At 34.8% G+C, this 57,671-nt stretch carries 50 protein-coding genes and 2 tRNA genes (1 of these 52 running past the window's edge); 20 read left to right on the forward strand and 32 right to left on the reverse strand.

The features are described from left to right. Positions 1 to 204 (reverse strand): hypothetical protein (locus ABFR62_00720; protein MEN8136940.1); only part of this gene is annotated, 204 nt, incomplete at its 3' end. A 284-nt stretch (positions 205 to 488) separates the two neighbouring features. Between ABFR62_00720 and clpB the strand changes: the two genes are divergently transcribed. Both clpB and ABFR62_00730 read left to right on the forward strand, forming a co-directional pair. Continuing rightward, a complete protein-coding gene (gene clpB / locus ABFR62_00725; GenBank protein ID MEN8136941.1) occupies positions 489 to 3,080 on the forward strand; it encodes an ATP-dependent chaperone ClpB in 2,592 nt (863 codons plus the stop codon). 148 nt (positions 3,081 to 3,228) lie between these two features. Further along, positions 3,229 to 4,200 (forward strand): endonuclease/exonuclease/phosphatase family protein, encoded by a 972-nt coding sequence (locus ABFR62_00730; protein MEN8136942.1) that lies wholly within the window; start codon positions 3,229 to 3,231, stop codon positions 4,198 to 4,200. A gap of 109 nt (positions 4,201 to 4,309) precedes the next feature. Here ABFR62_00730 and ABFR62_00735 read toward each other — a convergent pair whose 3' ends face one another. Together ABFR62_00735 and ABFR62_00740 are read right to left on the reverse strand one after the other, a co-directional pair. Then, positions 4,310 to 4,714, reverse strand: coding sequence for a hypothetical protein (locus ABFR62_00735; protein ID MEN8136943.1), 405 nt, complete (start codon positions 4,712 to 4,714; stop codon positions 4,310 to 4,312). 159 nt (positions 4,715 to 4,873) lie between these two features. Next, entirely contained in the window at positions 4,874 to 7,591 is a 2,718-nt protein-coding gene (locus ABFR62_00740) for a 4-alpha-glucanotransferase (GenBank protein MEN8136944.1), read from the reverse strand. A gap of 261 nt (positions 7,592 to 7,852) precedes the next feature. Between ABFR62_00740 and ABFR62_00745 the strand changes: the two genes are divergently transcribed. From ABFR62_00745 to ABFR62_00760, 4 genes are all read left to right on the forward strand, one after another. After that, complete coding sequence (locus tag ABFR62_00745; GenBank protein ID MEN8136945.1) at positions 7,853 to 8,290, forward strand: transcriptional repressor; 438 nt, start codon at positions 7,853 to 7,855, stop codon at positions 8,288 to 8,290. 25 nt (positions 8,291 to 8,315) lie between these two features. Beyond that, complete coding sequence (locus tag ABFR62_00750) at positions 8,316 to 9,587, forward strand: adenylosuccinate synthase (protein ID MEN8136946.1); 1,272 nt, start codon at positions 8,316 to 8,318, stop codon at positions 9,585 to 9,587. 199 nt (positions 9,588 to 9,786) lie between these two features. Beyond that, positions 9,787 to 11,376 (forward strand): OstA-like protein, encoded by a 1,590-nt coding sequence (locus ABFR62_00755; protein ID MEN8136947.1) that lies wholly within the window; start codon positions 9,787 to 9,789, stop codon positions 11,374 to 11,376. Between the two features lie 91 nt (positions 11,377 to 11,467). After that, positions 11,468 to 12,106 (forward strand): CAP domain-containing protein, encoded by a 639-nt coding sequence (locus tag ABFR62_00760; GenBank protein MEN8136948.1) that lies wholly within the window; start codon positions 11,468 to 11,470, stop codon positions 12,104 to 12,106. 22 nt (positions 12,107 to 12,128) lie between these two features. On the opposite strand, the gene ABFR62_00765 is transcribed toward ABFR62_00760, so the two are convergent. The 4 genes from ABFR62_00765 to lpdA all read right to left on the reverse strand — a co-directional run bounded on the left by ABFR62_00765 (position 12,129) and on the right by lpdA (position 16,746). Beyond that, positions 12,129 to 12,326: a hypothetical protein gene (locus ABFR62_00765; GenBank protein ID MEN8136949.1), complete on the reverse strand. Its 198-nt coding sequence runs from the start codon at positions 12,324 to 12,326 to the stop codon at positions 12,129 to 12,131. 179 nt (positions 12,327 to 12,505) lie between these two features. Continuing rightward, on the reverse strand, positions 12,506 to 13,828 hold the full coding sequence (locus tag ABFR62_00770; GenBank protein MEN8136950.1) for a 1-acyl-sn-glycerol-3-phosphate acyltransferase: 1,323 nt from the start codon (positions 13,826 to 13,828) through the stop codon (positions 12,506 to 12,508). Between the two features lie 9 nt (positions 13,829 to 13,837). After that, positions 13,838 to 15,202 (reverse strand): bile acid:sodium symporter family protein, encoded by a 1,365-nt coding sequence (locus tag ABFR62_00775; protein MEN8136951.1) that lies wholly within the window; start codon positions 15,200 to 15,202, stop codon positions 13,838 to 13,840. A 155-nt stretch (positions 15,203 to 15,357) separates the two neighbouring features. Next, a complete protein-coding gene (lpdA, locus tag ABFR62_00780) occupies positions 15,358 to 16,746 on the reverse strand; it encodes a dihydrolipoyl dehydrogenase (protein MEN8136952.1) in 1,389 nt (462 codons plus the stop codon). 242 nt (positions 16,747 to 16,988) lie between these two features. On the opposite strand from lpdA, the gene ABFR62_00785 reads away from it, so the two are divergent. The 3 genes from ABFR62_00785 to ABFR62_00795 all read left to right on the forward strand — a co-directional run bounded on the left by ABFR62_00785 (position 16,989) and on the right by ABFR62_00795 (position 19,345). Beyond that, positions 16,989 to 17,948: a Gfo/Idh/MocA family oxidoreductase gene (locus tag ABFR62_00785; protein ID MEN8136953.1), complete on the forward strand. Its 960-nt coding sequence runs from the start codon at positions 16,989 to 16,991 to the stop codon at positions 17,946 to 17,948. A 393-nt stretch (positions 17,949 to 18,341) separates the two neighbouring features. Continuing rightward, positions 18,342 to 18,656: a hypothetical protein gene (locus ABFR62_00790; protein MEN8136954.1), complete on the forward strand. Its 315-nt coding sequence runs from the start codon at positions 18,342 to 18,344 to the stop codon at positions 18,654 to 18,656. A gap of 272 nt (positions 18,657 to 18,928) precedes the next feature. Then, a complete protein-coding gene (locus ABFR62_00795; GenBank protein ID MEN8136955.1) occupies positions 18,929 to 19,345 on the forward strand; it encodes a hypothetical protein in 417 nt (138 codons plus the stop codon). Between the two features lie 20 nt (positions 19,346 to 19,365). Here the strand turns inward: ABFR62_00795 and ABFR62_00800 are convergent, their stop codons facing one another. The 5 genes from ABFR62_00800 to prfB form a co-directional block, all read right to left on the reverse strand. After that, positions 19,366 to 20,214, reverse strand: coding sequence for a glucosaminidase domain-containing protein (locus ABFR62_00800; protein ID MEN8136956.1), 849 nt, complete (start codon positions 20,212 to 20,214; stop codon positions 19,366 to 19,368). A gap of 1 nt (position 20,215) precedes the next feature. Next, complete coding sequence (arsC, locus tag ABFR62_00805; protein MEN8136957.1) at positions 20,216 to 20,560, reverse strand: arsenate reductase (glutaredoxin); 345 nt, start codon at positions 20,558 to 20,560, stop codon at positions 20,216 to 20,218. A 235-nt stretch (positions 20,561 to 20,795) separates the two neighbouring features. After that, positions 20,796 to 20,993, reverse strand: coding sequence for a hypothetical protein (locus ABFR62_00810; GenBank protein MEN8136958.1), 198 nt, complete (start codon positions 20,991 to 20,993; stop codon positions 20,796 to 20,798). 31 nt (positions 20,994 to 21,024) lie between these two features. Continuing rightward, positions 21,025 to 21,231, reverse strand: coding sequence for a hypothetical protein (locus tag ABFR62_00815; GenBank protein MEN8136959.1), 207 nt, complete (start codon positions 21,229 to 21,231; stop codon positions 21,025 to 21,027). Then, positions 21,215 to 22,327 carry a peptide chain release factor 2 gene (gene prfB, locus ABFR62_00820; protein MEN8136960.1) on the reverse strand — a complete coding sequence of 371 codons (1,113 nt, stop codon included), beginning with the start codon at positions 22,325 to 22,327 and terminating at the stop codon, positions 21,215 to 21,217. The genes ABFR62_00815 and prfB overlap by 17 nt, the downstream gene beginning before the upstream one ends. Positions 22,328 to 22,537: 210 nt before the next feature. On the opposite strand from prfB, the gene ABFR62_00825 reads away from it, so the two are divergent. Beyond that, positions 22,538 to 24,748 (forward strand): RelA/SpoT family protein, encoded by a 2,211-nt coding sequence (locus tag ABFR62_00825; GenBank protein MEN8136961.1) that lies wholly within the window; start codon positions 22,538 to 22,540, stop codon positions 24,746 to 24,748. 118 nt (positions 24,749 to 24,866) lie between these two features. Here ABFR62_00825 and holA read toward each other — a convergent pair whose 3' ends face one another. Then, on the reverse strand, positions 24,867 to 25,907 hold the full coding sequence (holA, locus tag ABFR62_00830; GenBank protein ID MEN8136962.1) for a DNA polymerase III subunit delta: 1,041 nt from the start codon (positions 25,905 to 25,907) through the stop codon (positions 24,867 to 24,869). Between the two features lie 150 nt (positions 25,908 to 26,057). After that, the gene (locus ABFR62_00835) at positions 26,058 to 28,247 is read right to left on the reverse strand and encodes a cation:dicarboxylase symporter family transporter (protein ID MEN8136963.1); all 2,190 of its coding nucleotides are present in this window, start codon (positions 28,245 to 28,247) and stop codon (positions 26,058 to 26,060) included. A gap of 353 nt (positions 28,248 to 28,600) precedes the next feature. Between ABFR62_00835 and ABFR62_00840 the strand changes: the two genes are divergently transcribed. The 4 genes from ABFR62_00840 (at position 28,601) to ABFR62_00855 (ending at position 30,446) form a co-directional block, all read left to right on the forward strand. Continuing rightward, complete coding sequence (locus tag ABFR62_00840; GenBank protein MEN8136964.1) at positions 28,601 to 28,966, forward strand: translation initiation factor; 366 nt, start codon at positions 28,601 to 28,603, stop codon at positions 28,964 to 28,966. A gap of 74 nt (positions 28,967 to 29,040) precedes the next feature. Further along, complete coding sequence (locus ABFR62_00845) at positions 29,041 to 29,922, forward strand: nucleoside phosphorylase (GenBank protein MEN8136965.1); 882 nt, start codon at positions 29,041 to 29,043, stop codon at positions 29,920 to 29,922. Between the two features lie 337 nt (positions 29,923 to 30,259). Next, positions 30,260 to 30,341: transfer RNA gene (locus ABFR62_00850), tRNA-Leu, on the forward strand. 23 nt (positions 30,342 to 30,364) lie between these two features. Further along, a tRNA-Leu gene (locus tag ABFR62_00855) sits at positions 30,365 to 30,446 on the forward strand. A 60-nt stretch (positions 30,447 to 30,506) separates the two neighbouring features. Here ABFR62_00855 and pcaF read toward each other — a convergent pair. The 8 genes from pcaF to ABFR62_00895 form a co-directional block, all read right to left on the reverse strand. Next, positions 30,507 to 31,724: a 3-oxoadipyl-CoA thiolase gene (gene pcaF / locus ABFR62_00860; GenBank protein MEN8136966.1), complete on the reverse strand. Its 1,218-nt coding sequence runs from the start codon at positions 31,722 to 31,724 to the stop codon at positions 30,507 to 30,509. Between the two features lie 5 nt (positions 31,725 to 31,729). Continuing rightward, entirely contained in the window at positions 31,730 to 33,085 is a 1,356-nt protein-coding gene (locus ABFR62_00865; protein MEN8136967.1) for an aspartate aminotransferase family protein, read from the reverse strand. Positions 33,086 to 33,106: 21 nt separating this feature from the next. After that, on the reverse strand, positions 33,107 to 33,769 hold the full coding sequence (locus ABFR62_00870; GenBank protein ID MEN8136968.1) for a 3-oxoacid CoA-transferase subunit B: 663 nt from the start codon (positions 33,767 to 33,769) through the stop codon (positions 33,107 to 33,109). After that, a complete protein-coding gene (locus ABFR62_00875) occupies positions 33,763 to 34,476 on the reverse strand; it encodes a 3-oxoacid CoA-transferase subunit A (protein MEN8136969.1) in 714 nt (237 codons plus the stop codon). Before ABFR62_00875 ends, ABFR62_00870 begins: the two co-directional genes overlap by 7 nt. Before the next feature lie 38 nt (positions 34,477 to 34,514). Next, a complete protein-coding gene (locus ABFR62_00880; protein ID MEN8136970.1) occupies positions 34,515 to 36,068 on the reverse strand; it encodes a hypothetical protein in 1,554 nt (517 codons plus the stop codon). A 71-nt stretch (positions 36,069 to 36,139) separates the two neighbouring features. Beyond that, the gene (locus ABFR62_00885; GenBank protein MEN8136971.1) at positions 36,140 to 36,691 is read right to left on the reverse strand and encodes a cupin domain-containing protein; all 552 of its coding nucleotides are present in this window, start codon (positions 36,689 to 36,691) and stop codon (positions 36,140 to 36,142) included. Between the two features lie 466 nt (positions 36,692 to 37,157). Next, positions 37,158 to 38,693 (reverse strand): serine hydrolase, encoded by a 1,536-nt coding sequence (locus ABFR62_00890; GenBank protein ID MEN8136972.1) that lies wholly within the window; start codon positions 38,691 to 38,693, stop codon positions 37,158 to 37,160. A 41-nt stretch (positions 38,694 to 38,734) separates the two neighbouring features. Further along, positions 38,735 to 39,874 (reverse strand): FIST N-terminal domain-containing protein, encoded by a 1,140-nt coding sequence (locus ABFR62_00895; protein ID MEN8136973.1) that lies wholly within the window; start codon positions 39,872 to 39,874, stop codon positions 38,735 to 38,737. A 262-nt stretch (positions 39,875 to 40,136) separates the two neighbouring features. Here ABFR62_00895 and ABFR62_00900 point away from each other — a divergent pair, with 262 nt between their 5' ends. Further along, complete coding sequence (locus ABFR62_00900; GenBank protein MEN8136974.1) at positions 40,137 to 42,416, forward strand: transglycosylase domain-containing protein; 2,280 nt, start codon at positions 40,137 to 40,139, stop codon at positions 42,414 to 42,416. Positions 42,417 to 42,583: 167 nt separating this feature from the next. On the opposite strand, the gene ABFR62_00905 is transcribed toward ABFR62_00900, so the two are convergent. The 4 genes from ABFR62_00905 to ABFR62_00920 are packed head-to-tail and all read right to left on the reverse strand — an operon-like array spanning position 42,584 to position 46,914. Continuing rightward, positions 42,584 to 43,675: an efflux RND transporter periplasmic adaptor subunit gene (locus ABFR62_00905; GenBank protein MEN8136975.1), complete on the reverse strand. Its 1,092-nt coding sequence runs from the start codon at positions 43,673 to 43,675 to the stop codon at positions 42,584 to 42,586. 25 nt (positions 43,676 to 43,700) lie between these two features. Beyond that, positions 43,701 to 44,969, reverse strand: a complete 1,269-nt coding sequence (locus ABFR62_00910; GenBank protein ID MEN8136976.1) for an ABC transporter permease — start codon at positions 44,967 to 44,969, stop codon at positions 43,701 to 43,703. Position 44,970: 1 nt separating this feature from the next. Continuing rightward, a complete protein-coding gene (locus tag ABFR62_00915) occupies positions 44,971 to 46,203 on the reverse strand; it encodes an ABC transporter permease (protein ID MEN8136977.1) in 1,233 nt (410 codons plus the stop codon). After that, entirely contained in the window at positions 46,204 to 46,914 is a 711-nt protein-coding gene (locus ABFR62_00920) for an ABC transporter ATP-binding protein (protein ID MEN8136978.1), read from the reverse strand. 180 nt (positions 46,915 to 47,094) lie between these two features. Here ABFR62_00920 and ABFR62_00925 point away from each other — a divergent pair, with 180 nt between their 5' ends. Together ABFR62_00925 and ABFR62_00930 are read left to right on the forward strand one after the other, a co-directional pair. Beyond that, positions 47,095 to 47,364: an acylphosphatase gene (locus ABFR62_00925; GenBank protein ID MEN8136979.1), complete on the forward strand. Its 270-nt coding sequence runs from the start codon at positions 47,095 to 47,097 to the stop codon at positions 47,362 to 47,364. A 76-nt stretch (positions 47,365 to 47,440) separates the two neighbouring features. Next, positions 47,441 to 47,926, forward strand: a complete 486-nt coding sequence (locus ABFR62_00930; GenBank protein MEN8136980.1) for a hypothetical protein — start codon at positions 47,441 to 47,443, stop codon at positions 47,924 to 47,926. A 47-nt stretch (positions 47,927 to 47,973) separates the two neighbouring features. Here ABFR62_00930 and ABFR62_00935 read toward each other — a convergent pair whose 3' ends face one another. The 5 genes from ABFR62_00935 to ABFR62_00955 all read right to left on the reverse strand — a co-directional run bounded on the left by ABFR62_00935 (position 47,974) and on the right by ABFR62_00955 (position 53,737). Beyond that, positions 47,974 to 48,495 (reverse strand): 1-acyl-sn-glycerol-3-phosphate acyltransferase, encoded by a 522-nt coding sequence (locus ABFR62_00935; protein ID MEN8136981.1) that lies wholly within the window; start codon positions 48,493 to 48,495, stop codon positions 47,974 to 47,976. A 45-nt stretch (positions 48,496 to 48,540) separates the two neighbouring features. Next, a complete protein-coding gene (locus ABFR62_00940; GenBank protein MEN8136982.1) occupies positions 48,541 to 49,308 on the reverse strand; it encodes an exodeoxyribonuclease III in 768 nt (255 codons plus the stop codon). A 13-nt stretch (positions 49,309 to 49,321) separates the two neighbouring features. Continuing rightward, positions 49,322 to 51,490: a 7TM diverse intracellular signaling domain-containing protein gene (locus tag ABFR62_00945; GenBank protein ID MEN8136983.1), complete on the reverse strand. Its 2,169-nt coding sequence runs from the start codon at positions 51,488 to 51,490 to the stop codon at positions 49,322 to 49,324. A gap of 132 nt (positions 51,491 to 51,622) precedes the next feature. Further along, a complete protein-coding gene (locus tag ABFR62_00950; GenBank protein MEN8136984.1) occupies positions 51,623 to 52,345 on the reverse strand; it encodes a hypothetical protein in 723 nt (240 codons plus the stop codon). 306 nt (positions 52,346 to 52,651) lie between these two features. Next, entirely contained in the window at positions 52,652 to 53,737 is a 1,086-nt protein-coding gene (locus ABFR62_00955; protein ID MEN8136985.1) for a ThiF family adenylyltransferase, read from the reverse strand. 88 nt (positions 53,738 to 53,825) lie between these two features. On the opposite strand from ABFR62_00955, the gene ABFR62_00960 reads away from it, so the two are divergent. Further along, on the forward strand, positions 53,826 to 54,284 hold the full coding sequence (locus ABFR62_00960) for a response regulator (protein ID MEN8136986.1): 459 nt from the start codon (positions 53,826 to 53,828) through the stop codon (positions 54,282 to 54,284). A 111-nt stretch (positions 54,285 to 54,395) separates the two neighbouring features. Here ABFR62_00960 and ABFR62_00965 read toward each other — a convergent pair whose 3' ends face one another. Then, complete coding sequence (locus ABFR62_00965) at positions 54,396 to 56,234, reverse strand: YgiQ family radical SAM protein (GenBank protein MEN8136987.1); 1,839 nt, start codon at positions 56,232 to 56,234, stop codon at positions 54,396 to 54,398. A gap of 92 nt (positions 56,235 to 56,326) precedes the next feature. Here ABFR62_00965 and ribD point away from each other — a divergent pair, with 92 nt between their 5' ends. Then, positions 56,327 to 57,370, forward strand: a complete 1,044-nt coding sequence (ribD, locus tag ABFR62_00970) for a bifunctional diaminohydroxyphosphoribosylaminopyrimidine deaminase/5-amino-6-(5-phosphoribosylamino)uracil reductase RibD (GenBank protein ID MEN8136988.1) — start codon at positions 56,327 to 56,329, stop codon at positions 57,368 to 57,370. A gap of 82 nt (positions 57,371 to 57,452) precedes the next feature. Then, positions 57,453 to 57,671, forward strand: partial view of a DUF4494 domain-containing protein gene (locus tag ABFR62_00975; protein MEN8136989.1) — the 5' end (the start) only. It continues 312 nt past the right edge of the window; 219 of the gene's 531 nt are visible here — the first part of the coding sequence; the start codon lies at positions 57,453 to 57,455; its stop codon lies beyond the right edge, outside the window.

A 57,671-nucleotide genomic window follows, 5' to 3' on the forward strand; every position in this document is an offset into this window, starting at 1 on the left:
AACTACAATTGCAACTCCTCCAAGAATCATTATTCCTATGTACAAGTAATTATCAATTGGTGCAGCATCCCCACACTGCGGTGGTGGATTGGGTGTATCACAAGGTCGTAGACTTCCGCCACCATTACCATTTGTAACCACCTCTTTTGGTTGAGCCGTCAAAAACAACGGTAATATCAACATTATAAATATTACTTTCTTCATATTACAATTTCCAATTTCAACACATCATTCACTGTCAAACAGTCAGTAAACATTTCCAAATAAATGCCTTTTTGTCTCTTTCTCTAAGAAAAACTGATAAACTGTCACTATTATTCTATCAATTTTGTTTATGGTAAAGTAATTGTAATAGTGTAAGAAGATTATTGGCACAAACAACTCTTAAGATGAGTGTTTTAGATTTTTGAACGCCTTGAATAAGAATCAATAAACTATCTGTATGTATACATCATAGACAGAGGTTTACAAACAAAACAAATACAAAAATGAACTTTAACGAATATACAGTAAAATCGCAGGAGGCAGTACAGAAAGCACAGCAGATTGCACAGGGATACCAACATCCTCAAATAGAAATTGCGCATATTTTAAAAGGAATTTTAGAAGTAGATGAAAACGTGCTTCCGTTTCTATTGAAAAAATTAGATGTAAATACCGATATTTTCAAACAGACGGTTAACAGCGTATTAAACTCTTTTCCCAAAGTTTCGGGAGCAGAAATTAGATTATCGAACGAAGCCGGCAAAATGCTGACTGAGGCGATGAATATTGCTAAAAAAATGAAAGATGAATACGTTTCACTTGAGCATTTAATTCTGGCAATTTTCGATTCTAAAGATCAGGCAGGTCAGCTGTTAAAAGACAGTGGAATTACAAAAAAGGAGTTAAAAACCGCTATAGAGAACCTTCGTCAGGGAAATAGGGTTACTTCTCAATCGGCTGAAGAAACTTATCAGTCTCTCGACAAATTCGCTGTAAACTTAAACTCCCTTGCCCTCGAAGGCAAATTAGATCCTGTAATTGGACGTGATGATGAGATCAGAAGGGTTCTGCAGATATTATCGCGAAGAACAAAAAACAACCCGATCCTGATAGGTGAACCCGGTGTTGGTAAAACAGCAATTGCCGAAGGTATGGCTCACAGAATAATTAACGGTGATGTTCCTGACAACCTCAGAGATAAAATTTTATACTCATTAGATATGGGTGCGCTTCTGGCAGGAGCAAAATACAAAGGTGAGTTCGAAGAAAGACTAAAATCAGTTGTAAAAGAGGTTGTGTCATCAAACGGAAACATTGTTCTCTTTATCGACGAAATCCACACCTTAGTTGGTGCCGGTGGCGGACAGGGAGCAATGGATGCTGCAAATATACTGAAACCCGCATTGGCTCGTGGAGAGCTGAGAGCGGTTGGAGCTACAACTTTGGCAGAATACCAAAAACACTTCGAAAAAGACAAAGCTCTTGAACGAAGATTTCAAAAGGTTCTCATCGATGAGCCGGATACAGAATCTGCAATATCTATATTAAGGGGTATTAAAGAAAAGTACGAAACTCATCATAAGGTCAACATAAAAGATGAAGCCATAATTGCTTCTGTTGAGTTGTCGCAGCGTTATATTTCCGACAGATTTCTTCCGGACAAAGCTATTGATCTTATCGATGAGGCTTCTGCAAAATTAAGAATTGAAATAAATTCCAAGCCTGAAGAACTGGATATCCTTGACAGAAAAATAATGCAGCTTGAGATTGAAATTGAAGCTATAAAACGTGAAAAAGATGAGGTAAAACTTAAATACCTAAAAGAAGAACTTGCAAATCTCAACGAAAAAAGAAATGAGATTCAGGCTAAATGGCAAGGTGAAAAAGATATAGTTGAAGGAATTCAGGATGCAAAAGAAAATATAGAAAATTATAAGATTGAGGCTGACAAAGCAGAACGTACCGGAGATTTTGGACTTGTAGCTGAAATTAGATATGGAAAAATTAAGGACGAAGAAGAACGTTTAACTAAACTAAAAGGTGAATTAAGCGAAAAACAGTCAACGGAAACTTTGATTAAAGAAGAAGTTACATCTGAGGATATTGCTGAAGTTATTTCGAAGTGGACCGGAATTCCGGTAAAGAGAATGCTACAGGCCGAAAGAGAAAAACTGTTGAATCTGGAAAATGAGCTCCATAAAAGAGTAATTGGGCAGGAAGAAGCCATTGAAGCAGTATCGGATGCAGTACGCAGATCACGAGCAGGTTTGCAGGACGAGAACAGACCTATAGGTTCTTTCCTGTTCCTTGGAACAACCGGTGTGGGTAAAACAGAACTGGCGAAAGCTTTGGCTGAGTTTTTATTTGATGATGAATCGGCTATGACCCGAATCGACATGAGTGAATATCAGGAACGTCACGCAGTTAGCAGGCTGATAGGTGCTCCTCCGGGATATGTTGGCTATGATGAAGGCGGACAGCTTACCGAAGCCGTACGAAGAAAGCCTTATTCGGTGATTCTTCTTGATGAAATTGAAAAGGCTCACCCCGACACTTTCAATATTTTATTACAGGTGTTAGACGACGGACACCTTACCGATAACAAAGGAAGGGTTGCAAACTTTAAAAACACAATTATAATAATGACTTCGAACACTGGTTCACATATTATTCAGGATAAGTTCGAAAATCTAAATGAAAACAATAGAGATGAACTGATAGAAGAAGCTAAAAATGATGTTTTTGCACTGTTGAAAAAAACCATCAGACCGGAGTTTCTAAACAGGATTGACGAAACTATAATGTTCACTCCCCTAAACAGAGATGAGGTGAACAATATTGTTAAACTTCAGCTAAATATCCTGAAAAAGATGCTGGCTAAAAAGAATATCAATATTTCCTTTAGTAATGAAGCTGTTGACTTTTTGTCTGAAAAAGGTTTTGACCCTCAATTCGGAGCAAGACCAATAAAGAGAGTTATACAACGTGACCTTCTCAACATCTTGTCAAAAGAGATATTGAAGGGAAGCATAATACCCGAAAGTGATATTCTAATTGACTTTGAGAAAGACAAACTGATTTTTATTAATAAGTAATCATTATTTAATTCTAATATAGTTAGCGTTGAGCAATTAAATGTTCAACGCTTTTTTTATATTCTTAATAAAGTTAAACTCATAGTCACTATAATAGTTTTTCAACTAAATTTTATAACTTGTAGTAAATATACCCATATTTACTAAGATGAAATTAATTTACACTTTATTGCTATTAATAATAGCGGGAAAATCTACATGTCAAAGCAATTTCAGAATTGTTTTCTATAATGTAGAAAACCTTTTCGACACTTATGATAATCCAAAAACCAACGATGGTGAATTTACTGCGACCGGCAGCCGTCACTGGACAAACTATCGTTACTGGCAAAAAATAAAAAAAACATCTAAAACTCTAAAAATAATTGGAGAGTGGGAAGCACCCGCAATCATTGGATTAGCCGAAATAGAAAATGATACAGTACTCAAAAATTTGATATACTCCGATGCCCTAAGAAAATACAACTACAAGTATATCCACAGAGATTCTCCCGATCACAGAGGTATTGATGTTGCCTTTCTATACAGAAAGGATAAATTCTTTCCTATAAGTTATAAGTTCTACCCATTAATTGATGAAAATGGAGAAAAAATAAATAGCCGCGAAATTCTATTCGCCAAAGGCATTGTAAAAGGCGGTGATACATTAAATTTTTTTATACTACACTTTCCCTCGCGTTATGGCGGCTATAAAAAATCGGAGCCCAAACGAATAAATGCTGTGAAACAACTTATTTCTATTATCGATTCAATAAATAATACACGGATTAATCCTAAGATTATTGTTATGGGCGATTTTAACGATACTCCACTAAATTCAAGTATAAAAATGCTGGATAGATACAGATTCATCAATTTGTTAAATGCTGATCACGGAACACACAAACATCAGGGTAAATGGACTAGGCTCGACCACTTTTTTGTTTCAAACAGCTTATTGGATAAATCCAACAAAGTTTACCTTAAATACTCTACCCGTGTTTTCATGGCAAAATTCCTTCAAAAAAAAGACAACAAATACACTGGTTTCAAACCACACAGAACTTATACAGGCTACAAATACAACAATGGATTTTCAGACCATCTGCCAATATTTACCGATCTGGTATTTATAAAGTGAAGTTACCTATCCGCTACTATACTATTTTCACTGTATTCCCTAATGATTAAAATCGCGGAGAACATAGATATAAGAAGTTAATAATCCTTTAGTCATCTTATTTCACAATCTAAAACGATGGGACCGTTTTAATAATTAACGATTCTTCTTTTATCCCGGAAATTGCCATTATCTTATTTGTGATAATTTCTCCTGAATCTTCAGTTTTTATTATCAAATTTACTTTTGAAACACCTAATTTCTTCATTTTATCGATAGTTCCGGCATTAGATAAATCCTGAAATGATTCATCAAAAATAGAGTTGATATTTCTAAGTTGGGTGTAGGCTTTAAAAGACTCTTCGTCAATGAAGTATAAGTTACACTTTAACGAATTTGTTACTATATCGTATTCGTAAACTTTAGAATTAGCATCATTAAGCTCATTTACGCTTTTGCTTATTTCATTCACATTAAATTGTGCATAGGTAATGCTGCTAAAAAGCAAGAGCAGCACTAATACTATTAACTTCATATTCAATAACTTGTTGCCGGTGTGTGATTATTTTTGCAAATGTAATATTACATATATATATAACGATATAAATCCGAAATAATTTTAAGAAAAATAAAAAAAGAGACCCTTAGCAATAAGAGTCTCTCTATATATTCTGTTTTTGATGTGTAATTGGTATTAACGTCCCGATCTGTTAACCATGTCTTTTACAGCATTATTAAAATCATCCTCCTTGAGTAAGTCTTCTATATTCATGTGGAACCTGTACCTCCAATAATGAGGAATAATTGCCGGTTCATTTATTTGTTCGGCCTTGGCTTCTTTAAAACGCAATTTATCATCTATTCCGATAAAATCCTGGATTGGAAGAATCGACCACATAGCCGGACTGTAAAGATGTTGATTAACTACCTCTTTTACCAGCCACGAATCAGCGTAGTAAGGTGCTAATCCCTGATGTCCCAATATCTGATTAAAAAATCTTTGTGACCTGTCATAATCTTCTTCCCACCATCCGCGAATTGTAGACATATCATGACTGGACGATGTTACTACCGACAAATAAGGAGCATTGGCAGGATGGAAAAATTCAATACCTGTATCTTTTGGCATTCTTTGAACCTCTAAAGATAAAATTCCAAGCTTATCCATAACCCCCGGAACAACCGCCGGTACCATACCCAGGTCCTCCCCACATATCAACATATTGGTTGCGTTTTTAATTGATGGTAATTTTTCCATTGCACGCTCCTTCCAAAAATCCTCCTGACGGTTATAGAAATAATCATTGTAAATATTATTTACTATTTCCTTTGAATAATCATCCAGCTCTTTAAAAGAGTGTGTACTTTGAAGTGAATGTCTTGGGTGATATTCCATTCCATTTTCACCATCAATTTCAATAAACATAATATCGGCAATTAAATCGTATAATCCTTTCTTGATTATATCAATCTCAGCCCTCTCTTCGAGTGTTGTGCTTTCGTCAACCTTAAAATAACTTTCAACATGGCGCTGCGTGGCAAACTCATCTTTCAGCTCATACACACCATAACCTTTATCTACCAGAAAGTTGTTTTTTATATAATCTATTTTATCGCCAAAAATATCTATCAGAATATGTTCTCTGATATAAGGCTTACAATATCTGCCTGAATCAAAATTCAATCCTTTTGTTCCAAACTCTTCTTCCTTAATAGGCAGAGCAGGATTAAAATACCCTAATATTCCCTCCACGGCATGCATAGGAATTTGCCAAATACGGAAAAAACCTAAAATGTGATCTATGCGAAATGTATCAAAGTAGGCTGATAATTTCTGAAGACGTTTTGTCCACCATAAATAACCATCTTTGGCCATTTCATTCCAATTGTATGTTGGGAATCCCCAGTTTTGACCTTTTACCGCAAAATCATCCGGCGGAGCACCAGCCTGCATCTCCATATTATACAAATGAGGCTCTGTCCAAGCATCAACACTGTTCCTGTATATACCAATTGGGATATCTCCTTTTAAAATAATACCGTTTTTACGCGCATATTCACTTGCCTCCAAAAGTTGTAAATGCAAGTGATACTGAGTAAAATAGTGTAGTTCTACATCAACAAAATGCGCTGATTTCTCATCGTTTATCTCATCTAAAACCTCCTGACTAAATTCAGCATATTTTCCCCATTTTTTGAAATCAACTGTTTCGTATAAATCCCTCAGAAAGCTAAATGCAGCATAAGGCTTCAACCACTCTGCATTTTCACTTACGAAAGTCTTGAACTTCTTATCACTTTTAATTGCTTCTCTACTCTCTGTATATATTTGCTTAATATAACGGAGCTTAGTATTCATCACTTTTTCATAATCAATCGTACTTTTGGCATTCAGCTCATCCCGCAACTCAGTAATTATATTTTGAGTTAGCTTTGATGCTAACTTTCCGGCTTTTTCCAGATTTAAGTAAATAGGATGTAATGCAAATACAGAGATTGCAGCATAAGGATACGAATCAACCCAGCTATGTGATGCAATAGTGTCGTTTATCGGTAAAATCTGGATTAGCTTCATGTCTGTTTTTACAGCCCAGTCAACAAGTAATTTTATATCGCTGAACTCCCCTACTCCCAAAGATTTTTTACTCCTTAAAGAAAATACAGGAATAGCCACTCCGGCACCTTTCCACTGTTCAAATTCTCTGACAAAGTTCTCATCACTGACTATTAACTTTTCATCTTTGCTTTTAGGAGCGTGAGTAATCTTTCTGTTAGAACCATCCTCAAGTTCAATAACTTGTTTGCTACTTTCATCGTAAAGTCCGTATTTATATTCTACAGGAAAGAGAGATGATGATAAATCCAGTTGAACACTATAATCAAAGTCCGACTTCTTATCTAGTACAAGAGCCTTCGACCAGTCCCAATCACCAAGTTCTTTATTTCCTCCCAAAATACAAACCGATAAACCGGATATATCAAAAGGAATTCTAACATTGAAAATATGGCTTATATTTTTCTTGTAAACTGTTTTTTTCGACTTTACAGAATCCTGACTGAAAAATACATTAGAAAAAGGAGTTGTTGAAAAAGCATTTTGCGGATTATTAGTTGCTTTCCACTGATCTTGTAATATTAAAGATTTTCCCCAAGTAGGAGATACTTCAACTTTCCTCTTCTCTCCCCACTCTTTATCTACATTACCGGATTCGTCTTTAACAAAGTACGAATATTCAAACAGGAACTTCTTACTTGCTTTCATATTAACAATCAGCTCCCATTGTTCGCCATTGAAATATGACATTTCAACTGCTTTTGTAATATCTCCGTTACCTAATTCAGGAATGTTACCACTCACAAAAATCCTTTGTCCCCATTGAGTTTGATAACTTATTTTAAACGTAAGTTTCATTATTTATTAACTATTTATGTTGTTGTTATTGTTGTTCAATACATAAGTGTACTTACAACACTTAGTGTTGTTTCAAAAGTAATAATAAAAAGATACAATATATAAAAATCAAATCAAAAATACATTTTATGCTAATAACAGCCATTTTTATTAATAACTTTGCATAGTTTAAACTCTAAAATACTTATTAAAGTTTGTTCACATTTTTAGGTAATCTAAATAAATATTACTTATTTAGCATTATACTATTAAATCATTAAAATGAGCGAGAATAATCAATCCATTGTAAAACAAGTTTTCACTAAATTCCTTGAAAACAAAGGACATAGGAAAACGCCTGAACGTTTTGCCATTCTTCAGGAGATATACTCAAATGAAGGCCATTTTGATATAGAATCACTATATATTAAAATGAAAAATAAAAACTATAGGGTTAGCAGGGCTACATTGTATAATACAATCGACCTGTTACTGGAATGTAATTTGGTTAGAAAACATCAGTTCGGTCATAATCAATCATTTTATGAAAAATCTCACTTCGATAAACAGCATGATCACCTGATTATTACCGATACCGGTGAAGTTATTGAATTTTGTGATCCCAGAATAGAGGCTATTAAGCAAGGTATAGAAGAAAGTTTTGGAGTAAAAATACAAAGTCATTCTTTGTACTTTTATGGAGAAAAAAATAAGGATTAATTACATATCATTTATATAAAATAAAATGACGGTTGATTTATTGTTAGGCCTTCAATGGGGAGATGAAGGTAAGGGGAAAATTGTAGATGTTTTAACATCTCAATATGATATTATAGCTCGCTTTCAGGGTGGTCCAAACGCAGGTCATACTTTAGAGTTTGACGGACATAAGCACGTTCTGCACACAATTCCATCAGGTATATTTCACAAAGACTCTGAAAATATTATAGGAAACGGAGTGGTGATTGATCCTGTAATATTCAAAAGGGAAATTGATGAAATGTCGGGTTTTAATATCGACTTTCAAAAAAAACTTTTTATTTCCAGAAAAGCTCATTTAATATTACCAACTCACAGGTTGTTGGATGCTGCTTCAGAAACAGCAAAAGGAAAAGCTAAAATTGGTTCGACCCTAAAAGGTATTGGTCCAACTTATATGGATAAAACCGGGAGAAACGGTCTTAGGGTTGGAGACATAGAGTTGAGTGACTTCATGGACAGATATAACAACTTAAGGGCTAAGCATCTTGAAATGTTAGAAAATTACAATGTTGATATTCAATTCGATCTTAAAGAACTGGAGAAAGAATGGTTTGAATCTATTAAAGCATTGAAACTGTTGAAATTTATCGACAGTGAAAAATACTTCAGTGATGCACTAAAAAATAATCAGACAATCCTGGCAGAAGGAGCTCAGGGGTCATTATTGGATGTAGACTTCGGAACATATCCGTTTGTAACTTCATCAACAACAACTGCTGCGGGAGCATGTACCGGTTTAGGAATTTCTCCCCGCTCTATTGGTGATGTTATTGGAATTTTCAAAGCCTATGTTACTAGGGTTGGTAGTGGTCCTTTCCCAACTGAGTTATTCGATGAAGATGGAGTACAATTAGCAAAAGTTGGAAACGAATTTGGATCTACAACCGGTAGAGCCCGCCGTACAGGTTGGTTAGACCTGGTTGCCCTAAAGTATGCATGTGAAATTAATGGAGTTTCTAAACTTTACATGATGAAAGCCGACGTACTAAGTGGCTTCAAAACATTAAAAGTTTGTACACATTATGAATACAGAGGAGAAAAAATCGATTATTTCCCTTATAATGTAGAAGAAGAAAACATTAAGCCTATTTATACTGAAGTTCCGGGTTGGAAAAAAGATCTTACTAAGATTGAATCGGCAGAAGAGTTTCCGGAAAATCTAAATAAATATATAGATTTTATCGAAAAAGAAACCGGAATACCTGTTGCTGTTGTATCTGTTGGTCCTGATAGAACTCAAACAATCAACAGATAATCAGTTAAGTAAAAACAACATATAGATAATAATTTAGAGGGGCCTTTATGCCCCTCTTTTTTGTTCAAAAAATCACTAATATTGTTTAAATTTGAGCAATTAATGAATTTGCGCTAAATATGCATCGAAAGACTGATAAGTTTTGTCTTTTAATGTCTTCTTTTTAATTTATCAGGTATTAATAACACAACATATTATTTTGAGATTTATACTTACCATTATTAGCTTTCTGTTTATCACAACTTCTTTTGCTCAGGAGAAAGTTCAAAAAATCAAATATAAACACGCAGATGAGCACAGGTTTGACAGAAAAGTTGACCCCGACGCCCAAATGATGATAGGACACGTATCTTTTGAACATGATGGAACAATTTTATCATGTGACAGCGCTGTTTTCTATCAGGGAAAAAATATTATGAGAGCCTTTGGTAGTGTAATTGTCAATCAGGCAGACACCTTAAAAATGTACTCCGATTATTTGGATTACCACGGCGATTCAAAGCTGGCTTTAGCCAATGGAAACGTAAGACTAATTGAGCCCAGTATGACTTTAAAGAGTGATACTGTCAGGTTCGATAGAAATCAGCAGATTGCTTACTATCCTTCCTATGGTGAGATCAAAGATAGCGCCAATACCCTTACCTCTTTAAAAGGAACCTACCATACGACAGATAAAAAATTAGTTTTCACCACCGATGTTACTATAACAAATGATAAATATGTGATGAAATCAAATCATCTCACATATTATACCAACTACAAAACTGTATATTTTTACGGTCCGTCCACTATTACAAGTACCGACAATTTTATCTATTGTGAAAACGGATTTTACGATACGAGGAATGAAGAATCCTATTTCAAAAAGAATTCATACATCAGCTATGGAAATCAAACCCTGGAAGGAGATTCTATTTACTATGACCGAAGAAAAGGTTTTGGTTCGGCAAACAAAAATATTGTAGTAAACGACACTACAAAAAATCTCATAATCAAAGGAGAATATGCCGAATATTTCGAAAATAATGATTCCACATTTGTTACAGACAGGGCTGTTGCAATTAATATAATGGAAAACGATTCTCTTTTTATCCACGGAGATACATTAATGATGACCATGTTGCCAAAATCCAAAAACAGATTAATGCGGGTTTTTCACAAGGTGAAAATGTATAAAAACGACATGCAGGGAAAATGTGACTCTCTTATATATAATGAAGAAATTGGAGAGATAAAAATGTTATACGACCCTATAGTATGGTCAGGAAAAAATCAGATGACTTCAGATACAATTATAGTAACAAATAATAGTGAAACCGAAAAATTAGATTCTTTGAAATTGATCAATAACGGCTTTATTATTTCTAATGATACTATAGATAATTTTAACCAAATAAAGGGTAAAAATATCTATGGAAAATTCAAAAACAATGAATTAGACATAATTAATGTAGTAGGAAACAGTGAAACTATTTACTTTGCCAGGAACGAACAAAAAGAACTGATTGGCATCAACAAAGCCGTTAGCAGCTACATGCTAATCAGACTTAAAGAAAACGAAATAAACGAAATATCTTTTATAACAGATCCTGAAGCAGAACTTTCCCCAAACTCCGTAATACCTGAAAATGCACGAAAACTAAAAGGTTTTTCATGGAGAAATGAGGAAAGAATAAACAGTAAGGAAGATATTTTTGTTGATAGTCCTCTGCAAATAAACAGTGATCAGGAAGCACCAAAACCTGAAAACATTTCAAAACCCGACATAAATATTGACAATATCCAATAGTTTTTCAAAAAAATGGTGTAAATATGTAAAAAGATATTACATTTATTAACGATTACAATCCAAAACATCCTAATAACTAAAATTTACTATAATGAAAACCAAGCTTTTACTATTCTTAATAGTAATCTGTTCAGGTTATATTAAGGCCCAGCAATTAGATAACAGTTCAAACGTTAACAGTGAAATAATTGATATTGAAAACCCTGACATCGAAAAGCTAAACAGGAACATTTTTCAATACCTGAACCAATCCAGAAAAGCTACTAATAATTCTATTTTCATCTATAGTAACGAACTTGCCGCATCTGCACTATATCATTCCAACAATATGCATAACGACCACTTTTTCGGACATAACAACGGTAATGATGTAGGTCTGGAAACGCCGCTTAAACGTATATTAAAATTCGAAGGGAACTATCCCTATATCGCTGAGAACATTTCAAACATCACTGTTTTAAACTCAAAAAATGAAAAGAATATCGAAATAAAAACAGATGGCGATAATATAATATATTACAATAGTAATGGAGAAGAAATAACTTTTCACAGTTATGACAGCCTTGCTAAAAAAATTGTAAATGAGTGGATGAATTCCGAAAAACACAGAAAAAACATCCTCAACCCCGATTTAAAAGAAACCGGAATTGGAGTTGTTATATATAGCAAAGGTGAGGGTATCTACAAACAATACTATGCGCTAATAACCCAGGATTTAGGAGGTTATTAGAACCTTAACTATATCGTAAAAACTAAGCAGAAACATCCGTTTTTTCCTGAAGCTCTGAGCATTTTGCTCTGCAGGCATCTAATTCCTGATGCATAGATTTAAGCTTAAACTGTAAACTTTCAACAGCTTCGTCTGCTACACATTTCTTGGCACTACGCCCAAGCCAACCGACAACAAACCCTACTGCTAACGATAATATACTCCATCCTATGATTCCCATAACTAAATCTAATTGGTTAATAAAACAGTTATGTTAAATTAACTAATTATTATTAGTTGATTTATAATATTGAACACTTATCTAATACAAGTTACTCAATAAAAATCTTGATCTAGTTTGAGTAAATATAACATCTTAGCAGTGAGAGACAATCAAAAGATAAGACCTAATTAGACCTGCTACCTAAGTGATTCCAAAAAGTTCACAAGAACCTTCCTCAATCTAAAAAGTTCCTTTTGCTTTTTAGATGATTTTTTCATCCTCATTCCTCTTTTCATCTTTATGTAAAGCCTCCAGTAATCATAACTGAAAACCCCTAAAAATCCAATTATTACCAGTAAGATCAATGCAACATAAACAGATAAAATACTTTTTAACACAAAAAAGTATATCAGATAAAATACGGGGAAACTAACCAAAGCTCCCAAAGTAAAGTACATAGTTCCATGAAATTGAATATCCTCAATATTTCTGGTACTCATATATACTAATTTATACGGCAAATAGTTAAATAAAGCCCCTATTATATACAATGGAAATGTCAATATTAAAAGTAATATTATACCTATACAGGATCTTTTATTCTGAACCCTTTGAACACTGTAATCATCAGTTCTTACCTCCTTTAACAGTTTTCTGTATTCATTGGTTTTTCTGATAATCTTTGAGAATATATCTTCATCCAGATATTGAAACCTCGTAATATTTTCAACAAGTTTTTGATCGTGTTTTATTCTGTCTTCAAACGATAAGTCTTCTGTACTATTCTCTATGTTGAAATTTATTTCCGTTAAAAAGTCTACCGCTTCATATTCATTACCTTTAAACTGAATATTAACTATCAAAGGTATTATAGAGTCCCTTATTGCTCCATTGAGTTTATTAACCCCATTAGGAATATTTTCTTTATAATCCTCAATATAATCCTTAACAGAAATTGCTTTTCCGTAATTAACATGAACTTTTGATCTGAACCAGTAATAATGTTCATATTCAATTCCTACAGGAACAATCTTTACATTTAATTCCTCATTATAGTTTAATTCGGTTTGGAAAGCTACCCGGGAAATTCCTTTTTTCAAAGACCGTAACTTCCTGTAACCGGCATGATTAGCTTCAGGGAAAATTCCTAATCCGCTTCCACTGGCAATTACACTCATTGTTTTATCAAAAATTGCCTGATTTCTATGAAGATTTTCATACCCATCTCTTATTCTGAAAACCGGGAGCATCTTTATAAAATATAGAAACTTCGCGATAATTTTATTTTTAAAAATATCGGAACGTGCAAAAAAGATAATCTGACTTTTACGGGTAAATAAAAGTACTAAGGGATCTATAAGTGCATTCTGATGATTGGGGGCATATATTATTGGTTCACCTTCTTCCACCCCGCTCTTATCTTCAACACTAATTTTGTAAAACATATGAAAAGCCCTTGAAAGATAAGCTTTCAATACTCCATATAAATATGATTTCCTTTCAATAGTATTAAATCCCATAAAACAGAGTTAAGTTTTTATTCTCCTCCAAACAGATGCCACAGTTAAACCGGAAATAATATGCCAGATACCCCATCCTCCGGCTATAAATGCCATACCTCCAATACCGTCGAAAAGCTTTGGATTAAAGATCAAAACTAAAGCCAATCCCGAGTTTTGTATTCCTGTTTCGATAGATAGAGTTCGACGGTCGATTTTTGGTAATTTAAAAATCCTCGCCAAAGAATACCCTGTAAGTAAAGCAAGTAGGTTATGAATGAAAACCATCAGGACAATAAGGTGTAAATACCTAACCATGAATTCAAAATTTAAACTCATAGCACCTACAACTAAGCCAAGGAAAAAGATAATAGAAAATATCCTCAATGGTTTTTCGATCTTTACTGATAAATCTTCAAAGAAATGTCTAAACACCAAACCTAAAACTACGGGGATTCCCAATAAGATTAAAACTGTTTTTACCATTTGATATGGATCTATCTGAATTGGTACAACAAAATCGGAAGTACCGGAATATAAATTACCCCAAAAAGAAAAATTTAACGGCGTCATAAATATAGCTGCAAGAGTTGCAAATGCAGTTAAACTAATAGATAAAGCCGAATTACCTTTTGCAAATGATGTCATAAAATTGGAGATATTACCTCCGGGTGATGCCGCGACCAGAATCATACCAAAAGCAACTGAAGCTGTCGGTTTCATAATCAGTATTAGTAGAAATGTCAGAGCCGGTAAAGCAATAAACTGCGAAAAAACCCCAATTATCATTGACTTAGGATGCTTTAATACCTCTGTAAAATGTTCAAGCCTTATTCCTAAAGCCACTCCAAACATTATGATTGCCAATGAAAAATTTATAACAATCATCCCGCCACTATTAAAGTTAAGACGAATCTTATCAAGAATGCTTAAGTCCTGAAATGCATGAAGATCAATTGACTCGATAACTCCATTTTGGACAATAATTTTTTGATGATTTTTATAATAGATAATCTCAATCTTTTCTTCTTTCTTAGGCAAACCAACAATCTCTTCAACCTCTTCGTTCGACATCCCTATCCTTATGTCATTAAATGACTTTGCTATTACAGTGTCGCCATTTGTATGCACAGAGATTTCCTCATAATTATCTACATGCCCGGGAGCTATAAAATAATCATTGACCTTGCCTTTATGAATAAAAATAGTATTATTTCCTTCGTAAATCCAACGTTCAATATTTTGAAGTTCTATTGGTTCACCTACCTTTGAAACTAACATTTCTTTAGTATCACCAACCTTGATGAGTTCTAATTCTTCTTTATTAAATTCCTTGTTACAGGAAGAAAAATAAAGTAATATAACTAAAGGTGTAATTATTTTTAATAAACGCATATTTATTTATATAAGAATGTATGCAAAATAGATAATCCCAAGTAAACATCAAAATGACATCTGATATACTTTGAATATATTTTATACTAATATAGATTATTATGAAAAAAAATCCTCAAGCATTGACCTGAGGATTTAATATATAAAATTAGATTCTACAAATGTATTACCTCATCATAAGCATCGGCAGTTGCTTCCATAACAGCCTCACTCATTGTGGGATGCGGGTGAATCGCTTTAAGAATTTCATGTCCCGTAGTTTCTAATTTTCTGGCAACTACGGCCTCAGAAATCATTTCAGTAACATTATCTCCAACCATATGACACCCTAACATTTCTCCATAAACGGCATCGTAAATCACTTTTACAAAGCCATCTTTAGCTCCTGCAGCAGATGCTTTTCCGGAAGCCGTAAACGGAAACTTACCAACTTTTATCTCATGTCCGGCTTCAACAGCAGCTTTCTCAGTCATACCAACTGAAGCAACCTGAGGGTAACAATAGGTACATCCCGGAATGTTTCCATAATCTATAGCTTCAGGGTTCATTCCCTTTATATTTTCAACAGCAGTAATTCCTTCTGCCGAAGCAACGTGAGCTAAAGCAGGACCGGCAACAATATCTCCAATTGCAAGGTACCCGGGAATATTTGTATTATAATATTTATCAACAACAATTTTATCGCTATCTACAACTATCCCAACATCTTCCAATCCAAGATTTTCGATATTCGACTTAATACCTACGGCAGAAAGAACAGCATCAGCTTCGATTACCTTATCTCCTTTTTTGGTATTTACATGAACTTTTACACCTTCGCCACTGGTATCTACCGAGGTAACCTCAGCGTTAGTCATTACTTTAATTTTCGACTTTTTGAAAGAACGCTCCAATGCTTTCGAAACATCTGCATCTTCAACAGGAACAAGATTTGGTAAATATTCCACAATAGTAACCTCGGTTCCGAGTGTGTGATAAAAGTAAGCAAATTCAACTCCGATTGCACCTGACCCAACTACCACAAGCTTTTTAGGCTGTTGTTCGAGAGTCATAGCTTTTCTATAACCGAAAATTTTCTCTCCATCCTGTGGAAGACTTGGCAATTCGCGTGAACGCGCTCCGGTTGCGATAATAATATTTTGAGCAGAGTACTCTGTTACGGTACCCTCTGCATCAGTCACATCTATTTTCTTACCCGGCTTAAGTTTAGCAGTTCCGGCAATTACATCGATTTTATTTTTCTTCATCAAAAAATCAATGCCCTTGCTCATACCGTCAGCTACACCACGACTACGTGAAATAATAGCTGAAAAATCCTTATCAACATTATCGGCTTTTAATCCGTATTGATCAGCGTGTTTCATATAATCAAAAACCTGAGCACTTTTTAATAATGCTTTTGTTGGTATACATCCCCAATTTAAACAAATACCTCCAAGCTTTTCTCTTTCAACTATTGCGGTTTTAAACCCCAGTTGAGATGCTCGTATCGCAGTTACATAACCACCGGGGCCACTCCCTACTACAATTATATCGTATGTCATTGTCAAAGTTTTTTAATTCAAAAAATTCTGATAAAAATAATATATTTTAATTCCCAAAACAAAATGCTCTTTATTACCAAACGCGAATTTAAGAAAATTTAGATTATAGTAGATAGTGACTATATTATATTATTATATGGTATTATAATTAATATCTACTTTAACTCAACCTAACATTAATCATCAAAATATTTTCTGAACTACGAAACATAAATATTACATTTGATAAAATTTTTATAATTATGTTAAAAGCAGGAGTTTTAGGCGCCGGACATTTAGGAAAAATACATCTGCGTCTGCTAAACCAATCTGAAAAATATGAACTAGCAGGATTTTACGATCCTGACAGAAAAAATGGAGAAGCGGTAGAGAAGGAATTTGGTTTTAAATTTTTTGATACAATTGAAGGGTTAATAAAAGCCGTAGATGTTGTTGATATTGTTACTCCTACCCTTTCGCATTTCGAAGTTGCAAAAAAATCAATCGAAGCAGGTAAACATGTATTCATCGAAAAGCCAATCACAAATACAGTTGAAGAAGCTGAAGAATTGCTTTCTATGCTCGATAAAAAAGGATTGAAAGGACAGGTTGGACACGTTGAAAGGTTTAATCCTGCATTTATTTCGGTTAAAGATCAGATAAAGGATCCTATGTTTATTGAGGCTCATCGCCTGGCAGAATTCAATCCAAGAGGAACAGATGTTCCTGTAGTTTTAGATTTGATGATTCACGATTTGGATGTAATACTTAGCGTAGTAAATTCTGAAGTAAAGAATATTCATTCAAGTGGTGTATCGGTAATTTCAGAAACACCTGATATTGCCAATGCCCGTATTGAATTTGAAAACGGATGTGTTGCAAACCTTACGGCCTCAAGAATTTCAATGAAAAACATGCGTAAAACACGTTTATTCCAGCGTGACGCCTACGTTTCTATTGATTTCCTTGAAAAGAAAAGTGAAATAGTAAGAATGAAAGATGCACCTGTAAATCCGGGAGAATTTGATATGATTCTGGAGAATGCCGAAGGTGTTAAAAAGCAAATATATTTCGACCAACCAACCGTTGAAGGAAATAATGCAATTCTGGATGAATTGGAAACTTTTGCCGATGCAATTAAATACGATTTAAAACCATTAGTAACTCTTGAAGATGGTGCAAAAGCACTGAAAGTTGCCAAACAGATTATTGCAGGCTTTTAATTTTTTTGTTATTGGTTTCAAGTTGCGGTTTATATTTACCAGTAACAAGTAACTTGAAACCAGTAACCACTCTTTCTACAAGTTCAAAAACCGGAAACAAGTAAGCTACAACCAATATCAACTAAACCTGTGTAGCTATCTCCGATATAGCAAAAAAGATATTGGTTTCAATTTTAAAAGTTCTACATCCGTTTTTTGCTTCATCACTAATAAAAAAACACACTCTACCCCATACTCAAAATCGCTCTGTTTTTCTAAACTACTGAAAATAAATAATTAATATTTTTATAAAAAACAAAATATACCTATTAATGAGTATTGCCTCCAGACAATAGACCTACTACTTTCGTACCTGAAAAATTACTCAAATAAAAAAAAAACAAATTTACACCTATGATTACTTGGAAAGGACGCGGGATATTTAGCATCTTAATTTTATTTGTTACTGGCATTGGGGCAATTTCTTTATTTATCGATCATATTGACAGGAGCGTATTTTCTTCGGTTTTTATTTTAAGTGGAATTGCAACCTGGGGTTTAGGAAAAGAATGGAGCAGCAAACCGGAACACTTACTAATTGAAAGAGAAACAGAGAAGAAAATAATATCGGGACGAGATCACAGTTTGTATAATATAAAAGTAGAATACCTGGGCATACTGGAGGTTATACTTGGTATTGCAGTGTTGTTTACTCCTATTTTGGAGTAATATATTTAGACTTCAGTCTTATAACCTGTAACTCAAGCCCCAAACGATGATTCCTGAGCCTGTTGAAGGGCAGCCTTAGGGAGTAAGCAGCAGCCTGTTCAGAAAACAAAAATCACTCCACTTTGCTTACCTCTTAAAAATCAACAATTAACATTTTTACAAAAAACAAAATATACCCATTAATAGGTATTGTCCTGTAAGAATATTACTACTATGTTTATACTCGAAAAAGAATAATACTAAATTCTATAACAATCAATTGAGGTATAATTATGAAAAAATCACTACTATTTCTTTTACTAGTTTCTTGGGGATTAAATGCACAAAATAAGAGCGTTAGCAAAGATAACATCAGCTATACTCTAAATAAAGTTGTAAGCCGTATTGATAGATTACAAATTCATATTAATGAACAGGGTAGTTCTTGCGACTTTGGATGGGAATTAGAAGTAATAAATTCTTATCACAAAAGATTACAAAATCAAATAAACAAATACAAAAGCTGTTGCTTCTATAAAAACAGAAAAGCAGAGTTAACTGAAATAAGTGAAAAAATAAGCTATACCGAACATCTGTTAGAAGCAAACAAACAAAACACTGAAACTCTAACCATTAAAACACTTTACAATGAACTAACAGAGTTAAAAACACTTATTTATTCGCATAAATATTATGAAAGAAAACTGTGAAAAATTAAGAGAGATCATTTTTAACTCTTCACCAAAACCCTATACTCTACTCCTTTTTTTTCAAGAATAATATCATCTATAATTTGCAGTGAATTTTTTCTAATTATTTGCTTTAAGTTAATAATATATTCACTCCCCTTTTCAGAATAACTACCTAAAGCTTCAGCCAGTTCTATGGAAGAAGGCTTAAGTGAACTTTGCCTTGATATAAAACGCTTTTCTCTAAACTCTTTATAAGCCCTGTGCCTGTTTAAATTAATACAATAACGATCTACTGCCTTTTCTATACTTTCGAATGTCCTAAGCTTAATATCGGAATTATTCGCACTGATAAAACTTCCCTCCGCTCCATTTGAAAAATGTTCTCCAAACAGTGAATTTCCCTCTATGGCAAACCTGGAAGTTCCCCATCCGCTTTCAACAATAGCCTGTGCAATAATTAGTGATGGAGGTATCATATCAACTTTTTTGAGAAGAGCATCAAAATCCTTTTCACCGGTTCTGTATATTTCACTCAAATCATCAATCCACAGTAACTCTTCACCGCTTACTACCCTATTATCGTTATACCTTTCGTAAATATCAATAATACGATTCCGTTTAGAAAGAATAGTTTCATTGCTCCTTAATACAACAGGCATTAAAAACTTTATGAAAATTTCTTTTCTATCCTTTACACTCAATTCTTTTATACCCGGAGAAATATTTTCGACAAAAACAGGTGCTATTGTACCTTCCACGTTACTTTTCTTAGAAGCAAAAACAGAATCCAGTAAAGCATAGTCATCAACTGAAATACTTTTTACAGCAAGCTCTCTATTACAGCTTATCGATATAAAAAAAATAAAAAGGATTATATAAACCCTCATATTATTTCAATAAGTTAATAATATTCTCTGTAGGCCGGCCTAAAGCAGCCTTACCGCCTTTAACAACAATTGGCCGTTCTATAAGCTTGGGATTCTCGACCATCGCCACGATTATTTCATCATCACTTAGGTCTTTTCCTTTAAAATTATCTTTCCAAATGGACTCTTTTACTCTTACAAGTTCAATTGGTTTCATACTCAACATACCTAGAATATCCTTTAGTTCACCTGCATTAGGAGTGGTTTCCAAATATTTAATTATTTCCGGTTCTATTCCTGCATCCTGTACTGCCTTTAATCCTGCTCTGCTCTTCCCGCATCGTGGATTGTGATATATTTTTACCATAATTTATCTATGATTTGTACTATACCTCGAAAAACTCATATAATCCCAAAATATTGTACTTTCCTCTTTTATCTTTCCTCTTTTATCTTTTATCTTTAGCTCGCTGGCACTCCGTTCTTCAACGGTTGCTCGCTGAACCTCCTTCGTCGGTTTCCTCTTTTATCTTTTATCTTTTATCTTTCCTGCCTGACTGAGTCACGCAGGCAGGTATCTTTCCTCTTTCCTCTTTTATCTTTTATCTTTTCAACTTCATTACTACGAACGATATTCCAAAGATAATAACAATAACCGCGCCAATATGTGCAACTATTTTGGTAAGATCAAATTCATCGTTAAAAACGTCGTATTCCCAACCGTAGTATTGGAATATTAAATTCTTTACAAGTACTGCAAATATAATTATAGCTATTTGAGTAAATTTTAGTCCTTTCATAAATTTTTTTTTAAATATGATGTGTTATAAACTAACTTAATATTATAACGATTGTCATTGTTATAACAGCTATAACAAACCACTTCAATAATCTCTTGTTACTCCAGTTTCTCAGCTCGTATTTTTCAATTTTTTTTAAACTGCTCTGCTCATAATCAATCTCGGTAGGGTTAAATGAGTATTGCTGTTTTGTATCAACCCTGTTTGTATGCTTAAATTGTTTACAATTCATTGCCATCGTCAAGTCCTTTTTGCCCTTCGCCCATCAAAAATGCCTTCATAAAACCATCTATTTCACCGTTCATTACAGCATCGACATCACCGGTTTCATGTTTTGTTCTTACATCTTTTACCAGTTTATAAGGATGCATCACATAATTTCTTATTTGCGACCCCCACTCAATCTTCATCTTTCCGGATTCGATCTCAGCTCTTTTTTCCTGCTTTTTCATCAACTCAATTTCGTACAATTGCGATTTTAGGTGACGAATAGCATTATCCTTATTTTCTAATTGCGATCTCGACTCCTGATTTTCAATAATCAAGCCTGACGGTTTATGATGTAACCTTACAGCTGTTTCGATCTTATTTACTGCCTGTCCTCCTGCTCCGGACGATCGGAAAGTATCCCATTTTATGTCTGACTGATTTATCTCAATCTCAATTGAATCATCCACTAAGGGGTAAACATAAACCGAAGCAAAGGAAGTATGACGTTTAGCGTTTGAATCAAACGGAGAAATACGAACTAAACGATGTACTCCGTTTTCGCCTTTTAAATATCCAAAACCATAATCACCTTCAAACTCAAGAGTTACTGTTTTTACACCGGTAACATCTCCTGACTGATAATTAACTTCCTTAATTTTATAAGCGTTTTTTTCGCCCCACATCAAATACATACGCATGAGCATTTCTGCCCAATCATTACTCTCCGTACCTCCGGCTCCGGCAGTAATTTGCAATACAGCACTTAGAGAATCTTCTTCGCCCGAAAGCATATTTTTAAACTCGAGATTCTCGAGTTTTTCCACAAGTTCACTGTGACCTTCTTCTACTTCTTCTTCTGTTGCCTCGCCTTCTTTCACAAAATCGATCAGCACACTCAGATCCTCCGACAGAGATCTCAATTCATTATACGACTCCACCCATTGCTTTTTCTGACGTAAACTTTTAAGCAACACTTCAGCCTTTTTCGGATCGTTCCAGAAATCAGGTGCAAGAGTCTTATCCTCTTCATTACTAATTTCTATTTCCTTCTTCTCAATATTCAGATATCCGTGTAAGGCCTCTATTCGTTGATTTATTTTTTTTAACTGATCGCTTGTAATCATAAATGTGAACGATTATTATATAGACATGCAAAATTAATTTTTTAAAAATAAGAATACACTATTTATCACAATATATAAATAAAAGACAGACTACACCACATATACAAAAGCTCATTAATAGCATATACCTCATTTCCAGTGTCATCTATACAACAATATTTAATTGTAAAAAAAGCTTATTATTATTGATATTTTCCTATTTTTATTTTTATGATAAAGTATGATTTAGAGAAGGAGAGCAAAGAGATATCAAAACGGTATAAAGATATATTAAGATCTTCCTATCAGATTCTAACAGAAGAAGATAAAATCTTAATAAGAAAAGCTTTAGACCTGGCTATTGATGCGCATAAAGACCAGAGAAGAAAGACAGGAGAACCATATATTTATCACCCAATTGCTGTTGCCCAAATTGTAGCAAGCGAAATTGGGCTTGGTGCTATTGCTATTGCTTCTGCATTTTTACATGATGTTGTAGAAGATACCGACTATACAATCGAAGATATGGAACGATTGTTTGGAAAAAAAATAGCCAGTATTATTGACGGACTGACTAAAATTTCCGGAATTCAGGATCAAAACATATCTGTACAAGCCGAAAACTTTAGGAAAATGCTCTTAACACTGTCGGATGATGTTAGGGTTATTTTAATAAAATTAGCCGATCGTTTGCATAATATGCAGACAATGGATGCAATGCCGCACCATAAACAATTAAAAATTTCATCAGAAACATTATACATATACGCTCCGCTGGCCCACAGATTAGGGCTGTTTAATATTAAAACCGAGCTTGAAGATTTAGGATTGAAATATACCGAACCTGATGACTATTATGATATAGTAAAAAAATTAGAAGACTCTAAAGAAGAACAGAATGACTATATAAAGAATTTCTCAAATTTCATTAAAAATTCTTTGGATGCCCACGGATTGAAGTACTCCATAAAAGGAAGACCAAAATCGATATTTTCTATCAGAAAGAAAATGATTAATCAGGCTGTGAGTTTCGAAGAAGTTTACGACAGGTTTGCCGTTAGAATAGTTTACAAATCCGATATAAAAGAGGAAAAATTTAATGCCTGGAAAATATATTCTGTTGTAACGGATCATTTTCAACCTAACCCAAGCAGATTAAGAGATTGGCTTTCTTCTCCAAAAACAAATGGTTATGAAGCTCTGCACACAACAGTTATGGGCCCGGGAGGAAAATGGGTAGAAGTTCAAATTCGCTCTGAACGAATGGATGAAATTGCAGAAAGAGGATATGCTGCTCACTATAAATACAAACATGGCGAAACAGACGAAAATGCTTTAGACCATTGGTTAAATCAGGTAAAAGAAACTCTTGAAAATCCTGAAATTAATGCAATAGATTTTGTTGACAATTTTAAGCTTAATTTATTTTCGAAAGAAATTTATGTCTTCACTCCAAATGGCGACTTAAAATCTCTTCCCAAGGGAGCTTCTTCATTAGATTTCGCATTCAACATTCATACTCAGGTTGGTGCTAATTGCCTCGGGGCAAAAGTTAATGGTAAATTAGTTCCTCTAAACCATAAATTAAAGAGTGGAGATCAAGTTGAAATAATCACATCTAAAAATCAAAAACCAAAATCTGATTGGCTGGATTTTGTAATTACCGTAAGGGCTAAATCAAAAATAAAATCAGCCTTAAAAGAAGAAAAGAAAAAAATAGCCGACGATGGAAAAGAAATTCTTTCCCGAAAATTACGACATCTAAAAGTTTCACTTGATGAGAATGTGGTTAACCAGCTTGTTTCTTATTATAAATTAAAAACCAGTCAGGATTTATTTTATAAAATTGGCGTAGGAGCTATTGACAATAAAACTATTAAAGAGTTTGTAAATCAAAGAGGAGGAGGTTTTGTAAGTTTCCTGAGACGTACTATTACCAGGAAACCAACTACTGTCAGAACAATATCTGAAGAGGATACTAAAACCTTTGATCAACTAGTTTTTGGATCCGATCATGAGCACCTCGATTATACTTTAGCTAATTGCTGCAACCCTATACCCGGTGATAAGGTATTTGGATTTATCACCATAAATGAAGGGATTAAAGTTCATAAAGAAAATTGTCCTAATGCAATTTCATTACAGGCAAACTACGCCTACAGAATAATGAAAGCAAAATGGATAGACTCAAAAGAAGAGGATTTTAAGGCCATATTATCCATAAAGGGAATTGACAATATCGGAGTGATCAATCAGGTTACAAAGTTAATTTCCACGAACTTTAACGTAAATATCAGAAGTATTAATATTACCGGAGATGCCGGGATTTTCGAAGGTAGAATTACCATCACTGTCCACAATCAAATGCAATTGAACACAATCATTAAAAAAGTTAAAGAGGTTCACGGAGTTTCAAATGTTTCCAGAATTTATAAGAATTAAAAAAACAATACTTATACATACTAAAAACCTTTAAGAAAAATTCTCGCTAAGTGGCAGATAAGTATTTAATATTTTAATTATTAAGCACTCCCCTGAAAATAATATTGACAAACTTATCCTAATGTAAAATTTTAAATACCAACTCCTTTAATATTTCTCCGGGTGGAATTGCATTGGCACCAACACCTTTTACTTTTACATCAGCATCTCTGAGATAGCTCACAATTTGCACGGCTTTTTTCAGGTTATAACTATTTGCAGCCTGGAAATATTCTTTCACAAAAAACGGATGAACGCCGAGCTGTCCCGCTACAACATTAGGCTGCGATTTATCTTTTAACGAATGTAAGATCAATACTTTGGAAAAATACCCGAATATTGAAGGAATAGTTCCTAAAACAGGGTGTTGTTTCTGGTTATGGGCAAAATAATTTATAATCCTGTTGGCTTTTAGTACATCGCGGTTTGCCAAAGCAGAGTTCAGTTCAAAATTATTAAACTCCTTACTTATTCCTATATTTTCCTCTATATGTTGTGGGCTAATTTGAGTTCCTTTTTCCAATAATGTTGTAAGTTTTTCCAACTCACCGGCTATCTTACTCAAATCATTTCCAAGGAATTCTACCAGCATAAAAGTTGCCTTTTGCTCAATAGTGTATCCTTTTCCTCTTAATACTTTTGCTATCCAGTCGGGCAACTCATTATCGTACTTTTTCTTACTCTCGAAGAAAACACCTGATTTTTTTACGGTTTTAATAAAAGGCTTTCTACCGTCGGCTTTTTTGTATTTATAGTTAAAAACCAGAATAGTCGAATCCTGAGGATTCTTAGCATAGGCTGCCAAAGCTGTCCTCCCCGATTCTGTATTAAAATCCGAAATTCCCTGTGCTTCCCTAACCACCACTACCTGATGTTCGGCCATCATAGGAAAACGTTTTGCCGTTGCCAAAATTTCGGTAACATTTGTATCTGCTCCATACAAAACCACCTGGTTGAAGTCTCTTTCCGATTCGTTCAACACGTTATTTTCTATAAACTCCGATAATTTATCTATATAATAAGGTTCATCACCCGTAAAAAAGTATATAGGCTTAAAACTACGCGTTTTAATATCCTTTACAATCTGATTTACCTGATCGTCCTGTTTTACTTTTGCCATACTATAATATCACTAATTAAAATAATGAATTTGATTATAAGTATATTTCATTATTCGTCTATATAAATCTTTTACCTAACTACCTTCACCTCTCCCAAACAATGCCCCCAGCAGAAAGCCAAGGGAAGGTTCCCGGGCGAAGCCGGGGGATTAATCAATCCAATGTAGTACATCGTGAACTATACTCCATCTGGGTTTAGTTTCTTTAACCTCTTTTCCTAAAACCCAATAATCATATAACCTTTCAATAGTTTTATCCTTTTTCTTCAACTCTATCCAGTGATTCAAAAAAGTCTCAAATTCCGGATCCGGACTCCCAAAAGTGTATACCAAAGGAAGTGTTACAGGTTCCTCAAACGGACTTATAACCTGAAATTCAGGATATAACAACGCCCATGCCGATCCCGACTCGGCAGTTGTTAACAATGCGTCAATTTCGGGATATTTCCCATTAAAAAAATTATAAATAGAATCTTTTTTTACAACATTTGATTGTGGAAAAATACTCTTAAAAATATCTCCAAAATTATTTTCCTCAGCTGTAAAAACATTGACCATACTATTATAGGTTTCATCGTAACTTTCCAGAGTATTAATCTTGTCCTTAGTTACCAAAGCAACATTAACATCCATATATCCGTCAGTTACAACATGACCTTTAGCATAACGAGCTGTAAGTGCTGTACCCGACATTATTAAATCTATATAATCCTTTTCCAATAACTCGTCTCTCGATAATTTTTGAGCATTTATTGAGATAAATTCTATCGAAACATCCAAATCGGAAGCTAAAGTGTGGGCCATATCAATATCCAAGCCAACAATATCACCTTTTAAATTGAAATAAGAAAATGGCATAGCATCCTCATAAAATCCAATTCTGATTTTCTCACGCTCTTTGATCCTTTCTATCCTACTCTTTCCTCTTCTCAACCTTGGATATATTGGTGCCGGATCCTCTAATAAGCTTGATTTAATTTCATAAGTAAGCAAATCCATATCGGCAATAACCCTATCCTTTGTATATGCACCCTCAAGTGCATAATTAAGATATATATTAATCGGTATAAATAAAACAAATGCGCCTATCACAGTTGAGGCAATAGCTATTGTAAGCTTACGTTTTTTCAGATTAAAAAATCCATAGGTCATAGCACCGGTTAAAATTACAATAGTTATTAGGTGCATTGAACCTAAAACAACTCTGATCCTATCGATATAAACACTCGAAATAACAAACAAATTAAATATATCTCCGGGAATATTCATCACATCCAGCATAAAAGGTATACCCGAAACCGGAGCTACAAAGCTACTCATCAGCAGGGAACCTATAAATGCGGGATATTCGTCAAATGTTATCTCATTTCCAACGAACCATCCGGCAAATGGCACAAAAATAAATACAACCAGTGTACCTAAATTTGGGAATGGATATGCCAATGGGAAAATTACTTCAACAGATTGTTCACTGTCATCATTTAGCAGGTCATAATCATCGTACAACTGTTTAATGTTTTCAATCAACTGTGGTAATACAATAATTATTTTTCCTGTTGCAAAAATTGTAATTAAAGTGTCCTTTGTAACTCTAAAAATATCTTTGTACTTAAAAGGTGTAAATGATGAAATAATTAAGGGCATAAAAACAATAGCCAGTAATACGGCCCCTGCTGTATATACCAAAACATAGGTTTGCAACTTACCTATCTCACTTAAGGTCATAGTTCCCGCTGTGCTTGCAGCAATAGCAAAAACACCATATGGAGTAAGCTTGACAATTAATTTATTTACATTATTAAGAGCGTTTGCCATAACGTCTAAGCCATGTAACAGCCTTTCTTTCCCCGGAACCTTAATCAGCCCAATCCCTACCAAAATACTAAATATCACTACAGAAGGGACTGTATTTTTCGATAATGCTTCAAATGGATTAGACGGAATAAATAACTTTAAAAAATCTATTTCCTTGGGATCTCTGATCAGACTTTCATCATAATAAGATGCTGACACCCAGGTAGGAAAAACTGTTGGTAATACAAGAACTACAACAATTCCAAGCAACAATAATACAGATAGAACTATTGCAGCATTTTTTATCATTTTCATCCCTTTATCTAACGACAGACGTCCGATGTTTACCATCAACGAAAGCATGATATAGGGTAAAACAGTCATTTGTAACAATCCTATAAAGGCATCACCAAAAATAGAAAATCCGGCAACATGTTCTCCAAAAAACAGACCAAGTGCTACCCCTAAAAATAATCCTATCATTATTTTTGTTGAAAGACTCTTTGGCGCTTTTCTTTTTTTTCTCCTGAATCTCCTCAATACCATCTACAGAACCGATATAAAATATTATAACAATAAATATAAAACTAATAATTAATTTCTCGGATGAATAATCATATTTTATCATAATCAAAATACATTAATGCTATGGTGTTTATCGGACTATATTTTCGGGTTATACCAATCACGATTTAAAATGATTGATAAATAAATTGAATTATATTTTTCTTAGATGAGGCAAAAAATAAGGAAAATAAAAACGATTTATATCGATCATTTTTGAGTTGTAATTGGTATTACTTCATTAAAAACAGAAAGTGTTTAATTATTTGTTAATTATTACGATCAAAAAATTATGATTTAATAACTTTGCTCTACACTTACATTAATAGAAAATAATGGCAAAGAAGAAAAAGAAAATACGTTTGGATGAAGATGGTTTTGTTTATTCTACAAATTCAAACTTTGCATTAGCAGATGCATTGGGTGCATTACAGCAGGATCAGGACGAATTAAATCCCAATCAGCAACATTTAATTGCGAAAATTGAAAAGAAAGGGAGAGGTGGAAAAACAGTAACAATAATAGAAGGTTTTGAAGGAAGCGAAGAAGATTTGAAAAATCTCGGAAAAGAACTAAAAAACAAAATCGGAACCGGAGGATCCGTAAAAGACGGAGAAATTATTATGCAGGGCGATGTTAGAAATAAAGTCGTTGAAATACTTCAAAAAGACGGATATAAAGTTAAGAAATCAGGCGGTTAATTATACCTTTACAAATAAAACTGCCTTATTACCCCACCAACTTAATAATTGTACGACTAAAATATAACAACAAAATGAGTGATAGAATAGCAGAATCGGAATTAATAATAAACCCTGATGGAAGTATTTACCATTTAAATGTTAAACCGGGTCAACTTGCAGATACAATTATCTTTGTTGGCGATCAAAACAGGGTTCCGCTTGTATCGAAGCATTTCGATACTATTGAACATAAATTATCGAAAAGAGAATTTGTAACCCATACAGGTAGCTATAAAGGTAAGCGCCTTTCCGTAATTTCCACAGGAATAGGACCGGACAATATAGATATCGTTTTCAACGAAATAGATGCTCTGTTCAATATTGACTTCAAAACCAGAACAAAAAATAAGGAGCACAAAAAATTAAATATTGTTCGTATAGGCACTTCAGGTTCTTTGCAGGATCATATTCCTGTTGATTCCTTTGTTTTGGCAGAATACGGTATCGGTTTCGACGGTGTTCTACACTATTACGACTCAAAACATGTTCAGGAAACAGCAATGCAGGATGCATTTGTAGCCCATACTAAATGGGACTCCAACAAGGCCAGACCATATATTGTGAAATACGGCGAAGAATTAGGCAAACATCTTATTAGCGATAAGGTAGTAAAAGGTTTTACGGGTACTGCTATTGGTTTCTACGGTCCGCAGGGAAGGGTGCTAAGACTCCCTCTTCAAGACGTAAATATGAATCATAAAATCGACAGTTTTGAGTTTGAGGATAAAAAGATCACAAATCTGGAGATGGAAACCGCCGTTATCTATGGTATCGGAAAAATGCTGGGGCACAACGCATGTTCTTTAAACTGCATAATTGCCAATCGCGCAAACGGAACTTTCAGCGAAGATCCCTATGCAGCCGTTGAGGAACTTATAAAATATACATTAAACAAACTGGCTGATATTAATTAAATCAAGTTCATTAAATCATTAGTTCATTATCAATTGGGCGCGTGCTAAAGCACCGTGTGTTACACTGTATCTTATTTCTACAATTATGTTCAATAATAATAAAGCAGCAGCTTCCTTCGGTCGCTTCTGCTTTATTTATTTCACAATAATTCTATAAACAAGGATGCCGTTTCACCCACTCGCGCAAACATCAAAATAATATAACTATCTTAATTTCAACAACAACAAAACTACCTATATAAAAACATAAAAATTATTCACAAATACACTTGTACAGTTATCTTTTTAAGCTATATTTGCACCCGCAATCAACAAAAAAGATTGTACGTTCTTTAAAGCGGCTGTGGTGGAATTGGTAGACACGCTAGACTTAGGATCTAGTGCCGCAAGGCGTGGGGGTTCGACTCCCTTCAGCCGCACTTTATTGAAACAATATTCACTCGCGGATGTGGTGGAATTGGTAGACACGCTAGACTTAGGATCTAGTGCCGCAAGGTGTATGGGTTCGACTCCCTTCATCCGCACAGCAAAAAGAGCTTTCTGTTTTTACGGAAAGCTCTTTTTTTATTCATCAATATTTCTATTTACTCAACTTTTTCCAAAACCATCGCTATTCCCTGCCCTACTCCAATACACATGGTACACAATGCTTTTTTTGCATCGGAATTTTGTAATTGGTAATATGCACTTGTCACAATTCTTGCTCCGCTCATTCCCAGCGGATGACCTAAGGCAATTGCTCCTCCAAGTGGATTTATTCTCGGATCATCATCTTTTAATCCTAATTCTCGTGTACAACCTAACGACTGTGCAGCAAAAGCTTCATTGAGCTCTATTATATCCATATCGTCTAATGACAGGTCGAGTTTAGATAAAACCTTTCGGGTTGCGGGTACCGGCCCCATTCCCATAATTCTGGGGAGTACGCCCGCTGTTGCCATTCCCAGTATTTTAGCTCTTGGTTTTAAATTATACTTTTTCACAGCCTCTTCCGATGCTATTAGCATTGCAGCAGCACCGTCGTTTACACCTGATGCATTACCTGCAGTGATACTGCCATTTTCTCCGCTTGCCGACTTGGTAATTGGTCTTAGAGTACTTAATTTTCCCAAAGATGTTAAGCGTGGATGTTCATCCTCCGAAACTTCGATTGGATCTTTTTTACGCTGTGGCACCATTACCGGAACAATTTCTCTCGCCAGAGAACCGTTTTTTTGAGCTTCGGCAGCTTTCTCCTGACTCCATTGGGCAAATGTATCCTGATCTTCACGGCTGATATTGAAATCATCGGCTATGTTCTGGGCAGTTTGTATCATACCTTCGGTGCCATACATTTCGTCCATCTTTGGATTTTCGAAACGCCATCCAATAGAAGTATCATAAATTTTGGCATTTCGCGAAAAAGCAGTTTCTGCTTTCCCCATTACAAACGGAGCCCGCGACATACTTTCTACTCCACCGGCAACTATCAAATCAACCTCTCCCGATTTAATTGCCCGTGCCGCAATTCCAATTGCATCCATTCCCGAACCGCAAAGCCTGTTTATCGTTGAACCCGGCACAGTTTCCGAAAAACCTGCAAGTAATGAAGCCATACGTGCAACATTACGGTTGTCTTCGCCTGCCTGATTGGCACAGCCCATAAAAATATCATCAATAGCCGCCGAATCCATTTCCGGATTCCTGTCCATTATTTCTTTTAATGGTATGGCTGCTAAATCATCAGCTCTTACAGATGATAAAGCCCCACCGTATCTTCCAACCGGTGTTCTTATTGCGTCACAAATATATACTTCGTTCATTCTTTTTATTTTTTTGATAACTGGTCTATTTTGGGTTTTAACACCCTGAAACCATTCAAAAGACCATCCGTTAATTTATCAACATCTTTCTGAGTGTGCGTTGTTGCAAACATACATGCCAATGTATTTATCATGATTATATCTTTTTCAAGAAACAGGTAATCGAGAAACTCTGTAATTACTGACTGTGTATCCGGTCCCTGATAGGTTTCCCTGTAAGTATTCGGTGCTTTTTCTTTAAAGTGAATCCTAAACATTGAACCTGCGCCCGTTAAACAGGCAGGAATATCTGCTATTTTTATAGCTTCTTCTATCTGTTTTCTCGCAGTCATTGTAAGGGCATTTATTTCCAAAACAGCTTTCTCGTCAAATAACTCCATAGCTACCCTTCCGGCAGTAGTTGAAACCGGATTGGCAGAAAATGTCCCTGAATGCGGATGCCTGAGAAATTTTTGACGCGGATCAAGAACCTCCATTATTTCCGATTTTCCGGCAACTGCTCCAATAGGAAATCCACCACCGATAATTTTTCCCATTGCAGTCATATCAGGTTTAACAGAATAATTTGCCTGAGCTCCCGAATAGTTTACCCTGTAAGTAACTACCTCATCGAAAGCTAAAACAGCATTATTTTTTCTTGTCCAGTCATATAATGCTTTCACAAACTCCTCTGTGGCAGGAAACAGACCTACACGGTGAGGAACCGGATCAATCAACACACAGGCAATATTATCTGCATCTTGATCCAGCAACCTTATGGTTCTTTCAATGTCATTATATGGAAATATCACCACATCGTCCATCACGCCCTGAGGTGTTCCCTGAACAACCGGTACAGTATTGGGTTTATCTATATCTCCCCAGTTACCCGGATTGGCAGTCTGACTTATTTCTGCAAAATCATAAGTGCCGTGATAAGCTCCTTCGGCTTTGGCTATTTTAGCTTTTCCGGTAAGAGCTCTGGCCGCTTTTATCATAGTCATAACAGCCTCAGTACCCGAGTTCATAAACCTGATTTTTTCAAATCCCGGAGTACGCGATATCAGCAATTCGGCAAACGCCACCTCTGCTTCAGATCCCATAGTAAAAGCAGAACCCTTTTTTAATTGTTCCGTAACAGCATTAACAATTGCAGGATGCGAATGTCCATGTATTAATGAAGCCATATTATTTGCAAAATCCAGACGTTCTGTTCCATCTATATCTTTTATATAACTGCCGTGAGCACTGGCTACATAATATGGGTGAGGTTTTCTGTATATGGTATTTCTACTTACTCCACCTGTAATTACTCCAACTGCCCGTTCGTAAATAGCCTTGCTTGATTCGCCTTTGGCTGTTTTATTGGATTGAGGTTTCATGATATTTCAGAATTTAGCTTTTTACTCAGTGTATAAATTAAGTTTTGCCCCGGTGTGCTTTTGTAAATAATCAAAATCTACATTAGGTCCCATTTCTCTAACATATAAACCGTCATTTTCAACATCTATTATGGCCAGATCGGTATATATTCTTTCCACAACGCCCTTTCCTGTAAGAGGAAATGTACACTCATCAATTATTTTAGGAACTCCTTTTTTGGTCACATGTTGGGTAATCACCAAAATTCTTTTCACTCCGGCAACCAAATCCATAGCTCCCCCAACAGCAGGAATAGCAGTTTTAGCACCGGTTGACCAATTGGCAAGATCTCCATCTCTGGAAACCTGCATTGCTCCCAGAACACATACATCTATATGCCCTCCGCGGATCATAGTGAAACTGTCGGCATGATGAAAATAACTGGCTCCTGGTATAGAAGTAATACATTTTTTACCCGCATTAACCAATTCCCGGTCTTCTTTCTCCTTTGGCGGTACCTTTCCCATACCGAGTAATCCGTTTTCGGTCTGATAAATCAACTCCCGGCCTTCGGGAACAAAATCGGCAACCATCTCGGGAATTCCGATTCCAAGATTTACATAAGAACCATCAGGGATGTCTAAGGCCACTTTTTGAGCCATTTCTGAACGATCCCAACCTATTTTTTTATCTGTATCTACCATGGGTATCTCATTCCTTGTGCCACTAATTCTGATTCGTGAGCAGGGTTATTAATCTCTATAACTCTTTTTACAAATATCCCCGGAGTAACAACTACCTCAGGGTCTATTTCTCCGGCTTCAACTATATGTTTCGTCTGAACTATTGCAGTTTTTGCAGCCGTACACATTATAGGCCCGAAATTTCGGGCTGTTGCGTGATAAGTCAAATTGCCATACCTGTCGGCTTTTTCACTTTTAACCAGTGAAAAATCTGCAACTATTCCATGTTCCAAAACATACTCTGTTTCGTTAAACATACGCGACTCCTTACCATGGGCAAGTACTGTATTTACAGATGCCGGTGTGTAAAAAGCTGGTATTCCGGCTCCTCCGGCACGTATCCTTTCGGCCAAAGTTCCCTGAGGGACCAATTCCAGTTCTATCTCTCCGGCATTATATAATTCCGGAAAAACAGTTGAATTTGCAGTTCTGGGAAAGGAGCAAATCATTTTCTTTACACGCTTGTGTTCTATCAGAGCAGCAAGACCTATATTTCCGCTACCTGTATTGTTACTTACCACTGTAAGATCTTTTGCTCCCTGATCTATTAAAGCATGAATTAGCTCTATAGGGCTCCCGGCCTCACCAAATCCGCCTATCATAACTGTTGCCCCATCATGAATATCACTAACCGCTTTTACAGCTGATTCAACAATCTTATTAATCATAATATTTTATATAAAATGAATAGATTTATTAAATAACCTTATAAGGTTTTCTCCAGAATAGTCTTATTTTCAAGACCTTCTTCTATACCGGCTAATTCTTCCTCATAGAAATAATTACCACCTTCTAAAGGTTTTAGTTTCTCTATGGTGTTTTCTTTTTCATCATATTCAGCTAAATATACCTTATCGAGCCACTCCATGTTTCTGGCTTCATTAAATTTCAGTACAAAGGCCTTTTTGCCGTTAACTTCTACTGTACCCAATAAAGATGTTTTTCCTGCAGAAGACGTCATTGTAATATATCTCGACGGACGCGAAACTGAAGGAAGACTTCTGTATATTTTGCTAAATACTTTATTTATATCAGCCAATGGAGCAGTAAAATAATGATGTTCTCCGGTTGGTCTGGCCATATACATCGAATGGAAACCTATTCCTAACATAGTTAATATATGTGCCAAATCAATCCAGTTTTGGGCAGACTTATCTACATCTACTTTCCCGTTTTCGTATTTAAACAGACTGATATGGTTCATAATAGGACTTTGACTCTTCACGTTAACTCCGTTTGATCTTAATCTACGAACGGCAGCTATTGTTTGGATATTCATCAACTCTTTTGGAGCTGAAAAATGCCCCATCCACAATACCTGAACTCCATTCTCTCCTAACTTTTTAAACAATTCGAGAGTTTGATCATACTTCGAATTAAGAATCATTCCGGGATCGAAAGTTAGAGCTCTTGATGCTATCCTTATTGTTCTGACATGCATTAATTCAGGATCTTCAATTAACGGAGTCAGATACTCCTTTAATCTATTATATGGCATATAACCTCCATCTCCCCCGGTAACAAGAATATCTGTTACCTCCTTGTGCTGTCTAAGATATTGATGCACCGGAGTTATTTCGTTTTGAATAAACATATCTTCATCTCCTCTAACCTGAGCATGACGAAAACAATAAGTACAAAAAGAGAAACAGCTTTGTGTTGTTTTATCAAAAATTAAAAAACACTGGGGATACTTGTGCTGACTACCGTCTAGTGTATCTATGTCTCCTTCCTCGTTATAGAATGAAGGCCTGTTTAAAAGCTGCTTACCGTCGTGAGGATTAGTTTTTTCAATGTAATCCGTAGCAATTTTGGTTCTTTTTACAGCATCTTCTTCTTCCAGATATTCCCCAACTGTTCCTTCGTTTATCATGTTTGGCTGAGGAAAAGTCAGCTGAAAGACTGAATCGTTCTCATAATTCTCCCAGTCAATAGTATTTAATACGTGCTTTGTTACCATGAAACGGTATACTTCTATAAAAAGCTCACGTTCACTGATATCACCAAGTATAATACCATTTTCTTCCAGTATAGAACAAATTTCCCTGAAACCTTCTAAACCGGTATAACGTTTTTTTGAATCTTTAAATATAGCTTTTGATTTTACCTGCAACCTCGAGTGTTGAGGGAAACTATTGTGCAACCTGCTAAGCAGGCCCGTAGGAAGTAAATTTTCCTTTTCTACATTACTTATTGCGTCATCACTCATAGAGTGACGCTCAATAAGACTTTTTACTACAGATGGTTTTATGGTAATCATTTCTTTTATGGTTTACGCAAATACTCCTAAAGAGTATCAGTTGTGGTTATTTATTTTATTTAAACTTTATTTCAATTAATTAGTGTTATTACCCAGAGCAATTCAGCATCATCATCACTAATATTCCTAAACAAATGCGGTCTGTTCGAATTAAAATAAAAACTGTCACCACTGCTTAAGGTGTATTGTTTTCCATCAAACTCTGCTTCGAAATCTCCTTTTAATACAAAGCAAAACTCCTGACCCGGATAGTTGCTTGTCATAATTTCTTTTGAATCTGAATTTTTATCGAATTTTATTATATAAGACTCTATCTGCTTTCCGGGAATGTGATTCGATAATAAATAAGAGAATGTTCCCTTATCGTTCTTTTTTGCAAGCTTTCTTTCACCTGACTTCAATAGGGGGCTTTGAATATTATTTTCATTTTCTCCTATTAACTCACCTACAGTAGTTTTTAATGATTCAGCAACTTTTTTTAAAGTAACTATTGATGGGAAAGCCTTTCCTTTCTCTATTTGAGAAATTAAACTCGGAGTAACTCCAATCATGATTGACAACTCTTTTATTTGCAACCCGAGTTCTTCTCGTTTCCTCTTAATTCTCTTACCCATTCGTTCCATAACAGCCGGAATTAATTTTATTTAACTAATTAAACTTTACTACACAAAGTAAATGTAATTTAATTAATTAAACAATGTATTTCCGTAATAATCTGGTGATATTTGTCATATAAACCAGTGCAATCAATTGATATATGTTTATTTCTTCAGAAAGATAGATCACTGTTATTTTCCGGTGGGAGTAAAATATTGCACTAACCTAAATTCCGACAAGTAATCAACTCATCGTTAATTGTATGTTTAGCTATTTCGGTAAATTTATAATCCCGCCTTAGCGGGACTATAAACAGCACTGTAGATGTAAAAACTTCTTGTAGAACTCACGTTATTACTATTTACCAATAACTAAAAAGTAAGCACCTGCATGATACAGTCAGGCAGGTGCTTACTTATAAATTATAATCCCAGAAAAATAGACTTAATCCATATTCGGGCAGATAAAGTTAGAGTACTATTCCGGTTATTATTAATTTACCTTATATACTTTTAGTTCCTCAAAAAAGATATCATCATTTGGAACATCAAATTCTAGCCCTTTTACGTCCATATTATTATCACTTAAAAACTTAATAGTTCCAAAATTGAACCAAGCATGTGTATTATCCCAATTTATTTTCCACACATCATAGTGCCAGTGACTCAAAGTTGCCGACAAGCTTGGAGAATATTCAAAATCAAGGCGAAGTTGATCATTCTTTTTAGAAACTCTTATTTCTCCGTAAATATCAGCCTTATAAACACCTGATAAATTATCTGTACTGATAGATGGAACGGTATTAAGTACCCTCTTATTTTTCCTATCCGATACACGGGTATCAGCCTTCAGTTTAGCATCAGTTTTAGCCAAAAGTACAGAGGACCAGTCTTTTTCCTCTATTCCCAAAAACATATCCAAAGCATAATTAGTTGCGGCACTAATCGGACTTTTCAATCCATTTGTAAGCACTACTACTCCAAGATTTTCATCCGGGATCATAGTAATGGCAGTTATCATACCGTCAAATCCTCCTGTATGTGATACCTTAAAATAACTATGATAATCGCTCAGGCCCCATCCTAAGCCATAAGCTCCAAAGTTCTGGCCGGTCTCATTCTTATTAATATGGTCTACAATAAAGTTATTATGAGGAGTCCAAATCATATTTAAGGTTTCAGAAGCCAAAAGTGTATCCTTGCCTATCACTCCGCTATTCATGTTGAAAATCATCCATTCTGATACATCTCTCACACTGGAAATAACACCTCCCAGTGCACCTACTTCTTCCCAGTCTTCCCAAATAATGGGTATATTAACATTTTCCTCCCGAGCATGTGGAATTGCAAAGTTCCCTTTTGATTCTAATTTATCACGCGAAGTTATAGTTCTGCTCATACCAAGAGGTTCTAATATCCTCTCTTTCACATTTACATTCCAGCTTTTTCCTGTTACTTTCTTTATTAGTTCTCCTGCAGTAATAAACATAACATTGGAATAACCATAACCTGATCTGAAATTATAAGCTTTTGGAACGTATTTAATTCTTTTAATTATTTCTTCTGAACTCAGGATCGATTTATACCATATAATATCACCGCTAAATGTACCCAACCCCACTCTGTGACTCAATAAATCTCTTATCGTAACCTCTTCACTCACCCAAGGATCATACAAGGCAAAATACGGAAGATATTTTTTCACCTTGTCGTTCCAGTTTAACTTACCTTCCTGAACCAACATTCCAATAACAGTAGCTGTAAATGCCTTTGAATTGGAAGCGATGGCATATAAGGTATTTTCATTAGGTTCTGCTTTTCCCCCTTCTTCAAGCACTCCATAATTACCGGTAAACACCAATTTACCATCCTTTACAATTCCTATGCTTGCTCCGGGAACATCCCAGTCCTTAACCATTTTAGCATAATATTCATCGAGTTGTTTAAAGTCAATCCTTGAATCTTTCTGGGCCACCAAGCCTACAGATATAAACAGGAAAGAAATAATTAGAATCTGTATTTTTTTCATATTCATTTTATTTATAGATAATGATTACAGCATGTGCTAATTTACCCCTCAATATCCGACTCCGAAAAAGTAGTAATAGTCATTGTTTGATTATGTAGTTCACATTTAGTTCCTGAAATATATGGAGCAATTTCTCCATATGAATAGAATCCCGCTATAGTAGCATCCTCTCCTATAACATCTCTTACAGCTTCAACTTCCTCCTCTATAAGTTGATTCAGCACCAACCTTCTTCCTACACTGCTTACCAGAATTGCTAAGTCGGTATGTGTATTTCCTATATCCTCAATACTTAATTCTGCCGCACCTTCTGCCCCGTTTATGAGTCTTTCCATGTTCGCCTTCATCAGCCTAACAGTTGCACCTTTGGGAATATTCCCTGCGAACGTCAATGATTTTTCTTCCTCATTCATAGCAATAACCGTTCTTACAACCGGATTATCATTTGCTTTAATTCGCACACTTAAAGGAAATAATAAGCCTGTAGCCGGAAGATTTTTAGCCTGATCGCCTAAAAAGTTCCTGAATAAATCAAGAACAGGCTCACCATCAATTTCATAAAGAATATTTCCTCTTGATTTCGTTACAATTCTATCAACACCAAAACTATCCCATCCTCCCAGAGAACCATATCCCACCTTTAAATCATCTCCATAAAATCCTATCCCGGTAATCATATTCTCTCTGATCTCCATATCATTCGTAATAACGAAGGTTCTCCCGAATTTTGTTTCATCTCCTGCCAAACCACCGGTTATTGAATACTGTTGATCGCTTTGATGTTTTAATCCGTTCACCAGTGATGTCCCGTTAATATTTAATCCTTCGGATAAAACAAATAAGTGTTTCAAACCTTTCTGCTCAAACTTGTCTACTAATTCAGTACCCGCAAGTCTGCTTTTATTGATCGAAGGTACATACACTTCATTGTATTCTACACGCGATTTATCGAACGAAATCGCTGTCGCCACTACACTGTGATCATGTACGTTAATATCCTCAATTTCTCCTGAAGTTGAACATCCGGTTATAATTGAATCAGGATACAGCTCACGAAAATTCTTTAATAAATCTAAATTTTTAAACGAAGGTGATACAAATAAAAGAATAAGATCAGGGTTAAAAGAAAACTCTTCCAACTCTGTATCTCCGGCATAAATAACGATTTGTTCTGTAGTCATAGGTCAGGTTAATCTCAAAAATTACTTTTGTTGATATTTAGTTTCAAACATACAATTTTTATAACACTCAAAAAAATCCTACATTAAATGTATTACATACTTAAGCTGCTTTAAAAAAATTAGAGGTTATGGTAGTCTACATTTTATTCCTCTATAAATTAATTATCATGAAGCTCAATCCTTTTTTTTTCTTTAACTTGATACAAATAAGCCATATCTAAAATAAAAATCACATTTTTGCAAAATATATCACTTTACATTTATGCGAAATTTTATAGTTAAAACAATACTATATATAACAATAATTGTTTCCTTACTGGTAGCAGGCCTATATGGCCTCGCAATTGGCGATGTGTTTGGTCACATTCCGGATAATGATGAGCTCCGTGATTTAAGACTTAATCTCGCCAGTGAAATTTGGTCGGCTGACGGAAAATTAATTGGAAAGTCCTTTATTCAGGATAGAAGCGAATCAACTTTTGAAGATTATCCTAAAAGTCTTGTAAATGCACTTGTAGCAACAGAAGACTCTAGGTTTTACGAACATAACGGAGTTGATTATATAAGTTTAATTAGAGTTGTTTTCAAAACTATTTTACTTCAGGACAAAAGCGCAGGAGGAGGAAGTACGCTAACACAACAGGTAGCGAAAAATTATTTTGGCAGAAAATCTTATGGCATTCTTACCATTCCTATAATAAAGGTAAAAGAACACATTTTGGCAATCAGAATGGAAGATGTGTACTCGAAAAATGAAATAATTGAACTCTACCTGAATACAGTCCCTTTTGGAGAAGGTTTATATGGAATACAGTCGGCTTCTAAACGATTCTTCAATAAAAATATTGAAAATTTAAAAACGGAGGAGGCCGCAGTTTTAGTTGGAATGCTGAAAGCAAACACCGGCTATAATCCAAGACTGAACCCTGAAAGGTCATTAGAACGCAGGAATACTGTGCTGGGTCAGATGTTGAAAAACGATTATTTAAATCAAAAAGAATTTGAAGATCTTAAAAAGAAAAAATTAGTTCTAAACTACAACTCCAGAGAAAAATATGATCCTGCCGGGTATTTTACCCGAAGAGTAAAGAGTGAAGCTGAAAAAATCCTGGAAGACATAAAAAAAGATGATAATACACACTACAATTTAGAAACCGATGGTCTACAAATAAAGACTACACTAAATTTCAGCATCCAACAAAAAGCTTTTGAAGCTTTATTAACTCATCTTGCCTATCAACAAAAACAGTTCGACAAGGAATGGAAATACCTGAGAGCTAAATCTACTTATAAAAATATTATCAGTGGTGAGTTAGAAAAAACTACAACTTACAAGGCTTTGCACAGCAATGAATCGCTTAGTAAAAAAGCCATTTCGGTTTCTTTAAAGCAGAAAAAGCCAACTCTGGTTTTTGAATCTAAAAAGTATGCTGTCAAGAATATGACTTTGCAAGATTCTGTAGAACACTACCTCAAAATGCTCCATGGAGCTATTGTTTCAATAGACCCCAAAAGCGGAGCTGTTTTAGCATATATAGGAGGTAAAAATAGCAATTCCCTACCCTATGACCTGGTTTACGCTAAAAGACAAATGGCATCAACTTTCAAACCTTTTGTTTATGCTTCTGCCCTGAATCAGGGATGGAAACCATGTGACTATATCGATAACTCTCAAAAAACATATACCGATCACGATAACTGGACTCCAAAAAATTCAGACAATAAATACGACGGTTATTACTCGATGAAAGGAGCCTTAACGAATTCTGTTAATGTAGCCACAGTTGCAACATACTTCAGAGCCGGAGAAGAAAATGTAAACGAGCTGGTAAATAAAGTAGGTCTAAGTGATGAAGATCTTCCTGATTTTCCTTCTGTTGCATTAGGTGTTGAAAGTTCAAATCTTATGAGAATGACATCTGCATATGATATTTTTGCAATTGACGGTAAACACAGAGAAACATACATCATCGAAAGTATCAGCGACAGAAATGGAAAGCTGATTTATAAACATCAGGCAACGGAGCCTGTTGAAATATTATCAAAAGAAGAACAGGAATTAATGGCTATTATGCTTCGATCGGTAATCGACAACGGAACCGGGAGAAGCCTTAGAAGTGTTTATAAAGTTAATTCTGAATTTGCCGGAAAAACGGGTACAGCCCAAAACTATTCTGATGCATGGTTTATAGCTTTTAATCCAAATATTATTGTTGGTGTATGGTCAGGTTTCTTTAACCCAAACATTCACTTTCAGGGAGCTAACGGCTATGGTTCGAAAGCGGCATTACCGGTCTTTGCAAAATTGATTAATAAAATGGATAAAGACAAAAAACTCCGGAAATACACAAGAGCTGTCTTTCCTCCTACATCTGATAAAACAGAATTTCTACTTGATTGTCCTGACTATAAAGAAGATAATTTTTTCGATCGTAATTTCAAGTTTTTGGAGAAAAACAAAACCTCAACTGAAAGAGAAAAGAAAAAGGTTAAGAACAAAAGTTTTTGGAAAAAAGTTTTTGGAAAAAAGAAGGAAGAGTGATTTTGAGGAGTTGATGACCGCTACAATTCCAAGATTCTAATCGTCATTCTGACTGAAGCGATAGCAAAACGGAGAAATCTGTTGTTTGTTACTACTAAACTTCAACAGATGTCTCCACTACATTTCATTTCGGTCGACATGACGTAATTGCCATGAGCAGTATATTATCAAATAGGTTTATCCCAAACCTTCAGACTGTCACTTTCTGTTACTCCATTTAATATTTCCACATTTATTCCGTCGGAAAGTCCTATCTCTACATCTTTTCGTTCAAATTGTCCATCTCCCAGTGCTATTTCAACGTAAGGTGTTTTTTCCTTATCGAACTGTAGCAACGACTCCTTAATAACCAAAACACTATCTCTCTTATCCAGAACAATTGAAGCATTTGCTGAATATCCGGACCTTATAAAATAGTCTTCTTTTAATTTTACATCGGCTTCAATCAAAAACTGTACTGCGCCATTCTCTTCTTCCCCTTTTGGAGCAATTCGCTTTAGCTCAGCGGCAAACTCAACATCTTCTATTGCACCAATAGTTAATATCAGCGACATTCCATTCTTTATTTTACCTACTTCAGACTCGTCTACCTTACCTTCAAAGATCATTTTTCCCATATCTGCTATAAAAGCAATTGTAGTTCCTGCGTTAAAATTATTAGACTGGATTACCTGATAACCTTTTTTTACAGGGATACTCAACACCATACCGTTAACAGTTGCTTTTATCAGTGTATTAGATGTTTTTGAGAATTTTTTTGCCGATCCTTTTTTTACAATATCCAAATTATTTTGTGCAGCCTCATAATCTCTAAGTGCTTTCTTATAATTGTTCTCTATAATCTGAAAATCAGACTCTGAAATAACTTTAGAATTATATAATTCATTATTTCTGTCGAAATCTCTTTTTGCATTTTCCAAGGTTAACTTTGTGGTTTCAACCCTTGATTCTGCATTGTTCAGATTAGCCATATCAGGAATTATTTTTATTTCAGCAATCATGTCTCCTTGCTTCACTATATCCCCTTCTTCAACAAATATCTTAGAAATAATACCTGAGACCTGTGGTTTAATTTCTATTTCCTCTTCAGGTTTAATAGTTCCTGTGGCAACAGTCTTTTTTACAATATCAGATACGAATGCTTTCTCGGTTCTATATGTTTCAACTTTAGGCTTCGACTTTTGATACAAAAAGTAAATTGTATATCCGAAAACACCAATAACAATTGCTCCTAGTAAATATTTTACTGCAGTCTTCATTTATTATTTTTCTTTATTAGTTAATTTATTCATCTCTAAGGGCTTCAATGGGTTTTAATTTTACGGCTCTTTGCGCGGGAACAATGCCCGCAATTGCTCCTGAAAAAATTAAAATTATTAAAGCGGTAATTGCTTTATTAAAATCTACTTCCGGTCTTGTAAACATCTGGGCATCTGCTCCTGATTGAATCAGTCCGTAATCTGCTAACTCAATAATCCCTACTCCTATAATTAGTCCTATATAACCAGCTATGGTAGTTAAAAAAATTGATTCCATCATTATCTGAATTCGTACATGTTGCGGAGTAGCTCCCAATGCTCTTTGAACTCCTATCTCTTTTGTTCTTTCTTTTACAACTATCAACATTATATTACTTACTCCAACAATCCCGGCAAAGAGAGTACCGATTCCAACTATCCAGATCAAAGTATCTATTCCAATAAACAAATTCGTCATCTTACTAAATTCCTTTCCCAAATCGAAAGAACCAATGGCTCTGTCGTCATCCGGAGAAATAGAGTGCCTATCTTTCATCAAATCCTTAGCCTTCTGTAAAACTTTAGATGCATCAAACTGAGGAAATGTGGTCATCGAATACCATCCTACTCTATTTCCGTAATTAAACGTTTGCTGAAGTGTTGTAAATGGAATTGTCACCTCCGAGTTCTCTCTTTCCGCCTGATTACCATTCCTTTTTGAACTTTGAACTCCCACTACGGTAAAACTAACACCGTTAATTTGAATTACCTCCCCAATTGGATTTTCATCCTGATTAAATAAATCATCCCTTACTTTTATTCCTAATACTGCAACTTTTCTTTTGGCCTCTATATCATATTTATTAATATACCTTCCCTTCAGAATATTAGACGGATCTATTAAATTGAGTTCAGGGTAATTTCCTAATATTGAATAACCGGCAGCCCTCTCTTTTCTGACAACATTACTGTTTCCTTCACGCGCATTAACTCTCAATTGCGGAGCTAAATATTCCAACTCTTTAATATTGGCATAAAGCGCTTCGGTATCATAATTATTAAACTCCACACGCCTTCCCCTGTCGAATCCTTTGTAAGGTAATGTAGTTGTTTGGCCCCACATAAACATACTGTTGGTAGACAAATCGCCCATTCCGTTTTTGGCACCATTCTCCAATCCCTTCCCGGCACCCAACATTATCACGAGCATAAATATCCCCCAAAAAACGCCAAAAGCCGTAAAGAAAGTTCTTAGCTTATTCTTCTTTAAAGAATAAAAAATTTCAGCCCAATTATCTCTGTCAAACAACATCATATTACTCGTCTCTTAATGCTACAACAGGGTGAACAGAAGCTGCTCTCCTCGCAGGAAAATAACCCGCCACCACTCCTGATAAAATCAAAATTAAAGTAGCAGCCAATGCCACTTGAATATTCACTTCAGGCTGTGAAAAATAAGGAGTTTCAGGAGGTATTGCCTTAGATATGGATTCAAGTAGAAGCACACCGGATACCAAGCCTAAATATCCCGCAAATGCTGTAATAAATACGGCTTCCTGCAGTACCATACTTATAATCGACCACGGTGTTGCACCTAAAGCCTTTCTAATGCCAATTTCCTTAGTCCTCTCTTTCACAACGATGGTCATTATATTACTAACACCAACTATTCCCGAAATAATTGTCCCTATACCAATTACCCATATAAAAACCCTTATACCGGCAAAAAGGCTCATCAGTCTCTGATAATTTTCAATACCGTTGAAAATAAATACAGCTCTTCTATCCTCAGGGTTGAATTTATGTTTTTCACCCAAAGTTTTTTTAATCAACTCAACAGTTTCAATACTCTGACGTGTATTTGAATTCCCCAACAAAAGAACTATATTTCCGACATCTTCACCCAAACCATAAATACGCTGGCCTGTACTTGCAGGGATATATACTCTGGTAAGATCTCTGTCTGAACCGGGATCATCAAATACTCCAACAACTTTAAACAATCCCCCCCCTAAATTGATATACTTTCCTATCGGTTCTTCATTTTTAAAAAGAGCTTCTTCAACCAGTCTTCCGATTGTTACAACTTTTCTTACTTCTTTTTCATCATTGTCATTCAATGAACGACCTTTCATCATTATAATAGCTTCATAATCCTGATTATGTGGTGATACAGAAAAAACTTGAAAAGAACCAAATTGATTTTTATATGAAATAGTACTAATATTTCTAATAACTTTTCTGGTAACACTTTCATCAACATTCTTTAATCCGTGCAACAATACCTTGTCGTCATTTTTGAATTGAATCCTTCTCCCCGGCTTCATCCCTTTATAAGCTTCACTGGTAACACCTGAATTTATAGAAATGTAATTTACAGCATCACCAACAAACTCTTTACTAACTCCATTTTCAAGTCCGTATCCTGAGCCTAATAAAATAATAAGCATAAATATTCCCCATGCCACAGAAAAACCGGTAAGAATAGTTCTTAACTTATTTTTCTTAATGGTCGAAAATATCTCCTGCCATTTATCTAAATCAAACATTTATACAGAGCTTGTTTTTATACTTTGACTTGTTAATTCATCAGCCGGTTGATCTATAATAACTCCATCTTTTAAATGGATAATCCTATCGCTCATCTCTGCAATATCCTGCTCATGGGTTATTACTACCAGGGTAATTCCTTCTTCATTTATTTCCCTGAAAAGTTTCATCACTTCATGAGATGTAATTGAATCCAGTGCCCCCGTTGGTTCATCCGCCAATATTACCTTCGGATTAGTTACCAATGCTCTCGCTATAGCTACTCTCTGTTTTTGTCCACCGGAAAGTTCTGTAGGTAAATGTTCTTCCCAAGGTCCTAAACCAACCTTCTCAAGATATTTTCTGGCAATTTTTGTCCTTTCGCTACGGGGTACTTTTTTATAGTATAGCGGAAGAGCTACATTTTCTAATGCAGTTTTATAACTAATTAAATTAAATGACTGAAATACAAAACCCAAAAATTCATTTCTATATTTTGCTGCTTTAGCCTCACTAAGCGAAGACATCTTTTTATTATCCAGTGTGAATTCTCCTGAATCCGGTTCGTCAAGAATTCCTAAAATATTAAGTAAGGTGGATTTTCCGGAACCGGATGATCCCATAATAGAAACAAATTCACCATTTTTCACATGCAAATCTATTCCCTTAAGAACCTGTAGAGTATTATTTCCCACGGAAAAAGATTTTTTTATTCCGTTAAGTTTTATCATAACATTCCTAGCATTGTAGTTAGTACCATTATTCATTTCACAATAAAGGCTTACAATTATAAGAAAATAACAGGCTTTTTACTCACAATATTCTGTTAAAAAGACGAAAATTACAGTGATCATAATTTAAATATTTTCAAGATATTTATCTTAGCAGAAATATTCAGAATTTCAATAATTATGGAGCACATAAATATTACGGTAAAAGGTAAAGTACAGGGAGTTTGGTTTAGGCAGTCTACAATGGAAAAAGCGATAGAACTCGGTATTAATGGATATACTATGAATCTAACGAATGGAGATGTTTTTATTGAAGCTGAATCAGATGAAAAAACCTTAAATCTATTTATTGAATGGTGCAAAATTGGGCCTGAAATGGCCAATGTTGAAAATGTTAATCTTGCTAAGTCTGATTATAAAGGTTTTAGAAGTTTTCAAATAGTAAAGTAATCTTTATTTAGATTCATTCTAATTTTATACTTTTGCTGAGTCAAATAGAAATTAAGACTCAAAAAGAGAAAGAAAAATGAAAATTGCATTTGCCACAGACGATAAAAAAACAATAAGTAAAATAACAGGAAGAGCAAAATGGTTTGCTTTTTATGATATTGAAAATGGAGATGTTAAAAGCATCGACTATATTGAAAACATCCATGAACATGATGACCACGACCACGATCACCATCACGGCCATGATCACAATCACGATCATAATCATGACCACCACCATCACGATGGACATGGACATGGGCACGGACATGGTGAAGGGCACGGACACGGTTACGGAAACCATGATGGTAAAGGACACGGCCTTTCTTTAGCTGATGGAAAAGGAGAAAACCACCACAACGGACATGAATATAAAAAAGTCCTGTATGAGATTGCCTCACGAAAAGCTCTTTTTATTACACGTCATTTAGGGAAGCAGTTCAGAAAAGGAGTGGAAGAACTCGGTATCGAATATAAAATGATAAAAGATGATAGCATCGAAGATGCTATAAAAAACTTATAGCATCTGTTTTAACAAAAAAATCCACGATCAATCGTGGTTTTTTTTTGTTATTTTTTACCTTTTACTCCATCGTAAAACTTATGCATAAATTCAAAGTCGGTATCTTTATTGCCGGTAGGATAAAAAGGTTTAGAAATTCTTACCTGTTTTTCTCCATAATCAAAAGCAACCATAATAATTGGAATTTCCGCACCGGAGGCAATCCAATAAAAACCTGTTTTCCACTTTTCAACGTCCGATCTTGTTCCTTCAGGAGCAATAGCCAAACGAAATTCATCCTCCTGCTTTATAATTTTTATAACCTGATCGACCTGATTATGGTTTTTATCTCTTTTTACAGGATAACCGCCGAGACCTCTAAAAATCCATCCCCATGGTGCTTTAAAAAGCATTTCTTTTCCGATAAAATTGATATGAATACCTGCAATGCTCCTGGTCAATAAGCCCAGTATAAAATCCCAATTAGAAGTATGGGGAACAACTATTACAACATACTTTTTTTGCCCAGGAAACTCACCAACTATCGACCAATTACACTTCTTGAATATCCACTTTGAAAATCCTTGCATCAGTATGGTTTTAACATTAATAAATTGGCTCTATTCTATTTTCAATCATAATTCTATCCCAATAGGACAGTGATCGGATCCTAAAATATCATTGAAAACATATGCATCTTTCAATTTCGGCAATAATACTTCACTTGCTAAAAAATAATCAATTCTCCAGCCAACATTCTTTACTCTTGCTCCTGCTCTATAACTCCACCAGGTATAAACATCTCTAATTTCGGGATAGAAATGCCTAAAAGTATCTTTCAAGCCGGAGTTTACAAAGTTATCGAGACCATCAATTTCAACCTGTGTAAAACCTGCTGATTTATTATAGTTTGCTTTTGGTCTCGCTAAATCTATTTCGCTATGCGCTACATTCAGATCGCCACAAACAACTACTGGTTTACTCTTCTCTAAATCCTTTATAAAAGACAAAAAATCAGCATCCCATTGCTTGCGATATTCTAATCTTGAGAGATCATTCTTCGAGTTTGGAACATAAACATTAATCAAATAGAAATCATCATATTCCAAAGTTAATATCCTGCCCTCCTGATCGTGCTCTTCAATTCCCATACCTTTCGATACAGAAACAGCTTCTCGTTTAGAGAGTACTGCAGTACCTGAATAGCCTTTTTTTACAGCAGAGTTTGAATATAAATGATAACCATCCATCTCGAAACTTTTCAGCACCTCAGCAACCTGATCATCTTGTGCTTTTGTTTCTTGAAAACACAACACATCGGCATTTAAAACCTCAAAAGATTTAAAAAAATCCTTTTTGGCTACAGCTCTGATCCCATTTACATTCCAGGAAATTAATCGCATTTTTTATTTATATTTATTTGGTGATATTTTCGTTAGGCTTATTTTTTATAGGTAAAGTTATTAAAAATTCAGCTCCTTTACCCTGTTCAGAATTTATTTCAATTGTACCGTTATGACTGTCAATTACTTTAAAAACAATTGAAAGTCCTAATCCGGTACCTTTACCAACATCTTTTGTAGTAAAAAACGGTTCAAAAATCTTCTTTTGATTCTCTTCGCTTATTCCGGGACCATTATCCTTAAAACTAAACTGAACATTCCCGCCATTTATAGCTTTAGCTGTAATTTTTATCTCTAAATCATCTCCTTTCTCGGCATTTTCCTTTAAAGCCTGAATAGAATTAGTCAACAGATTCATAAACACCTGATTCATTTTACTCCCATTACACTCCACTTTTGGAATAGCTTCAAAATCTCTGACAATTCTAACTTCATTTTTTGTCTGATTTGTTAATAAGGATAATGTTGAATCAAGTCCTTCCAACAAATCAGTAGCCTTAAATACAGCTTCATCAAGTCGTGAAAAAGTTCTTAACCCACGAACAACATACCTGGTTCTGTTTGCACCTTCCTCTATTCCGCCCAATAAATCATATATTTCATTAGAAGTGTACTCTATATCAAGATCCTCCTCAAGTTCTACAATCTTCAGATACTCTACATTCTCGGGCATCTCCTTACTTGCTACATCCTTATATCGCTTTAACACTTCCATAATATCGCTAACATCCTGAGATAGTGGCTTTATATTGGATAACACAAAGTTTATAGGGTTATTTATTTCGTGGGCAATTCCGGCAGTAAGCTGACCCAATGAAGCCATTTTCTCCTGCTCTATAAGTTTTATTTGTGCAGACTGAAGATTCTCCATGGTTTTGTTAAGCTCAAAATTGGTAGTTTCCAACTCTTCAGTTCTCTCCTGAACCTTTTCTTCCAGGATTACATTTTGTTCAGCAATAATTCGTTGATTTTCAGCCAAAGTATCGAGCTGTTGCTTCTGAATTTTTGCTTTTTCTTTTTTCAATAAATTTATACGATCGGCCAGTGCAAACGAAAGTAACATTACTTCAATTACTGTTCCTATTTGAAGAGTGTGATTAGTAAACATGTTGAACTCCAACAATCCCTGATTTTTCATCACATAAATAGTTATTCCAACAAGGAAAACTATCCACGAAACCAGGAAGAACCCGGCAGGTTTAAAACCTTTTTTCAAAACCATAATTGCAACCAGAAGTGTAAATATAGCTCCATAAGCTCCTCCCAAATCCAATAACTGGGTAGACATATTTATCTTTCCTACAAATACAAATATAAGAGCAAGCATATATATTACCAATAACCCCAAATAGCCTTTCCTCAACCTCTTCCCATAAATTTTAAGTTTCAAAAAATTATCAGCGAAGAATATAAAGAAGAACCCGGAAAGAGATGATAAGACGACTAAAACCTTAGTGTTAAATGATGGGTTTTCTCCAAAATACCTCAAAAATATTCCTTCAAGGCCTAACTGAGTCAATAATATGAATACCGTATATAAAACATAATACATATAACTGATATCACGGATAGAAATATAGATAAAGAAATTGTAAAGTATCATTGCGAGCATAAAGGTTGCATAGATTACTATCCAAATATCTTTATCATTATTTGCACTACTCAATTGAGAAAACTCTCCTATTACCAAAGGATAAGTAATTGCATAATCGGAAGACACCTCCAATAAAATATCTGTTACACTATCCTGAGCCAGATAAAATGAAAATTGTGTATTTTGAAAACTAACTTCTCTTTTGCTGAACGGATAGTCCAGTCCTGATTTATTATGCTTAATTATTTTACCATTATCTATCTGGTAAAAGTTAACACTATTAATAAGAGCCGAAGGCAGTTCTACAAAAAACTCATCACTCCCTGTATTATTTTTTATCCTAAGCTTATACCACAAACTCCCTTCAACTGAACCAAAATAGCTACCCTCCATGGGATTAAATAAGTCCCTGCTGTTTATAATGTCGTCAACATTAAATTTACCTTCTGAATCAATAAAGTAATCTACCGAGCTATTAACTATTGCTGTCTCCGTACTGTTAATTTCTATAGTACTTTCGGATGCAAATAAATTTGAGAAAACAAAAAAAGGTAGTAATAGTAAAAGGGAATAATAGATATTTTTCATTCGTTAAGGATTTAATATTTTAGTTTTCAGCCTGTCTTCATACTGTAAATAGCGCAAACTAAACTTATCTTAGCTAAATTAATATGTCTAAGTAATGTTTTATATTACTTGTATTTTGTGTAGCATAAAACACTATATATTCTTATTATTTAAATCTAATCCGTCAATAAAAAGTTCATAACTTACATCATATACATCTTTTCCTAAAAATATTTGCTCCTGTCTTTCCTGAACCGGCCTATTTCTAAGATCATTAATTACATTACGTTCATCATCTCTCGCTTTTACCAAAGAATCTGTATCATGCAAAACAACAACTGTAGCTTTCAGATCGGGACGCGGATAACTGAAAGACCCGTTATCTCCAACTGTTCTTAAAATCTCAAAGCCCATCTTAGTTGCTGTTCGCAAAGTCCAGGGAGCCATTAAACTGTAAAGAGTTTTTATTTTTAACTGGTTTGCCAGCGATACTCCGGCTTTGGCCAATGATGCTCTGGCCAACAATATAGAGAGACCTTTTCCTGCAAACTCATTGGCACTCCATAATCCGCATATTTCACCGGAACGGAAATTTCCCTCACTCCTGATAATGCCGTATATATTAGGATCAAGACGACCTACAGCTTCCTCAAGAGGCAACTCATATTCTCCATTTGTAACATGGATTCTAGCCCCTCCAAAAACCTTACCATCCTGCTCCAATATTATCACATAAACTTCGGGATTGTGAAACCAGCCGTGATCTGATGATGTAACTTTTTCAATACCTATACTAGCCAATACTTCCTCATGCCCCAAGGCAAATCTTCTACACGAATCTAGATCATCTATAGCTTTAAAAGCTCTAATTTTCATCTGTCTACAATTTTAAGTTTTGGTCAGGTGTAACTCGCATAACATTCATTCCCCTGTGTGAGAAAAATTTGCCCATGCTCGTTTCATCTCTCTTAATTTGTTTAATCGATCAGGCTCACCTTCAAAAGCGAGGCTGGTAATTAATTCATGATAATCATATTATTAAGTAAATAAAATCCCTCTCATGAATGCTTCATCGATATAAGTTTAAATAAATTATTTAATCAGTCTAACTAAGACAAAAACCTTAACTAAACAATAATTATCATACTATAAAATGATCATTTTTTCCTATTTCATTTTACTTTATGATACAATCTTATCACTATATTCAATGTAGTAACGCCCAGAGTTAACCTTTTCTCCAAGAAGTATCATACGCCCGGTACCGGTAGCCATACCCGCACCAAAACTTATGTCAGACCCCAATTGAGGCCAACTTTTTATGCTTTTTCCTAATTCGGTAAATGAATGTTTCATCTTATCAGAAACATTTTGGAAACTTACTATTTTTTGAAGTATTTTCAACTGTTCAGGACCAGAAAGTTTTGTCAAATTACTTAACTCCTCATCTGTGACAAATCCATGAAACAGCGGACGGAAATTCTCAACGTCAAACCTCTCAATATCAAGCATTCCACGATCATTTGTTTCCATTACAACAGGAATTTTATAGTTGCGGGCTTTATATCTTGATAGTACTTTTATGTCGAAACCGTCACTTTCTTCAAAAAATAAATCAATTTTAACTCCATCGTCGAAGAATTCATCCATATTTTCCTGAGTTAATCCATCCGCAAAAACTTTAACTTTTATAAAAGGATCAATCTCTGATATTTGACGGGCGGCTGAAATAACTTTTGGCACACCCAATTCATCAATGCCAACCTTAAGTCTGTTTAAGTTAGCCAGTTCTATAATATCAAAATCCGCCAATCTGATTTCTCCACAAATTCTCTCAAGGGCAGCAGTGATGGCAATTTCTCTCCCTACAGACAGTCCTACAATACCGATTACTTTTGTTGACAGAATCTGCTGCTCTTCATCCGTTATCTTATACTTATTTCTATTAGTACGTAATTCTACAAACTCTTTTTCTTCCAATGTATGTACCAAAACGTTTTTCCACGGATAAAATACCCAAAGACCATATTGTTTGTCAGCACATTCTTTCACGAATTGATTAAACTTTTTCTCATAATCAATTTTATTGTTCAATAATTCCAGATTATTTATCATGAAGTGTTCCGCCAGCTGTTTATCAAACTCATCAACAATAGCTGGGCTTTCCCCTTCTATCAGTGATTTTAACAATTGATTATCGGATGGATTACCCGTGTAAAATAAAATTGGTTTAAAAAGATTTTGCACTTTATTGTTAACCTTATTCATTTTTGTATATTTTTATGAAATATTTTACCGTAAGTAAAATTAAAATTGTTGTTTTACAATAAGTGAAATTTAATATTTTTTTTATACAATGAATAAGGAAATTAAAGTTCTATACATAGATGATGAAGTTCACAATTTAACTGCTTTTAAGGCAACATTTAGAAGGGACTTTAAAATATTCACAGCAAGTTCTGGTTTTGAGGGAATAAATATTCTTGAAAACAATGAGATAAATGTCATTATTACGGATCAACGAATGCCGCAAATGACAGGAGTTGAGTTTCTCGAATACATCATACCTATCTACCCCGACATAATGCGTATACTTTTAACCGGATACAGTGATATTACAGCGGTTGTTGATGCGATAAACAAAGGTAAGATTTTCTATTACCACCAAAAGCCATGGGATGAAAACGAACTTAAAATAACGATTGAAAATGCTTTTCAACTCTTTAAACTTAGAAGAGAAAATAAAGAGCTAACTGAAAAATTACAGGTATCGAATGAACAACTTGAATTTATGTTAAGACAAAAACTGTTATAAAAGTTTTATATAAATATAACCTTACATAAAAATGGTGAAAGTTTTTTCTTTCACCATTTTTCTTTTTTATAACTTATTCAATATAATTTAAACACTTTGTTTAAAATATTATCAGGCATCATTTTTCCCCAATAATCTTTTTAATAAATCCGTATTATTTTTCAGCTTATATTTTATCCATCTTACATTATCACTTTTATACCAAAAGAAAAATTTATGCTGATCTTTTTTATCCTCTTTCGATTTGGCCGTAAAAACCGGCTTTAAAGTATAGGGATGATACCCTGAATAATACGACACTGTTGCAACAGTCATTGGTGTTGGAGTAAAATCCTGAACCTGTTCTAACTGAAACCCTAAATCTTTAGTTTCTGCGGCAAGGTTCGCCATATCCTCCAATGTTGATTCAGGATGAGAAGAAATAAAGTATGGTATTAACTGGAGCTTCAGGCTCTTTTTAAAATTAATGGAATCGAACTTTGCTTTAAATTTTCTAAAATACTTAAATGATGGTTTTCGCATCATCTTTAATGTATTATCAGAAGTATGTTCAGGTGCAACTTTCAACCTACCTGAGACGTGTCTGGTTAAAACCTGATCCAGATACCTGTCCATATCTTTTTCATCTCCTTCCTTATTGAATTCTTTTACCAGAAGGTCATAACGTATCCCACTTCCAATAAATGCTTTTTTAATTTCGGGATGTGAATCAATCTTTTTATATATCTGAGTTAGCCCCTCATGCGATGTGTCGAGGTTTTTACAGACAACAGGACTTATACAAGATGGTGCTTTACATTTTTCGCAAATAGACAGATCTTTACCTTTCATCTTATACATATTTGCTGAAGGCCCTCCTATATCAGACAAATACCCCTTAAAATCAGGCATCTTAGTCATTGCATCAACCTCAGCCAGAATTGATTTTTCTGATCTTGAGGCAATAAATTTCCCCTGATGAGCCGAAATTGTACAGAAACTACAGCCCCCAAAACACCCCCTGTGCAGATTTACAGAAAACTTAATCATTTCATACGCGGGAATGGCTTCCCTGTTCTTATACTTTGGATGAGGCAATCGGGTATATGGTAAGTCAAATGAATAATCAATCTGCTTTTCAGTCATCGTAGCATAAGGAGGATTAATGACCAAATTCTTATCTCCAACTTTCTGAATAATTCTACGTGCTTTTATTCTATTTGATTCAATCTCTACAATTTTGAAATTTTTTGCAAACTTCAACTTATCATCCAGACAATCCTGATGCGAATAGAGTTCAACATCTTCCACTTTTTTATTCCGTGGCAAACCTTCAAATTCTTCAGTAAGTACAGCAGTTTGCTTAACAGTCTTTAAAGATTCAAATGGCACTCCCCTTTTTAGCAACCTCAGAATTTCACGAAGCGGATTTTCGCCATTCCCATATACCAAAATATCAGCTCCACTATCCTCAAGAATTGTGGGTTTCAGTTGATCCGACCAATAATCATAATGAGTTACACGTCGGAGCGATGCTTCTACTCCTCCAAGAATTACAGGCACATCAGGATATAACTTTTTTAAAGTTTGGGTATAAACAATACTGGCATAGTCGGGTCTATAACCTTTTTCTCCTCCGGGAGTGTATGCATCATTCGACCGCAACCTTTTTCCGGCAGTATAATGATTGACCATCGAATCCATATTCCCTGCGGTTACTGCAAAGAAAAGATTTGGCTTACCAAACTTTTTAAATTCATGTAAATCATCACGCCAGTTAGGTTGTGGAATAATCCCAACCCTGAAACCTTCAGCCTCAATTATTCTACCTATCACAGCAGCTCCAAACGAAGGATGATCAACATAAGCATCTCCGGTAATCAAAACAACATCAAGATCCTCCCATTCACGGAGTTTCATTTCTTTTTTCGTAATTGGCAACCAATCTGATAATCGAGGTTGTAGATTCATATTTCTCTATTCAAAAAATTCTCTGCGAAGTTAAGAATAGATTTTGAACTTAAAGATTACTTCTGATAAGTTGCAATTATTACCTTTGGAACATGGAAAAGCATGAGATTTACATGAGGCGATGTCTTGAATTAGCAGAAAACGGCCTTGGAACAACAAGTCCTAACCCTATGGTTGGTTCTGTAATTGTTCACAATGACAAAATTATTGGTGAAGGATGGCACAGAAAAGCCGGAGAAGCACATGCCGAACCCAATGCCATTAATTCTGTTAAAAATCAGGAACTCCTCAGTGAATCTACTATTTATGTCAGCTTGGAACCATGCTCTCACTTTGGAAAAACCCCACCTTGTACCGATTTAATAATTGAAAAAGGGATTCCGAATGTTGTAATAGGTATTATGGATCCATTTGCAAAAGTTTGTGGAAACGGAATTAACAAACTAAAACAACAGGGACACAATGTTACAGTAGGAGTACTTGAAAAAGAATGTGAAGTTCAAAATAAACGCTTCTTCACTTTTCAGAAAAAAAAGCGTCCTTATATAATATTAAAATGGGCAGAAACCAATGACGGTTTTATTGATATTGTCAGAGACGATAATGATGAAAATAAACCAACATGGATTTCCAATAAATTCTCCCAACAATTGGTTCATAAATGGCGTAGTGAAGAAGATGCGATCTTAGTTGGAACAAATACTGCTATCAATGATAATCCGAAATTAAATACCCGAAGTTGGGTTGGTAAAGATCCGGTGAGGGTAGTTATGGACAGAACACTGAGGATTCCTGAAGATAATTTCCTTTTTGATGATACTATAAAAACTATAGTAGTTACAGAAAAGAACAGAGAAAATTTAAACAATACTATTTACGAAAAAATCGACTTTTCTGAAGACAAAGCACTGGAATATTTAATGAATATACTTGTAAAGCACGAAATTCAATCAATAATAATCGAAGGAGGACTACATACTTTGCAAAGCTTTATCGACAGTGATCTATGGGATGAAGCCAGAGTATTTGTTGGGAATAACAATTTTAAAAAAGGGATAAAAGCACCGGTTATATTTACTGACAATCAACTCATTGAAAAAGTAGGTAATGACCGTCTAAAGTATCTATTCAAATAAAAACACACCAAACTTATCAACAATATATTCCAAATATCAATTCTTCTTATATATTTGCAAGCCTTAAAAAAATAAGACGATTATGATAAAAAATTGGTACACCTGCAAGGTGAAATATATGAAGATTGATGACAATGGGAATGAATCAACTGTAACTGAAGCTTACCTGGTTGATGCAATGTCATACACCGAAGCGGAATCGCGTATTTATGAGGAAATGGAACAACGTGTACGTGGTGAATTCAGAATTGTAAATATAGCTAAAGCTAATTATTCGGACGTTATGGCCGACGAAGAATTG

The organism is Bacteroidota bacterium (assembly GCA_039714315.1).
Lineage (GTDB): Bacteria > Bacteroidota > Bacteroidia > Flavobacteriales > JADGDT01 > JADGDT01.

Bases quoted from the DNA above. Each gene is read 5' to 3' on its own strand.
- ABFR62_00885 (MEN8136971.1), bottom strand. From the start codon at position 36,691: ATGGAACGAATGGGTAAGAGAATTAAGAGGAAACGAGAAGAACTCGGG.
- ABFR62_00845 (MEN8136965.1), top strand. From the start codon at position 29,041: ATGAGTGATAGAATAGCAGAATCGGAATTAATAATAAACCCTGATGGA.
- ABFR62_00950 (MEN8136984.1), bottom strand. From the start codon at position 52,345: ATGAAAATTAGAGCTTTTAAAGCTATAGATGATCTAGATTCGTGTAGA.
- lpdA (MEN8136952.1), bottom strand. From the start codon at position 16,746: ATGACATACGATATAATTGTAGTAGGGAGTGGCCCCGGTGGTTATGTA.
- ABFR62_00870 (MEN8136968.1), bottom strand. From the start codon at position 33,769: ATGGTAGATACAGATAAAAAAATAGGTTGGGATCGTTCAGAAATGGCT.
- ABFR62_00880 (MEN8136970.1), bottom strand. From the start codon at position 36,068: ATGATTACCATAAAACCATCTGTAGTAAAAAGTCTTATTGAGCGTCAC.
- ABFR62_00915 (MEN8136977.1), bottom strand. From the start codon at position 46,203: ATGTTTGATTTAGATAAATGGCAGGAGATATTTTCGACCATTAAGAAA.
- ABFR62_00765 (MEN8136949.1), bottom strand. From the start codon at position 12,326: ATGGGAATCATAGGATGGAGTATATTATCGTTAGCAGTAGGGTTTGTT.
- pcaF (MEN8136966.1), bottom strand. From the start codon at position 31,724: ATGAACGAAGTATATATTTGTGACGCAATAAGAACACCGGTTGGAAGA.
- holA (MEN8136962.1), bottom strand. From the start codon at position 25,907: ATGGCAAAAGTAAAACAGGACGATCAGGTAAATCAGATTGTAAAGGAT.
- ABFR62_00910 (MEN8136976.1), bottom strand. From the start codon at position 44,969: ATGATGTTGTTTGACAGAGATAATTGGGCTGAAATTTTTTATTCTTTA.
- ABFR62_00760 (MEN8136948.1), top strand. From the start codon at position 11,468: ATGAAAACCAAGCTTTTACTATTCTTAATAGTAATCTGTTCAGGTTAT.
- ABFR62_00810 (MEN8136958.1), bottom strand. From the start codon at position 20,993: ATGAAAGGACTAAAATTTACTCAAATAGCTATAATTATATTTGCAGTA.
- ABFR62_00740 (MEN8136944.1), bottom strand. From the start codon at position 7,591: ATGAAACTTACGTTTAAAATAAGTTATCAAACTCAATGGGGACAAAGG.
- ABFR62_00800 (MEN8136956.1), bottom strand. From the start codon at position 20,214: ATGAGGGTTTATATAATCCTTTTTATTTTTTTTATATCGATAAGCTGT.
- ABFR62_00960 (MEN8136986.1), top strand. From the start codon at position 53,826: ATGAATAAGGAAATTAAAGTTCTATACATAGATGATGAAGTTCACAAT.
- ABFR62_00940 (MEN8136982.1), bottom strand. From the start codon at position 49,308: ATGCGATTAATTTCCTGGAATGTAAATGGGATCAGAGCTGTAGCCAAA.
- ABFR62_00935 (MEN8136981.1), bottom strand. From the start codon at position 48,495: ATGCAAGGATTTTCAAAGTGGATATTCAAGAAGTGTAATTGGTCGATA.
- ABFR62_00735 (MEN8136943.1), bottom strand. From the start codon at position 4,714: ATGAAGTTAATAGTATTAGTGCTGCTCTTGCTTTTTAGCAGCATTACC.
- ABFR62_00865 (MEN8136967.1), bottom strand. From the start codon at position 33,085: ATGAAACCTCAATCCAATAAAACAGCCAAAGGCGAATCAAGCAAGGCT.
- ABFR62_00875 (MEN8136969.1), bottom strand. From the start codon at position 34,476: ATGATTAATAAGATTGTTGAATCAGCTGTAAAAGCGGTTAGTGATATT.
- ABFR62_00785 (MEN8136953.1), top strand. From the start codon at position 16,989: ATGTTAAAAGCAGGAGTTTTAGGCGCCGGACATTTAGGAAAAATACAT.
- ABFR62_00925 (MEN8136979.1), top strand. From the start codon at position 47,095: ATGGAGCACATAAATATTACGGTAAAAGGTAAAGTACAGGGAGTTTGG.
- ABFR62_00815 (MEN8136959.1), bottom strand. From the start codon at position 21,231: ATGGCAATGAATTGTAAACAATTTAAGCATACAAACAGGGTTGATACA.
- ABFR62_00920 (MEN8136978.1), bottom strand. From the start codon at position 46,914: ATGATAAAACTTAACGGAATAAAAAAATCTTTTTCCGTGGGAAATAAT.
- ABFR62_00775 (MEN8136951.1), bottom strand. From the start codon at position 15,202: ATGCGTTTATTAAAAATAATTACACCTTTAGTTATATTACTTTATTTT.
- ABFR62_00745 (MEN8136945.1), top strand. From the start codon at position 7,853: ATGAGCGAGAATAATCAATCCATTGTAAAACAAGTTTTCACTAAATTC.
- ABFR62_00730 (MEN8136942.1), top strand. From the start codon at position 3,229: ATGAAATTAATTTACACTTTATTGCTATTAATAATAGCGGGAAAATCT.
- ABFR62_00890 (MEN8136972.1), bottom strand. From the start codon at position 38,693: ATGAAAAAAATACAGATTCTAATTATTTCTTTCCTGTTTATATCTGTA.
- clpB (MEN8136941.1), top strand. From the start codon at position 489: ATGAACTTTAACGAATATACAGTAAAATCGCAGGAGGCAGTACAGAAA.
- ABFR62_00895 (MEN8136973.1), bottom strand. From the start codon at position 39,874: ATGACTACAGAACAAATCGTTATTTATGCCGGAGATACAGAGTTGGAA.
- ABFR62_00930 (MEN8136980.1), top strand. From the start codon at position 47,441: ATGAAAATTGCATTTGCCACAGACGATAAAAAAACAATAAGTAAAATA.
- ABFR62_00965 (MEN8136987.1), bottom strand. From the start codon at position 56,234: ATGAATCTACAACCTCGATTATCAGATTGGTTGCCAATTACGAAAAAA.
- ABFR62_00750 (MEN8136946.1), top strand. From the start codon at position 8,316: ATGACGGTTGATTTATTGTTAGGCCTTCAATGGGGAGATGAAGGTAAG.
- prfB (MEN8136960.1), bottom strand. From the start codon at position 22,327: ATGATTACAAGCGATCAGTTAAAAAAAATAAATCAACGAATAGAGGCC.
- ABFR62_00790 (MEN8136954.1), top strand. From the start codon at position 18,342: ATGATTACTTGGAAAGGACGCGGGATATTTAGCATCTTAATTTTATTT.
- ABFR62_00840 (MEN8136964.1), top strand. From the start codon at position 28,601: ATGGCAAAGAAGAAAAAGAAAATACGTTTGGATGAAGATGGTTTTGTT.
- ABFR62_00770 (MEN8136950.1), bottom strand. From the start codon at position 13,828: ATGGGATTTAATACTATTGAAAGGAAATCATATTTATATGGAGTATTG.
- ABFR62_00955 (MEN8136985.1), bottom strand. From the start codon at position 53,737: ATGAATAAGGTTAACAATAAAGTGCAAAATCTTTTTAAACCAATTTTA.
- ABFR62_00835 (MEN8136963.1), bottom strand. From the start codon at position 28,247: ATGGTATTGAGGAGATTCAGGAGAAAAAAAAGAAAAGCGCCAAAGAGT.
- ABFR62_00900 (MEN8136974.1), top strand. From the start codon at position 40,137: ATGCGAAATTTTATAGTTAAAACAATACTATATATAACAATAATTGTT.
- ABFR62_00825 (MEN8136961.1), top strand. From the start codon at position 22,538: ATGATAAAGTATGATTTAGAGAAGGAGAGCAAAGAGATATCAAAACGG.
- arsC (MEN8136957.1), bottom strand. From the start codon at position 20,560: ATGGTAAAAATATATCACAATCCACGATGCGGGAAGAGCAGAGCAGGA.
- ABFR62_00905 (MEN8136975.1), bottom strand. From the start codon at position 43,675: ATGAAGACTGCAGTAAAATATTTACTAGGAGCAATTGTTATTGGTGTT.
- ABFR62_00795 (MEN8136955.1), top strand. From the start codon at position 18,929: ATGAAAAAATCACTACTATTTCTTTTACTAGTTTCTTGGGGATTAAAT.
- ABFR62_00945 (MEN8136983.1), bottom strand. From the start codon at position 51,490: ATGAAAAATATCTATTATTCCCTTTTACTATTACTACCTTTTTTTGTT.
- ribD (MEN8136988.1), top strand. From the start codon at position 56,327: ATGGAAAAGCATGAGATTTACATGAGGCGATGTCTTGAATTAGCAGAA.